At 72.4% G+C, this 57,671-nt stretch carries 46 protein-coding genes, 1 tRNA gene and 1 pseudogene (2 of these 48 only partly in view); 22 read left to right on the top strand and 26 right to left on the bottom strand.

The features are described 5' to 3' along the window. The 4 genes in view from QWI33_RS24830 to QWI33_RS24815 are tightly spaced (at most 28 nt apart) and all read right to left on the bottom strand, a layout consistent with a single transcriptional unit that may run on beyond the window. Window positions 1-217 carry the beginning of a hypothetical protein gene (locus QWI33_RS24830; RefSeq protein WP_289959535.1) on the bottom strand. The gene continues 452 nt to the left of window position 1, outside the view, so 217 of the gene's 669 nt are visible here — the first part of the coding sequence; its start codon is at window positions 215-217; its stop codon lies off the left edge, out of view. A gap of 8 nt (window positions 218-225) precedes the next feature. Beyond that, complete coding sequence (locus tag QWI33_RS24825; protein WP_289959534.1) at window positions 226-3,057, bottom strand: FtsK/SpoIIIE domain-containing protein; 2,832 nt, start codon at window positions 3,055-3,057, stop codon at window positions 226-228. A gap of 2 nt (window positions 3,058-3,059) precedes the next feature. Continuing rightward, window positions 3,060-3,836 (bottom strand): hypothetical protein, encoded by a 777-nt coding sequence (locus tag QWI33_RS24820; RefSeq protein WP_289959533.1) that lies wholly within the window; start codon window positions 3,834-3,836, stop codon window positions 3,060-3,062. Between the two features lie 28 nt (window positions 3,837-3,864). After that, window positions 3,865-4,131: a hypothetical protein gene (locus QWI33_RS24815; RefSeq protein WP_289959532.1), complete on the bottom strand. Its 267-nt coding sequence runs from the start codon at window positions 4,129-4,131 to the stop codon at window positions 3,865-3,867. 182 nt (window positions 4,132-4,313) lie between these two features. Between QWI33_RS24815 and phoH2 the strand changes: the two genes are divergently transcribed. From phoH2 to QWI33_RS24800, 3 genes are all read left to right on the top strand, one after another. Beyond that, a complete protein-coding gene (phoH2, locus tag QWI33_RS24810) occupies window positions 4,314-5,618 on the top strand; it encodes an RNA 5'-3' helicase PhoH2 (RefSeq protein ID WP_435367603.1) in 1,305 nt (434 codons plus the stop codon). 69 nt (window positions 5,619-5,687) lie between these two features. Further along, on the top strand, window positions 5,688-6,377 hold the full coding sequence (locus QWI33_RS24805) for an aggregation-promoting factor C-terminal-like domain-containing protein (protein ID WP_289959530.1): 690 nt from the start codon (window positions 5,688-5,690) through the stop codon (window positions 6,375-6,377). 50 nt (window positions 6,378-6,427) lie between these two features. Beyond that, the gene (locus QWI33_RS24800) at window positions 6,428-7,099 is read left to right on the top strand and encodes an aggregation-promoting factor C-terminal-like domain-containing protein (RefSeq protein ID WP_289959529.1); all 672 of its coding nucleotides are present in this window, start codon (window positions 6,428-6,430) and stop codon (window positions 7,097-7,099) included. A 75-nt stretch (window positions 7,100-7,174) separates the two neighbouring features. Here the strand turns inward: QWI33_RS24800 and QWI33_RS29490 are convergent. Then, window positions 7,175-7,648 (bottom strand): annotated as a pseudogene (locus QWI33_RS29490) (DUF998 domain-containing protein); the annotation flags it as partial. Between the two features lie 248 nt (window positions 7,649-7,896). On the opposite strand from QWI33_RS29490, the gene QWI33_RS24790 reads away from it, so the two are divergent. The 5 genes from QWI33_RS24790 to QWI33_RS24770 all read left to right on the top strand — a co-directional run bounded on the left by QWI33_RS24790 (window position 7,897) and on the right by QWI33_RS24770 (window position 16,187). Then, complete coding sequence (locus QWI33_RS24790) at window positions 7,897-9,987, top strand: thioredoxin domain-containing protein (RefSeq protein WP_289959527.1); 2,091 nt, start codon at window positions 7,897-7,899, stop codon at window positions 9,985-9,987. A gap of 23 nt (window positions 9,988-10,010) precedes the next feature. Further along, entirely contained in the window at window positions 10,011-11,762 is a 1,752-nt protein-coding gene (locus QWI33_RS24785; RefSeq protein ID WP_289959526.1) for an ABC transporter transmembrane domain-containing protein, read from the top strand. Beyond that, a complete protein-coding gene (locus tag QWI33_RS24780) occupies window positions 11,762-13,513 on the top strand; it encodes an ABC transporter ATP-binding protein (protein WP_289959525.1) in 1,752 nt (583 codons plus the stop codon). The genes QWI33_RS24785 and QWI33_RS24780 overlap by 1 nt, the downstream gene beginning before the upstream one ends. Window positions 13,514-13,812: 299 nt before the next feature. Beyond that, window positions 13,813-14,712, top strand: coding sequence for an alpha/beta fold hydrolase (locus QWI33_RS24775; RefSeq protein ID WP_289959524.1), 900 nt, complete (start codon window positions 13,813-13,815; stop codon window positions 14,710-14,712). Between the two features lie 530 nt (window positions 14,713-15,242). Further along, window positions 15,243-16,187, top strand: coding sequence for an NmrA/HSCARG family protein (locus QWI33_RS24770; protein WP_289959523.1), 945 nt, complete (start codon window positions 15,243-15,245; stop codon window positions 16,185-16,187). 62 nt (window positions 16,188-16,249) lie between these two features. On the opposite strand, the gene QWI33_RS24765 is transcribed toward QWI33_RS24770, so the two are convergent. Together QWI33_RS24765 and QWI33_RS24760 are read right to left on the bottom strand one after the other, a co-directional pair. Then, window positions 16,250-17,347, bottom strand: coding sequence for an alpha/beta hydrolase (locus QWI33_RS24765; protein WP_289959522.1), 1,098 nt, complete (start codon window positions 17,345-17,347; stop codon window positions 16,250-16,252). Beyond that, a complete protein-coding gene (locus QWI33_RS24760) occupies window positions 17,344-17,715 on the bottom strand; it encodes a DUF6069 family protein (protein ID WP_289959521.1) in 372 nt (123 codons plus the stop codon). Before QWI33_RS24760 ends, QWI33_RS24765 begins: the two co-directional genes overlap by 4 nt. A gap of 131 nt (window positions 17,716-17,846) precedes the next feature. Here QWI33_RS24760 and QWI33_RS24755 point away from each other — a divergent pair, with 131 nt between their 5' ends. Beyond that, the gene (locus QWI33_RS24755; protein WP_289959520.1) at window positions 17,847-18,962 is read left to right on the top strand and encodes a sensor histidine kinase; all 1,116 of its coding nucleotides are present in this window, start codon (window positions 17,847-17,849) and stop codon (window positions 18,960-18,962) included. Continuing rightward, the gene (locus QWI33_RS24750; protein WP_289959519.1) at window positions 18,950-19,603 is read left to right on the top strand and encodes a response regulator transcription factor; all 654 of its coding nucleotides are present in this window, start codon (window positions 18,950-18,952) and stop codon (window positions 19,601-19,603) included. Before QWI33_RS24755 ends, QWI33_RS24750 begins: the two co-directional genes overlap by 13 nt. Window positions 19,604-19,639: 36 nt before the next feature. Here the strand turns inward: QWI33_RS24750 and QWI33_RS24745 are convergent, their stop codons facing one another. Genes QWI33_RS24745 through QWI33_RS24730 form a run of 4 tightly spaced genes read right to left on the bottom strand, consistent with a single transcriptional unit; the run spans window position 19,640 to window position 23,886 of the window. Next, the gene (locus QWI33_RS24745) at window positions 19,640-20,668 is read right to left on the bottom strand and encodes an NAD-dependent epimerase/dehydratase family protein (RefSeq protein ID WP_289959518.1); all 1,029 of its coding nucleotides are present in this window, start codon (window positions 20,666-20,668) and stop codon (window positions 19,640-19,642) included. A 19-nt stretch (window positions 20,669-20,687) separates the two neighbouring features. Then, window positions 20,688-21,965, bottom strand: coding sequence for a hypothetical protein (locus tag QWI33_RS24740; RefSeq protein WP_289959517.1), 1,278 nt, complete (start codon window positions 21,963-21,965; stop codon window positions 20,688-20,690). Next, window positions 21,962-23,197, bottom strand: coding sequence for a sensor histidine kinase (locus QWI33_RS24735; RefSeq protein WP_289959516.1), 1,236 nt, complete (start codon window positions 23,195-23,197; stop codon window positions 21,962-21,964). The genes QWI33_RS24740 and QWI33_RS24735 overlap by 4 nt, the downstream gene beginning before the upstream one ends. After that, a complete protein-coding gene (locus QWI33_RS24730) occupies window positions 23,197-23,886 on the bottom strand; it encodes a response regulator (RefSeq protein WP_289959515.1) in 690 nt (229 codons plus the stop codon). Before QWI33_RS24730 ends, QWI33_RS24735 begins: the two co-directional genes overlap by 1 nt. Before the next feature lie 114 nt (window positions 23,887-24,000). On the opposite strand from QWI33_RS24730, the gene QWI33_RS24725 reads away from it, so the two are divergent. The 4 genes from QWI33_RS24725 to QWI33_RS24710 all read left to right on the top strand — a co-directional run bounded on the left by QWI33_RS24725 (window position 24,001) and on the right by QWI33_RS24710 (window position 28,843). Beyond that, the gene (locus QWI33_RS24725) at window positions 24,001-25,293 is read left to right on the top strand and encodes a glycosyltransferase family 2 protein (protein WP_289959514.1); all 1,293 of its coding nucleotides are present in this window, start codon (window positions 24,001-24,003) and stop codon (window positions 25,291-25,293) included. After that, window positions 25,290-26,060, top strand: coding sequence for an MTAP family purine nucleoside phosphorylase (locus tag QWI33_RS24720; protein ID WP_289959513.1), 771 nt, complete (start codon window positions 25,290-25,292; stop codon window positions 26,058-26,060). The genes QWI33_RS24725 and QWI33_RS24720 overlap by 4 nt, the downstream gene beginning before the upstream one ends. Beyond that, complete coding sequence (locus tag QWI33_RS24715; protein WP_289959512.1) at window positions 26,057-27,169, top strand: trans-sulfuration enzyme family protein; 1,113 nt, start codon at window positions 26,057-26,059, stop codon at window positions 27,167-27,169. Before QWI33_RS24720 ends, QWI33_RS24715 begins: the two co-directional genes overlap by 4 nt. A 168-nt stretch (window positions 27,170-27,337) precedes the next feature. Then, window positions 27,338-28,843, top strand: a complete 1,506-nt coding sequence (locus QWI33_RS24710) for a molybdopterin-dependent oxidoreductase (RefSeq protein ID WP_289959511.1) — start codon at window positions 27,338-27,340, stop codon at window positions 28,841-28,843. Between the two features lie 277 nt (window positions 28,844-29,120). Here the strand turns inward: QWI33_RS24710 and QWI33_RS24705 are convergent, their stop codons facing one another. After that, window positions 29,121-30,389: an MFS transporter gene (locus QWI33_RS24705; protein ID WP_289959510.1), complete on the bottom strand. Its 1,269-nt coding sequence runs from the start codon at window positions 30,387-30,389 to the stop codon at window positions 29,121-29,123. Window positions 30,390-30,547: 158 nt separating this feature from the next. Here QWI33_RS24705 and QWI33_RS24700 point away from each other — a divergent pair, with 158 nt between their 5' ends. Together QWI33_RS24700 and QWI33_RS24695 are read left to right on the top strand one after the other, a co-directional pair. After that, a complete protein-coding gene (locus tag QWI33_RS24700; RefSeq protein WP_289959509.1) occupies window positions 30,548-33,070 on the top strand; it encodes a tetratricopeptide repeat protein in 2,523 nt (840 codons plus the stop codon). A gap of 132 nt (window positions 33,071-33,202) precedes the next feature. Then, window positions 33,203-35,575 carry a xyloglucanase gene (locus QWI33_RS24695; protein ID WP_289959508.1) on the top strand — a complete coding sequence of 791 codons (2,373 nt, stop codon included), beginning with the start codon at window positions 33,203-33,205 and terminating at the stop codon, window positions 35,573-35,575. 85 nt (window positions 35,576-35,660) lie between these two features. Here the strand turns inward: QWI33_RS24695 and QWI33_RS24690 are convergent. The 4 genes from QWI33_RS24690 to QWI33_RS24675 form a co-directional block, all read right to left on the bottom strand. Further along, window positions 35,661-35,736, bottom strand: a tRNA-Ala gene (locus QWI33_RS24690). 78 nt (window positions 35,737-35,814) lie between these two features. Beyond that, window positions 35,815-37,380 carry a dolichyl-phosphate-mannose--protein mannosyltransferase gene (locus QWI33_RS24685; protein ID WP_289957778.1) on the bottom strand — a complete coding sequence of 522 codons (1,566 nt, stop codon included), beginning with the start codon at window positions 37,378-37,380 and terminating at the stop codon, window positions 35,815-35,817. 260 nt (window positions 37,381-37,640) lie between these two features. After that, window positions 37,641-39,782 (bottom strand): transglycosylase domain-containing protein, encoded by a 2,142-nt coding sequence (locus QWI33_RS24680; RefSeq protein WP_289957779.1) that lies wholly within the window; start codon window positions 39,780-39,782, stop codon window positions 37,641-37,643. A 184-nt stretch (window positions 39,783-39,966) separates the two neighbouring features. Then, window positions 39,967-40,725 (bottom strand): hypothetical protein, encoded by a 759-nt coding sequence (locus QWI33_RS24675; protein ID WP_289957780.1) that lies wholly within the window; start codon window positions 40,723-40,725, stop codon window positions 39,967-39,969. Between the two features lie 159 nt (window positions 40,726-40,884). On the opposite strand from QWI33_RS24675, the gene metG reads away from it, so the two are divergent. Continuing rightward, the gene (gene metG / locus QWI33_RS24670) at window positions 40,885-42,675 is read left to right on the top strand and encodes a methionine--tRNA ligase (protein WP_289957781.1); all 1,791 of its coding nucleotides are present in this window, start codon (window positions 40,885-40,887) and stop codon (window positions 42,673-42,675) included. 49 nt (window positions 42,676-42,724) lie between these two features. On the opposite strand, the gene QWI33_RS24665 is transcribed toward metG, so the two are convergent. Then, window positions 42,725-43,846, bottom strand: coding sequence for a hypothetical protein (locus QWI33_RS24665; protein ID WP_289957782.1), 1,122 nt, complete (start codon window positions 43,844-43,846; stop codon window positions 42,725-42,727). Between the two features lie 238 nt (window positions 43,847-44,084). Between QWI33_RS24665 and QWI33_RS24660 the strand changes: the two genes are divergently transcribed. Next, window positions 44,085-44,942: a TatD family hydrolase gene (locus QWI33_RS24660; RefSeq protein WP_289957783.1), complete on the top strand. Its 858-nt coding sequence runs from the start codon at window positions 44,085-44,087 to the stop codon at window positions 44,940-44,942. Here the strand turns inward: QWI33_RS24660 and QWI33_RS24655 are convergent, their stop codons facing one another. Then, entirely contained in the window at window positions 44,943-46,604 is a 1,662-nt protein-coding gene (locus QWI33_RS24655) for a copper resistance CopC/CopD family protein (RefSeq protein WP_289957784.1), read from the bottom strand. 69 nt (window positions 46,605-46,673) lie between these two features. Between QWI33_RS24655 and QWI33_RS24650 the strand changes: the two genes are divergently transcribed. Beyond that, the gene (locus QWI33_RS24650) at window positions 46,674-47,411 is read left to right on the top strand and encodes a DsbA family protein (protein WP_289957785.1); all 738 of its coding nucleotides are present in this window, start codon (window positions 46,674-46,676) and stop codon (window positions 47,409-47,411) included. A gap of 82 nt (window positions 47,412-47,493) precedes the next feature. Here the strand turns inward: QWI33_RS24650 and QWI33_RS24645 are convergent, their stop codons facing one another. The 4 genes from QWI33_RS24645 to QWI33_RS24630 are packed head-to-tail and all read right to left on the bottom strand — an operon-like array spanning window position 47,494 to window position 50,049. Continuing rightward, window positions 47,494-48,261 (bottom strand): energy-coupling factor ABC transporter ATP-binding protein, encoded by a 768-nt coding sequence (locus QWI33_RS24645; RefSeq protein ID WP_289957786.1) that lies wholly within the window; start codon window positions 48,259-48,261, stop codon window positions 47,494-47,496. Further along, entirely contained in the window at window positions 48,258-49,019 is a 762-nt protein-coding gene (cbiQ, locus tag QWI33_RS24640; protein WP_289957787.1) for a cobalt ECF transporter T component CbiQ, read from the bottom strand. Before cbiQ ends, QWI33_RS24645 begins: the two co-directional genes overlap by 4 nt. Beyond that, window positions 49,016-49,357 carry a PDGLE domain-containing protein gene (locus QWI33_RS24635; RefSeq protein ID WP_289957788.1) on the bottom strand — a complete coding sequence of 114 codons (342 nt, stop codon included), beginning with the start codon at window positions 49,355-49,357 and terminating at the stop codon, window positions 49,016-49,018. Before QWI33_RS24635 ends, cbiQ begins: the two co-directional genes overlap by 4 nt. Then, window positions 49,354-50,049 carry an energy-coupling factor ABC transporter permease gene (locus QWI33_RS24630; protein ID WP_289957789.1) on the bottom strand — a complete coding sequence of 232 codons (696 nt, stop codon included), beginning with the start codon at window positions 50,047-50,049 and terminating at the stop codon, window positions 49,354-49,356. The genes QWI33_RS24635 and QWI33_RS24630 overlap by 4 nt, the downstream gene beginning before the upstream one ends. A gap of 255 nt (window positions 50,050-50,304) precedes the next feature. Between QWI33_RS24630 and bcp the strand changes: the two genes are divergently transcribed. Next, window positions 50,305-50,778 (top strand): thioredoxin-dependent thiol peroxidase, encoded by a 474-nt coding sequence (gene bcp / locus QWI33_RS24625; protein WP_289957790.1) that lies wholly within the window; start codon window positions 50,305-50,307, stop codon window positions 50,776-50,778. Between the two features lie 7 nt (window positions 50,779-50,785). On the opposite strand, the gene QWI33_RS24620 is transcribed toward bcp, so the two are convergent. The 3 genes from QWI33_RS24620 to QWI33_RS24610 form a co-directional block, all read right to left on the bottom strand. Next, window positions 50,786-52,264 carry a sensor histidine kinase gene (locus tag QWI33_RS24620; protein WP_289957791.1) on the bottom strand — a complete coding sequence of 493 codons (1,479 nt, stop codon included), beginning with the start codon at window positions 52,262-52,264 and terminating at the stop codon, window positions 50,786-50,788. Beyond that, the gene (locus tag QWI33_RS24615) at window positions 52,261-52,968 is read right to left on the bottom strand and encodes a response regulator transcription factor (RefSeq protein WP_289957792.1); all 708 of its coding nucleotides are present in this window, start codon (window positions 52,966-52,968) and stop codon (window positions 52,261-52,263) included. The genes QWI33_RS24620 and QWI33_RS24615 overlap by 4 nt, the downstream gene beginning before the upstream one ends. 160 nt (window positions 52,969-53,128) lie before the next feature. Beyond that, window positions 53,129-53,356 (bottom strand): hypothetical protein, encoded by a 228-nt coding sequence (locus QWI33_RS24610; RefSeq protein WP_289957794.1) that lies wholly within the window; start codon window positions 53,354-53,356, stop codon window positions 53,129-53,131. 241 nt (window positions 53,357-53,597) lie between these two features. Here QWI33_RS24610 and katG point away from each other — a divergent pair, with 241 nt between their 5' ends. Next, window positions 53,598-55,811 (top strand): catalase/peroxidase HPI, encoded by a 2,214-nt coding sequence (gene katG / locus QWI33_RS24605; RefSeq protein ID WP_289957795.1) that lies wholly within the window; start codon window positions 53,598-53,600, stop codon window positions 55,809-55,811. 162 nt (window positions 55,812-55,973) lie between these two features. Here the strand turns inward: katG and QWI33_RS24600 are convergent, their stop codons facing one another. Then, window positions 55,974-56,987, bottom strand: coding sequence for a LacI family DNA-binding transcriptional regulator (locus QWI33_RS24600; protein ID WP_289957796.1), 1,014 nt, complete (start codon window positions 56,985-56,987; stop codon window positions 55,974-55,976). A gap of 273 nt (window positions 56,988-57,260) precedes the next feature. Between QWI33_RS24600 and QWI33_RS24595 the strand changes: the two genes are divergently transcribed. Then, window positions 57,261-57,671, top strand: the beginning of a protein-coding gene (locus QWI33_RS24595; RefSeq protein ID WP_289957797.1) for an ABC transporter substrate-binding protein. 909 nt of this gene lie beyond the right edge of the window; only the first 411 of its 1,320 coding nucleotides appear in the window; it begins with the start codon at window positions 57,261-57,263; its stop codon lies beyond the right edge, outside the window.

The following is a 57,671-nucleotide window of genomic DNA, read 5'->3' as shown; positions in this document are numbered from 1 at the left end:
TGACGTTCTTGTCGGTCTCGGCCACGAGCGCCGCGGCGTCCACGGCGGCGCCGTCGGCGTCGGCGCGGGCGGTCCGGGCGGCCTCGACGGCGGCGGCCAGCCGGTCGGCCTCGCTGCGGTAGGCGACGACGGCGGCGCGGATCTCGGCGTCCGCGTCGGACCGCTCCTTCAGGTAGGCGGCGACGGCGGTGGCGTACTCGGTGTCGCTGACGGGCATGGCGCTCCTTACGGCAGGTCGAGGACGGCCTCGGGCCGCGGCAGGAGCGCGGCGGTCCGGTAGGGGATGACGACCTGCGGGGTGCGGTGCCGGGCGCGGTCGAAGTACAGGCCGCGGCGCACGCGCGGGTACCAGGCGGGGCCGCCGCTCGCGGGCGAGAGCGGGGCGAGTTCGGGCCCCTGGACGTCGAGGGCGAGCCACGCGTCGACGGCGTCGAAGCGGGCGGAGAACCCGCCGAGGTCCTCGCGCAGGCGCGGCACCGACCGCCACCAGCCGAGGGTGTGGAGGTGGCGTTCGGGGCCGTCGATGAGCATGGCGCGCAGGGCGGCGGTTCCGGCGGCGTCGAGCCGCGCCGAACCGGCGTCGACGGCGTAGACGAGGTTGAGGCGCAGGGCGCCGTCGCAGCGCCCGGCCCAGTCCTTGCAGAGCTCGTCGAGCTGATCGTGCCAGTCGACTTCGGCGCCTTCGGCTTCGAGGGCGGAGGCGAGGGCGAGCGCGGAGGGGGCGGCGTCGGGTTCGAGGCAGCAGAGGTCGACGCCGATGCGCTGGCCGCGGGCGGCGGTGAGGGCGGCGGCGGCGAGGATGTCGGCGGCTTCGGCGGCCCTGGTGCCGAGGATGGCGAGGTTGCGGCCAGGCGCGCGGTGGAGGGCGAGTTCGGCGCCGCGGGAGGCGACGTCGATGGTCTGGCCGAGGAGGGCGGTCTCGGGCGGCGGCGACGTCTGGGTGAGGTCGGGGACGTGGTCGCCGTCGAAGAGGGCGGGCGGTTGGTTGCCGTGGGGGCGGGCTTCCCAGAGCCGCTTCTGGAGCGGTTCCCAGGCGTCGGCGTGCCCGGCGTTGGGGACGGCGACGGTCTTGTTGGCGCCGGTGTGCCCGGATTCGTCGTTGACGACGGCGTGGAAGCGGGGGACGGTGTCGGCGGCGTGGTTGTTCTCGGCGAGGACCCTGCGGGCCTTGGGGAGGGCGATGCGGAGGGTGAACTGGGCGACGAGGCTGGGGCGGCCCCAGAGCGCTTCGATGCCGGCGATGTCCTGGGAGGCGAGGACGAGGTGGATGCCTTGGCTGCGGCCGCGGCGGGCGAGGTCCTCGAGGAGCTGGACGGCTTCGTCGGTGACGGCGTCGCGGGTTTCGAGGAGGACTTGGAACTCGTCGACGACGGCGACGATGCGGGGCCAGTGGCCTTCGGGGTCGGCGGCGCGGAGTTCTTCGAGTTTGGTGGCCTCGTGGGCTTTGGCGGCTTCGGCGCGGCGGCGCAGCTCCTCTTTGAGGTGGCGCAGGAGGGCGAGGCCGAACTCGCGGTCGTCGTTGATGTTGACGCCGACGAGGCGCACGTGCGGGAGCCAGGTGGGGTCGCGGCGGCCGGAGGCGAAGCGGGCGAAGGAGACGCCTTCTTTGAAGTCGAGGAGGTAGAGCGCGAGTTCGTCGGGGCTGTAGTTGGAGGCGAGTCCGGCGATCCAGGCGTAGAGCAGGTTGGTCTTGCCCGATCCCGAAGGGCCGCCGACGAGGGCGTGGGGCGGGTTGTCGCCGAGGGCGAGGCGGGCGACGTCGCCGGCGGCGGTCTCGCCGATGGCGGCGAAGAGGCCGGTGGCGGAGGAGGCGGCCCAGAGGCGCGGCGGGAGGAGGTCGACGAGCCGGGCGGGTTCCCTGCCGGCGCGGTGCTTCTCGGCGACGGCTTTGGCGGCGGCGGTGATGGTGCCCAGGGGCGGGGGGCCGTCGAGTTCGAGGGCGGCGCCGGGGAGTCCGGTGTAGGCGGTGGCGGTGAGGCGGGGGAGGTCGGCGGGTCCGGCGGTGTCGTCGCCGACGACGACGAGGTGCACGCCGGCGGCGACGCCGGTGCGGCGCAGGCGCGCGAGCTGGGCCTGGTCGTGGGCGGGCCAGGAGGCGAGGTCGGCGTTGAGCAGGACGAGGACGCGCCAGGGTTCGGGGCGGCGTCCGGTGGCGGCGGCGAGTTCGGCGAGGGAGGCGTGCTCGCCGGCGAGCACTTCGGCGTTGACGCGGCGGACGGTCTCGACGAGCGCGTCGAGGGTCTCGCGGAGTCCGGAGGGGCCGATGAAGGAGAGGAGTCCGGCTTTGCCGAGGGCGGCGAAGGCGGAGAGCGATCCGCCGAGCCGCTCGGGGTCGTAGACGTGGAGCCGGGTGAGTCCGGCGGGGACCGATCCGACGGCGCGGAGCAGGAGTCCCGGGAGTGCTTGCGCCGCTTCGGTGTCGATGCGCAGGTGGGCGCGGTCGAGCAGCGGCACGAGCGCGGGGAGTGAGATTGCCGTCACCGTGGGTGCTGGATTGTCGTACCCCCCTGCCACACTGGACTCGTCGGCGGATGCAACCGCTGCACCGGAACGAATCCGGAGTTTTCCGGAGGCACCGGGGTCATCACCACGCTCGACCGGAGCGCGCCCGGTCGAGGTGGCGGCCGACAAGGCGGTGGCGGTGGTGGGCGGGTGGGGAGGGGGGAGGGAGGGCCCCAGAGGCAGCGACTCGCTGTCGGCGATGCGCCCCACGCGCAGCAGTGGCGCCGGGCCGCGCCCCAGGCCCGATTCGGGCTGCCAGTCGCTCCACAGTGCGCCCGCGGCGGCCGGTGCCGCCTGCACGGCCGCGCCGAGGGCCGCTTCGTGGCCTTCCCGCACGGCGGTGGCCTTGCGGGCCTTGAGGGTGGCGAGCATGCGCTCGTGGATGCTCTCGAGCTGCGCCTGCTTGCGGGTGGCGTCGGTGATGGCCTGCTCGGCCGCGGTGCGTTCGCGCTCGGCTTCGATCGAGGTGCGTTCGGCGAGGTACCGGGCTTCGCCGCGGGCGCGCCCGAGTTCGTCGCCCATGGCCGCTACCAGTCGTCGCCGCCAGCTGCTCATGGTCAGGCCCTCCGCTCGCTCTTGCTCAACCGGTGCAGGGCCGCGACCAGGGCCGGGCCCATCGCCGCGGTCCGGGCCGCGTCGCCGTCGTCGTCGGCGCCCCGGCGCCCCAAGGTGCAGGCCGAGGCGAGTGCGGCCCCGATGTGGTCCGGCTCGGCCTTGGGCACGAGCGACCGCACCTTGTCGGCGCACTTGTCGCGCAGGCCGGGCACGTCGCGCGCGGTCGGGGCGCGTCCGAGGTGCTCGGCGGCGAGGGTGCGCACGAGCGGCCAGGCGAGGCCGGGCAGTTTCACGCCCGTCTGGGGGCCGGCGTCGCGCAGGCGCTTGCAGTAGGCCTCGGCGTTGCCGTCGCCGGCGGCTTTGAGCAGGTCGTTGAACAGGCGCGTGGGCGGCACCCGCTGCGGGTCGGCGGCGCCGGTCCGGTCGCAGAGCTCGTTCACGCGGTCGGTCCACCACTGGCGCGGGTCGACCGGCGGCGGCGTCGCGGTGCCGCCTTTGGGGGCGGCCAGGGCCGGTGCCGCTACGGCGGTTGTGGCGCCGATGCCGTCGAGGTAGTCGTCGATCGCGGTGGCGGCCTCGGCGAGGCGGACGCGGGCGGCGTCGAGGCGTTCGCGGGCGGCGCCGAGCTTGTGGAGGCCGATCTCGGCGTTCGACTCGCGTGAGGATTCCTTCAGTTCCGCCTGGGCGGCTTCGAAGCAGTGCTCGGCGGTGTCGAGGGCGGGCAGCGGGAGGTCGGCGGCCAGGGCCTTGAGGCGTCCGGCGAGGGCGGCGACGTCCACAGGGGGCTCCGTTCTACAGGGACACTGTCTAGAGGGTCGCGGCGTACGCCTCGGCCTGTTCGGCGGCGGCGAAGGTGGCGGCCAGGGACTGCTCCAGTTCGGCGGCCGCCTGGGCGAGCGCCGATTGGGCGGTGGCGACCGAGTCGTGGCCCGAGCCTGCGGTGACGGCGGTGAGGCTCCCCTGGGCGGCTTCGATGTTCTGGCTGGCGGAGGCAATGGCGGCCTGGCCGTCGCGGACCTGCTGGAGGGCGGCGGCGATGGCGGACTTGAGTTCGGCGACGCTCACGGTGGACACAGGCTCATTCTCGCCGAGAAGCGGCCCGCTTTCTGTGATCGAACGATAACCCGGCGTGTCTGCTTTGTCGGATTTCCGACGCTGCCGTGACTGCGAGTGTTGCTTTCAATGCATTTAACGGTGGCGGAGTGACGTACCTCCCAACTAGAGTGTGAGTACCAACGGGGCTCCGTCCCCTACACATCGACACCCGGGAGGCGACCGTGCCAGTGCAACGCACTTACGTCCTCGACACCTCGGTTCTGCTATCAGACCCTGGTGCGTTCTCACGGTTCGACGAACACCACGTGGTCATTCCGCTCGTCGTAGTAAGCGAACTGGAGGGCAAACGCCACCATCCCGAACTGGGCTGGTTCGCCCGGGAGTGCCTCAGGCGCCTCGACGAACTCCGCATCAGGCACGGGCGCCTCGACCAGCCGATCCCCGTCGGGGACCACGGCGGTTCCATCCGGGTCGAGCTCAACCACGTCGACACCTCCGGCCTGCCGGCCGGTTTCGCCGTGGACACCAACGACTCGCGCATCATCGCCGTCACCCGGGCACTGGGGCTCGAAGGCGCCGACGCCGTGCTGGTCACCAAGGACATGCCGCTGCGGGTCAAGGCCTCCGCGGTCGGCATCCCCACCGAGGAGTACCGCCACGGGCAGGCCGTGGACCCCACCTGGACCGGGATGCACGAGCTCGCCGTCGCCGACGAGGTGATCGACCAGCTCTTCGACGGCGGCGAAGCGGCGCTCCCGCACGACGTGGAGCTGCCCTGCCACACCGGGCTCGTCCTCACCGGCAACAGCTCCAAGGCGCTGGGCCGGGTCACTGTGGACAAGCAGATCCGTCTCATCCGGGGTCGTGACGCCTTCGGCGTCCACGGCCGCTCCGCCGAGCAGCGGGTCGCGCTCGACCTGCTGCTCGATCCCGAGATCGGGATCGTCTCGCTCGGCGGGAAGGCCGGCACCGGCAAGTCCGCGATGGCGCTGTGCGCCGGGCTCGAGCAGGTGCTCGAACGCGAGCTGTTCAAGAAGGTCATCGTGTTCCGGCCGCTGTACGCGGTCGGCGGCCAGCAGCTGGGCTACCTGCCGGGCTCCGAGGGCGAGAAGATGAGCCCGTGGGGCCAGGCCGTGTTCGACACGCTCGGCGCCGTCACCAACGACGTCGTGATCTCGGAGGTGCTGGAGCGCGGGATGCTCGAAGTCCTGCCGCTCACGCACATCCGCGGGCGCTCGTTGCACGACGCGTTCGTCATCGTCGACGAGGCGCAGTCGCTCGAGCGCGGGGTGCTCCTGACGGTGCTCTCGCGCATCGGGCAGGGTTCCAAAGTGGTGCTCACTCACGATGTCGCGCAACGCGACAACCTGCGGGTGGGCCGCCACGACGGGGTCGCCTCGGTGATCGACGTGCTCAAGGGCCACCCACTGTTCGCTCACGTGACGCTTACGCGCAGTGAGCGTTCGGAGATCGCGGAAATGGTCACCAACCTGCTCGAAGGCTAGGGACACCGCTCTGGCATGCTGTGTCCCGGGCGTCTGTGGACAGACGCCCGGGACACAGGAGTAGAGCGAATGATCCCACTGCTGACCCGCTACGGCGCGAAAATCGCCGCCGTGGTCGTTCTTGCACTCGGGGCCGTCGTGGCCGTCAGCGCCGCGAGCGACAATCTCTGGCAGACCGACGCCAACCACCCCAGCCAGGCCGCGGCCGAACAGCAGGCCGAGGCCGAGGCGGCGTACGAGGAAGTCCGCTACCAGCACGTCAACTACATCGCCGAGACCGCGGGCGCCGACGTCACCGTCAAGTCCGAGGCCGTCTTCGACTACGCCGCCGACAAGGCGAACAGCCTCAACGACGCCCAGAAGGAAGCCGACGAGGCCGAGAAGGAGGCCGAAGAGGCCGCCGAGGAGGCCGCGAACGCCGGCCGCACCGATGTGGACATCCCCGGCAGCTGCGGCGAGTACTCCGGCAACAAGGCCACCGGCTGCGCGCTCGCGCAGGAGCACGGTTTCGGCATGGACGAGATCGGCTGCCTCGTGGCACTGTGGGACCGCGAGTCCGGCTGGAACCACACCGCCGCCAACGGGATCGGCGCCTACGGCATCCCGCAGGCCCTCCCCGGCGACAAGATGGCCAGCGAGGGCGCCGACTGGGAGACCAACCCCGTCACCCAGATCGAGTGGGGCCTGGGCTACATCGAGGGCCGCTACGGCACGCCCTGCGAAGCCTGGAACCACTCCGAAGACGTCGGCTGGTACTAGACCCCGCCGCTGCCCGGTCCGCCGGGCGGCGGTCTTTTCTTGGAGCCCCCATGATCCCGAAGCTGACCCGCTACGGGGCCCGGATCGCCGCCCTCGTGGTGCTCGCGATCGGCGCCCTCATCGCCGTCTCCGCCGTCACCGACCACCCCGCCGAGATCGACGCCGAGCACCCCGGGCAGGCCGCCGCCGAGCAGCAGGCCGACGCCGAGGCGGCCTACGAGGAGGCGCGCGGGCACCACCGCGACTACATCGCCGCGACCGCAGGCGCCGACGTCACGGTCAAGGCCGAAGCGGTCTTCGAGTACGCCGCGGACAAGGCGAACGGCCTGAACGACGCCCAGGAGGACGCCGACCAGGCCGCTGAGGAGGCCGCCGCGAACAACAACCCGACGTCAGTCGACATCCCGGCCAGCTGCGACGAGTTCTCCGGGAACAAGGCGACGGGCTGCGCGCTCACGCTCGAGGCCGGGTTCGACCTGGAGCAGTTCGCGTGTCTGGAGCTCCTGTGGGACAAGGAGTCCGGCTGGAACGAACTGGCCGAGAACTCGATCGGCGCCTACGGCATTCCGCAGTCCTACCCCGGGAACAAGATGGCGTCCTTCGGCGACGACTGGCGCACCAACCCGGTCACGCAGATCCTCTGGGGCCTCGACTACATCGAGCGGCGCTACGACGCCCCCTGCGACGCCTGGGCCAAATCCGAGGCCGAGGGCTTCTACTGAGCCCTTGAGCCAGGCGCCCACGAACGCCAGGGCCACCAGCTCCATGCCCACCGTGGTGCGCTGCAGCAGGCCGGCCGCGAACGCGCCGGGCTCGCGCGGCACCCCGAACCACTCGGCGACGTACGGCGCCGAGCAGGCGGTGAGCGCGACGACGGCGATCCAGCTGGCCGCGAGGATCGACCTGCGGGTCTTCTCGGGGCATTCGGTGCCCTTCGCCCAGCGGGCGAACGCGAGGCCCATGACGGCCATGGTGCTGAACGCGCAGAACGCCGCGTAGCGGTGGATCGCCGAGATCAGCGACACCTCGGGGAGGCCGGGCGGGTCGGTCGGGAAGAGGGCCACCAGGCCCAGGAACCCGGCCCAGACCAGCAGCATCGGGCTGAGCCAGCGCGGGGCGTCGACGCGGCGGGCGACGGCCGCGAACGCGCAGGCGCCGAGGCCGAAGAGGACGAGCGCGACGGGCAGGAGCCAGCCGAGCGGGGTGTAGAGGTGGAGGCTGATGACGACCTCGACGGGGTTGAGGCCGGAGGTCGCGTGGAGGACGACCATAGCGGCGAACCCGACGCCGAGCGCGGTGAATCCGGCCGTCGTCAGTCCCTTGAGGGTGGTCGCAGTGTCGGCACTGTCGCCAAGGGGCGCATGGATGATCATGCCCTCTAGCCTCGCGAAATCGGGCCTTGGAATCAGTGACGCGGGCACCCGAATCGCTCCCCCCGCCAGCACCCGGCCGGTGGTAGCGCCTGCCCTACCTCTTCGCTCCCGCTCGCCGCACCGCCGGGGTGTGCGAGGCTTGGGGGGTGAACGAGTTGGCGGGAGCCCTGTCCCCGTATCTGCGTCAGCATGCCGAGAACCCGGTGGCGTGGCGCCAGTGGAGCGCCGCGGCGCTCGCGGAGGCCGCCGCGCGCGACGTCCCGGTCCTGATCTCGGTGGGGTACTCGACCTGCCACTGGTGCCATGTGATGGCGCATGAGTCGTTCGAGGACAAGACGGTCGCCGATGCGATCAACTCCCGGTTCGTGGCCGTGAAGGTCGACCGGGAGGAGCGGCCCGACCTGGACGCGGTGTACATGCAGGCGACGATGGCGATCACGGGCCAGGGCGGGTGGCCGATGACGGTCTTCGCGTTCCCTGACGGGACGCCGTTCTTCGCCGGGACGTACTTCCCGAAGGCGCATTTCCTGCGGCTGCTCGACGCGGTGCACACGGCGTGGACGACGCAGCGGGAGGAGCTGGCGCACCAGGGCGCGGCGATCGTGGAGGCGAGCGCGGGCAGCGGCCCGGCGTTCGCCGACGTCACGGTGGCGTGCCCGCTGGACGGGCCGTGCCCGCCCGCGCCGCCGATCCGCACCGAGCTGCTGGATGCGGCCGCGGCGGCGACGATGGCCTCCGCCGACAGCGTGAACGGCGGCTTCGGCGCGGCGCCGAAGTTCCCGAGCGTGCCGGCGCTGCGGTTCCTCTGCGACGCGTACGTGCGCACCGGGGACGAGCGCCTGCTGGGCCATGTGCGGCTCACCGCGGAGCGGATGGCGCGCGGCGGGATCTACGACCAGCTCGAGGGCGGGTTCGCGCGGTACAGCGTGGACGCGGCGTGGACGGTGCCGCACTTCGAGAAGATGCTGTACGACAACGCCGAGCTCCTTTGGCTGTACTCGCGGCTGAACGGCGAGGGCGCGCTGTTCGCGCGGGTCGCGGACGAGACGGCGGCGTTCCTCTTGGAGCGGTTCTCGACCGAGGAGGGCGGGTTCGCGGCGGCGTTCGACGCCGACACCGAGGGCGTCGAGGGCCTGACCTACGTGTGGACCGCCGCCGAGCTGGAGGCGGTGCTCGGCGAGGACGCGGCGTGGGCCGCCGAGTCCTTCGGGGTCGACCTGGCGAATCCGAACTTCGAGCACGGCGCGAACGTGCTGGAGCTGCCCCGCGATCCGCGCGACGGCGCCCGCTGGGAGGCGGCGCGCCACCGGCTGCTCGCGGCGCGGCGCGGCCGGCCGCAGCCGGGCCGGGACGACAAGGTGGTCGCGGCCTGGAACGGCCTCGCGATCGCGGCGCTCGCCGAGTACGCCTCGCGTACGGGCCACCGCGACTCGCTGCTGGCGGCCGAGCGGGCCGCGGAGCTGCTGCGGCGCGTCCACATCGGCGCTGACGGGCGCCTGGCTCGGGTCTCGCTCGGCGGCACCGCTTCGGAGGCGCCGGGCATCTTGGAGGACTACGCGGCGGTCGCGCTCGGGTTCCTGCGGCTCGGCGGTGACTGGACGGCCCGCGCGCAGGGGCTCATCGAGCAGATCCGGGAGCATTTCACGGACTTCGAGGGCGGGTTCTACGACACGGCCGCTGACGCGGAGGCGCTGGTGACGCGACCGGCCGACGTGCACGACGGCCCGACCGCGTCGGGTTGGGCGCTGGCGGCGGCCGCGATGCTGGAGGCGTTCCAGGTGACGGGCGATGCGACGTACAAGGACGATGCGTGGCGGGCGGTGGCTCGGGCCGAGCCGGTGATGGCCGCGAACCCGCGCTTCACGGCGGGGCTGCATGCGGTGGCGGAAGCGCTGGTGCGGGCCCAGCGCACGGAGTTATCCACAGGGTGTTGTCCACAGGACACGGCGAGTTATCCACAGGCGAAAACTTCCTGTTGCCACTCGACTACAGCACGTGTCAGCCTTGATGTAAAAAGCCATCCGGCTCCTGCGGGATGGCGGCGACAGAGGGAATTCGCGAACGTCGCCATACCGAGGCCGCGCGCGGGGAGCCACCCGCGCGCGGTCCCCGCAGGAGCCGCCTCCTCCGTGGAGACGCGGGTGGCCGGGCCGCACCAGGGCCGGACACCCGCAACATCCGCACTGCGTGCCGGATCACACCGGCAGCTGTCACATAAGCGCTTGCCGCCCGGCTAGTCGCATGCTTACGTTTGTGAGTTGTGAAGCCCAACCCACTGCACCCCCCTGCCTTGTCCCCCGCGGACATTCCAACCGACCCGTGGCGGTACCTCTGGTACGTCGCCCGCGCCCAGACCGGCCTGGTCGCGCTCGGGTTCGTGCTGCTCAGCATCTCCGGCGCGGCCTGGATCCTGCTGCCGTGGACGATCGCGAAGATCATCGACGAGGTGCTCCTGGCGGGCTCGTCCGAGCCGCTGGTGCGGTGGTCGGTCATGCTCGTCGTCGTGGCGATCGCGTCCTCGTGGGTGTTCGTGGCCGGGTACCGGTCGCTGTTCATGGCCGAGTCGCACGCGCGCGTGCGCACGGTCCGCAACCTCACCGACCACCTGAACCGGGCCGGGACGGGCGTGCGGGGCGCGATCTCCCCGGGCGAGATGGTGAACCTCTCCACTGAGGACGCGCACAAGACCGGTTCGTTCATCTTCCAGCTGGGGTTCGGCTGGATGGGCCTGGTCATGACGACCGTGGGCGCAGTGCTGCTGTGGCGGGCCAGCCCCGCGCTGGGAATCACCACGCTCACCGGGGTGCTGCTCATCGGGTTCGTGGTCGGGCCGGTGCTCAGCCGGCTGCAGCACCACCAGATCGCGTACCGGTCCTCGGTCGCGACCCTCACGGGCCAGGCGAGCGATGTCGTCGGCGGCCTGCGGGTGCTGCGCGGGGTCGGCGGCGAGGAGCAGTTCTCGCAGCGCTACCGCGCGGCCTCGGCGGAGCTGCGCGACGCCGGGTACGGCGTGGCGACCGCCGACTCGTGGGTGCAGGGCCTGAAGGCGAGCCTGCCGCTGGCGCTCATCGCGGCGGTCACCTGGGTCGGCGCGCGCCTGGCGTTGAGCGGCACGATCAGCATCGGGGAGCTCTCGGCGGCGTTCGGCATGACGGCGCTCGTCGCGCAGCACTCGGGCGCGATGATCGGCATGGCCCAGGCCGTGATCGCGGCGCAGGTCGCGTCCCGGCGGCTCACCGCGTTCTTCAGCACCCGCAGCGACATCGCCGACGACGGCACCGCCACGGGCGCGGCCGGCGCGCTGCGCGACCCCGAATCGGGGCTCGCGATCGAGCCCGGCCGGCTCACGGTGGTCGTCAGCGCCGAGGCGAAGCCCGCCGAGGCCGCGATGGAGCGCCTGGCCCGGTACCGCGAGGCCGGAACAGAGCCGGGAGCCGACAGGGGTTCGAAAACAGGCTGGGGTTCAGGGGCCGACAGGGGCTCGGGAGCAGAGTGGGGCGACGTGAAACTCGCCGACCTCGCGCTGGACGAAGTGCGCGAGCGCGTGCTGCTCCTGCGCGACGACTACCTGTTCGCGCAGACCCTCGGCGAGACCCTGCGGGTCGACGAGGACCGCGCGCTCGCGGCGATCCACGCGGCGGGCGCGGGCGATGTGCACTCGAGTCTCGGCTCGACCATGGACGGCGAGGTCCACAACGCCGGCCGCAACCTCTCCGGGGGCCAGCGCCAGCGGCTTCGCCTGGCGCGGGCGCTGGCGGCCGATGCGGAGGTGCTGCTCGCGGTGGAGCCGACGTCGGCGGTCGACGCGCACACGGAGTCGTTGATCGCCGAGCGGGTGGCGGCGGCCCGGGCGGGGCGGACGACGGCGGTGGTGACGGCGTCGCCGTTGTGGCTGGCGCGGGCCGATGCGGTGGCGTGGCTGGTGGACGGGAAGGTCCGGGCCACTGGCAGCCATGCGGAGCTTTCGCTGCAAGACGAGTACCGGTTCCTCACTTCTAGGCAGGAGTCCTGATGAGCGTCAAGGAGACTGCGGGTCGGCTGCCGGTGGCGGGCCGGGCCGCGATGATCGAGGCGATCAAGCGGCTGGTGCTGGCTGATCGGCGTGCGTTCGCGGGTGTGGTCGCGTTGTACGTGCTGGCGGCTGGGGCGAGTGCGGCGCTGCCGGTGATGCTGGGTGAGGTGATCGACGGGATCGGGACGGGTTGGACGGCGTCCCGGGTGGATCTGGTGTGCGGTGTGATCGTCGCGTGCGTGGTGCTGCAGTTGGTGCTGATGCGCACGGGTCGGCGTCTGGGGTACCGGTTGGGCGAGCGGGCGGCGGCGCGGTTGCGTGAGTCGTTCATCGACCGGGTGCTGCGGTTGCCGTTGGGGACGGTGGAGCGTGCGGGGACGGGTGACCTGGCGACGCGGACGTCGGGTGATGTGGGTGCGGTGGCGGAGCTGCTGCGCAAGACGGCGCCGGAGGTGGCGGTCGCGATGATCGAAGGCACGGTGATCATCGTGGCGGCGTTCGTGGTGAGTCCGCTGCTGGGGTTGTTGTTCGTGGTCGGTATGCCGATGCTGTTCATTGCGGGTCGGCGGTATCTGCGGTTGGCGAGTCCGGTGTTCTTGAGTGAGCGGGCCGCGATGAGTGAGATCGCGGAGACGGCGACGGCTTCGGCGGCGGGTGCGCAGACGGTGGCGGCGTACCGGATGCAGGAGGAGCGGGGTGCGGCCGGGTATGCGCGGGCGGCGACGCACATGGACCGGTTGAAGGGGATCGTGCGGCTGCAGACGTGGTTCTTCCCGGCGACGGATTTGACCTTCTTGACGCCGGCCATGGTGGTCACGATCGTGGGTGCCTTGTGGTACTTGAACGATTGGGTGACGGTGGGCGAGGTGGTGGCGGTGGCGATGCTGACGCTGCGGTTGGACGGGCCGGTGTTCCGGACGATGATGTCGCTGAGCGAGTTCCAGATGGGCGGTGCGGCGATGGCGCGTGTCGAGGGCGTGCATTTGATGCCGGACGAGGTTCGGGAGGCCGCGCCTGAGGGTGCGGAGGTGCGGCTCGATGACGTGACGTTCGGGTACGGGGACGGTCCCGATGTGCTGCACGGTTTGAGCCTGCATCCGCGGCGCGGTGAGCGTCTGGTGGTGGTCGGGCCTTCGGGGGCGGGGAAGTCGACGATTGCGCGGTTGGTGGCCGGGATCGACCGGCCGCGGGCGGGGTCGGTGACGCTGGGGGGTGCGCCGGTGGCCGATATTCCGTTGGAGGTGTTGCGTCGCAAGGTGGTGCTGGTGACGCAGGAGCATTACATCTTTACGGCGACGCTGCGGGAGAACTTGAATCTTGCGGCGCCGGAGGCGGGTGACGAGGCGTTGCGTGCGGCGCTGGCGACGGTGGACGCGCGGTGGGCGGCGGATCTGCCGGAGGGGTTGGACACGATGCTCGGGGACGAGCACCACCGGTTGAACCTGGCTGAGGCGCAGCAGCTCGCGTTGGCGCGGGTGATCCTGGCCGATCCTGATGTGGTGATCCTGGATGAGGCGACGGCCGGTATCGATCCGGGTAGTGCGGGGAATGTGGAGGCGGCGCTTGCGGCGGCGTTGAACGGGCGCACGGTGATCGCGATCGCGCACCAGTTGCAGGCGGCGGAGTCGGCGGATCGGATCGCGGTGGTGCAGGACGGCCGGATCGCCGAGGAGGGCTCCCATGCGGAGCTGCTCGAGGCGGGCGGCGCGTACGCGAGCCTGTGGGGGGCGTGGAAGGGTGTCGCGGTCTAGGCCGGGGCTGAGCGCTCTTTTGGAGTGGAGCTGAGCGGTCCGGGCCGGGGCTAAGCGCTCTTGGCGTGGAGCTGAGCGGTCTGGCCTGTTGGAGCGGTTCGGGGCGGGTGCCCCGGGCCGCTTCGTCGTCTCGTTGAGGCGTGTCGGCGGTGCGATACGGCGGTGCATCCCTACAACGCAAGTCGGACATGCTCCTTGATTAACTGCAAAATACCAGAAATTCGCATTTCGGATACTAGGGTGATTTCCCGTACCTGCGGCGGCCCTGACGGCGCCGCGAACCTTGAACGGGAGCCTTCATGCCGCGCAATGCCGCCATTCCTCAGGAATACAAGCACCGTCTCGCGGGCTACACGTACTGGTCGCGGCGCACGTATTCGGACTCGCCGCAGTTCGCGCCGGTCGTGCTCATCGGCGGTGCGCTGCACCGCAAGGAGGACTGGGGCCGGGTCGAGCAGGGCCTGCTCGCCCATGCGGACGTGATCTGTCCGGACCTGCCGGGCTGGGGGCGCGCCGACCTCCTGCCGCCGTATCTGGGGCCGGACGTCCCGGCCGAGGCGATGGTGCGAATCCTCGACGATCTGGATATCGATCGGGTGAACGTCTTCGCGGGTTCCTACGGCTCGTCGGTGGGCTACCGGCTCGCGCAGACGCACCCGGAGCGGATCGCCCGCATGGTGCTCGCCGGGACGATGGGCGTCATCCCTGCCGAGTCGCGGCCGATGATGCGTGCGGCGGTGGCCCTGGCGGAGCGGGGCCCGCGCGAGCACTTCGGCCCGGCCGCGGTGGACGCGCTGATGAGCCCGCACCCGGACATCGCGGCGAAGGCCGTGGTGCGCCGCATCCTGGCGATGCGGTTCGGCGCGGCGGACGACGCGGACCTTGCGAAGTTCATCGCGAACACGAACCGCCTGCTCTCGCGCGACCTCATCGACCCGTCGATCCCGCCCGCGGTGCCGACCCTGTTCACCACGGGCGAGCATGACACGCTGACGCCGCCGGACCTGTGCCGCGAGCTCGCGTTCACCTGCCCGGAGAGCTGGTATGTGGAGTTCGCCCGCGCCGATCACCTCATCCACCTCGAGCGTCCGACGCAGCTGGTGGACCTCATGAACCGCTTCTTCTCCTGCGAGCCTTTGGAAGATCTGTCGTACGCGACGACGGTCGAGGACCTGCGCCGCATTCCCGCGATCGTCTGAGCGGACGGCACGGCGCGGACGGCACGGCTTGACCAGCGCGGCCTGGCAGGCGCGGTGCGGCCAGCGCGGTGGCGTGGGCGCGACCTGGACGATGCAGTAGCACTGGCGTGGTTGGGGTGGGCTTGGTGTGGTGGGGCCGGTCGCAGGCGGGTTGGGCGGTGTCGTGGTCGAGTGCGTCGGCGCCGTTGAGGAGTGGTGCGGGTGGGCCTGATGTATGCGGCGGCGTGTGCGGTGGTGTTCGGGGTGGTTCGTCCGATGCTTTCTACGTTAGGTCCGGGCGGTGGTCTTGGACAGATCGGGGCTCGCCCCGCCTCATTTACTTGACGCATCATCTATCTTGCGCTATGGTAAATGATGCATCATGCATTTCCATCGCTAGATGAGTGACGCATCAACTAGATGCTCGTGCCGGCGGCCGTCCCCATCACAGCGCCACCGAGGGGGGTTCGGCCGAACCGCACCGGAGCACCCTGCCACCGACCTATCGTCCCGAGTGAAGCACCGGGGACACCGAACCGAAAGGCACCACCATGACCGAGCAGAAGATCATCGCAGTCGTCGGCGCCACCGGCCAGCAGGGCGGCGGGCTCGCCCGCGCGATCCTCGACGAGCCGGACGCCGGGTTCGCCGTGCGCGCGATCACCCGCAGCGCCGACTCGGCGAAGGCCCGTGAACTCGCGCGGCGCGGCGCCGAGGTCGTGGAGGCCGACCTCGACGACGAGGCGAGCCTCGCGAAGGCCTTCGACGGCGCGTACGGCGCGTTCCTCGTCACCAACTTCTGGGAGCACATGTCCCCCGACCGCGAGTACGAGCAGGCCGGCAACCTCGCCCGCGCCGCCGCGAGCGCGGGCGTCGAGCACGCGATCTGGTCCACCTTGGAGGACACGCGCGACGCGGTGCCGCTCGAGGACGACCGCATGCCGACCCTCCTGGGCCGCTTCAAGGTCCCGCACTTCGACGTCAAGGGCGAGGCGAACGCCCTGTTCACCGCGGCCGGGGTGCCGGCCACGTTCTTGCAGACCACCTTCTACTGGGAGGGGTTCATGGCCTACTTCCCGCCCCAGCGGCAGGAGGACGGCACCCTGGTCCTGGCGATGCCGATGGACGAGGGCGCGCTGGCCGGGATCGCCGCCGAGGACATCGGCCGCACCGCGTTCGGGATCTTCAAGCGCGGCAAGGAGACCGTCGGGAAGACCATCAGCATCGCCGGGGAGCACCTGACGGGCACCGAGTACGCCGACGTGTTCACCGACGTCCTGGACGAGCCGGTCGCCTACCGGCCGGTGCCGTTCGGGGACTTCCGCGCGGCGGGCTTCCCTGCCGCGGAGGAGATGGGGAACATGTTCCAGTACTACGCCGAGTTCGACGACGAGTTCACCGGCCGCCGCGACCTCGACACCGTGCGCGCCTTGAACCCCGAGCTCAAGACGTTCAAGGAGTGGCTCACCGAGCACAAGGGCGCGTTCGCGGCCTGACCCGCGGATCGCGTTGCAGGAGTAGAGGGACCGCCCCGGTGGGGACGGTCCCTCTCCGCGTGTCAGTGTCGGGCGGCGACGGCGCTGGTCGCGAACGCCTCCACGGCGTTGACGACCGCTTCGAAGCGGGGCGAGTGGAACAGGTCGAAGCCGTGCTGGGCGCCGGGCAGTTCGGCGTAGACCACGGGCTGGGCCGAGACCGCTTGCAGCGCTTCGGCGAAGCGGCGGGCCGAGGCGACCGGGACCACGGTGTCGTGATCGCCGTGCACGATGAGGAACGGCGGGGCGTCCGCGCGGGCGTGGGTCAGCGGGTCGCTGTCGGGGTCGCCGTCGAAGTAGGCGCCGTAGTAGCCGCCCAGGCCCACGACCGCCGACACGGACGTGTCGACGTCCTCGAAGCCCGGCTGGAAGCGCGGGTCGCCGGGGGTGAGCGCGGCCAGCGCCGACATGTTGGCGCCCGCCGAGGAGCCGGCGAGGACGATCCGGTCGGGGTCCATGCCCCATTCGCGGGCGTGGGTGCGGACCCAGGCGACAACGCGTTTCGCATCCTGGAGGTGGGGTTCGAAGCCCGCCGCGTGCCCCAGCCGGTAGTTGGCGCTGATGGTGACCCATCCTTGGTCGGCGAGGCGGTGGAGCAGCGGCAGGGCCTGGGAGTTCTTGTAGCCGGTCGTGTAGTAGCCGCCGTGGAAGTGGATGAGGACCGGGGCGTTGACGGGGGCGGAGCGGTGGCGGTAGAGGTCGAGGAGGTTGCGCTTGCCGTGCGGGCCGTAGGGGAGGTTGGCGGTCCGCGCGACCGAGCGGGGCCGGAATCCGAAGGGCTGCAGGAGGATGCGGGCCCATGGCAGGCGGGGTGAGACGTGGAGGTCTCCCATGGCGCGGGTGAGGGTCGGCATGGCGCGCATGCCGCGCCAGGTCGTCAGGGTCAGGCAGGCGCCGGTGAGCGCTGCGGCGGCGATCGTCACGGGTGAGTCGAGGTCGCCTTCGGCGGCCGCGAGTGCGGTGCCGGCCGAGAACGCGGCCGAGGCGAGGAACGGCAGTTCGAGAATGGCGATGCTCGCGAAGAAGAGCGAGGTTCCGGGTCCGATCGGCATGCGGGGCAGGCGCAGTGCGGGGAGCGCGAGGACGGCCAGGCCGGTGAGGTAGCCCCAGGGGAGGCTCATCGGCGCGCCAGGCCCGCGATGAGGACGCCGCCGGTGACGGCGTGCATGCCCATGAGGACGAGCATCGCGCCGGTGGTGGTGGCGGCGAGCGGGCCGGTGAGCGAGAGGGCGAGCACGGCCGCGGCGGTGATCGACCAGATCATTGCGGCGCGGGCGGTGAACCGCTCGAGGACCGCCAGGAGGCCCCAGGCGGCGAAGCCGATCAGGAGGGCGGCGGGGGCGATCAGGAGCGGCCCCACGGTGAGGGGGGTGCCGGCCTGGTCGACGGTGAGGTCGACGCCGCCGAGCGGAGCGGCTGCGGCCCAGAGGAGGAGGGCGGCGGCGGGGGCGGCGAGGACGGTGAGGAGTCGGCGGGTTCGCGTGGTCATGTCGACAGTCTCGCTGGGGGCGAGGGGGTCGCGCATCGGTCGCGGAGCCGCGCCGTCTCCGTCCCGGGGAGGGTCCGTCTCCTACTTTCGGAGGTGATCGCTCGGCCTTGACCGCAGCTAGCATTCGTGCCGTGGCCGAGTCTCGAAAGCCCCGCCCTGTGGAGGTGGCGTCCCTGGTCGGGGGCGTGTCCGTGTTGACCGCGTTGACGCTGTGGTCGCGGACCGGGCTGGGCCCCTTGGACTTCGCGGTCGCGGCGCTCGGTGTCGGGGCCGCGTTGGTGCAGGTGTGGCGGCCCGTGACCGGGGCGCTCGGGGCGACGGTGCTCGCGGTCCTGTCGCCGGTCGCGACGCCCGCGGCGACGGTGGGGGCGCTCCAGGCGGCGTGGTGCGGCAGGTTCCGCACTGCCGCGGCCATCGCCGGGGCCGGGGTGCTGGCGCATCTCCTGCAATGGGTGCGGTACCCGAATCCGGCGCTCGGTTTCGACTGGTGGGCCATGCTCTGCGTCGTCTCGTACGGTGCGCTGCTCGGCTGGGGCGCCCTGGCCAACTCCCGCCGCAGGCTGCTGATCTCGCTGCACGAGCGGGCCGAGCGGGCCGAGGCGGAGCAGGGCCGCCGGATCGCCGAAGCCCGTGCGGCGGAGCGGCGTGCGCTCGCCCGCGACATGCACGACGTGCTGGCGAACCGGCTCTCGCTGGTCGCGACGCATGCGGGGGCGCTGGAGTTCCGTCCGGACGCCCCGCCGGAGAAGGTGGCGATGGCCGCCGGGGTGGTCCGCGCGGGGGTGCAGCAGGCGCTCGAGGAGCTGCGGCAGGTGATCGGGCTGCTGCGCGAGGGCGACGAGGCCGGGGCGGGCGGCCCGGTGGCCGTCGCCGACTTCGAGAAGCTGGTCGAGGAGTCCAGGGCCGCAGGCCAGCCCGTCGAGGTCAGCAGCGGCCTCCCGGCGGGTGTGCTGCCTCCTTCGATCGGTCGCACCGCGTTCCGGGTCCTCCAAGAGGGACTGACGAACGCGCGGAAGCACGCGGCCGGGGAGCCTGTGGAGCTCGCACTGCGCGGGGAGCCCGGGGCCGGTCTGATCGTCGAGCTCACCAACCCGGTTCCCGCGCACGGTGGTCCGCCCGCGGTGCCGGGCGGTGGCGTGGGCCTGGTCGGGCTCACCGAGCGGGTGCGGCTGGCGGGCGGGGAACTCGACCACGGGCGCAGCGGCGAGCGGTTCCGGCTGCGGGCTCGGCTACCATGGCCGACGTGATCCGCCTGCTCCTGGTCGACGACGATGCCCTGGTCAGGGCCGGGCTGTCGATGATGCTCGATGGGACCGGCGACATCGTCGTGGTCGCGGAGGCCGGCGACGGCCGCGAGGCGATCGCTGCCGTCGACGCCCACGCGCCCGATGTCGTCCTCATGGACCTCCAGATGCCGCACGTGGACGGCATCACCGCCACCCGGCGGCTGCGCGAGCGCCCCGGCGCGCCCGAGGTCATCGTGCTGACGACGTTCGACACCGACGAGCACATCGTCCACGCCCTCCGGGCCGGCGCGAGCGGCTTCCTCCTCAAGGACACCCCGCCCGCGCAGATCGCCGACGCGGTCGCGCGCGTCGCCACCGGCGGCCCGATGCTCTCCCCCGGCGTCATGCGCCGGCTCATGGACCGGACCGTCGCGCAGGCCGGCGCCTATGAGCGGGCGCGCGCCGCGCTCGCCGCGCTCACCCCGCGCGAGCACGAGGTGGCGGTCGCGATCGCCCGCGGCCGCTCCAACGCCGAGATCGGGGCCGAACTGCTCATGAGCGTCACCACCGTGAAGTCGCACGTCTCGAGCATCCTCACCAAACTCGCCCTGGACAACCGCACTCAGGTGGCGCTGCTCGCGCACGACGCCGACCTCGTCTGACCCGCGGGCGGCGGCCCGCGAGGCCGCTCCCGCCGCTCAGTCCCGGAGCGGGTCGTTCGCGAAGGCGCGCATGCCTTCCGCGAAGGCGGTCTCGGCGCGGAACCCGAGCGCGTCGGCGGCGAGGTCCGGGGCGGCCACGATGTGCCGGACGTCGCCGAGGCGGTACTCCCCGGTGACGACGGGTTCGATGCCGTCGAAGCCGGCCGCGAGGGCGCGGGCCATGTCGCCGACGCTGTGCGGTTCGCCGCTGGCGATGTTGCACGCGCCGGTCCAGTCGCCGTCGAGGGCGAGGAGGTTCGCGCGGGCCACGTCGTGGACGTGGACGAAGTCGCGGGTCTGGCCGCCGTCCTCGAACACCCGTGGGGCCGAGCCGGATTCGAGGGCGCTGCGGAAGATGCTGGCCACCCCGGCGTACGGGGTGTCGCGGGGCATCCTCGGTCCGTACACGTTGTGGTAGCGCAGGGCGCAGACGCGCGCGCCGGATTCGCGGCCGTACAGGAACGACAGGTTCTCGGTCTGGACCTTCGTTGCGGCGTAGACGTTCCGCGGATCGAGCCGGGCGTCCTCGCGCACGGGCGCCCAGGAGAGGTCGGCGCCGCAGCGGGGGCAGCGCGGTTCGAACCGTCCATTGTCGAGATCATGGCGGTCGCGGGGAGCGGCGGCGGCGTCGCCGTGCTCGGGGCAGCGGTAGCGGCCCTCGCCGTAGACGACCATGGAGGAGGCGACGACGAGACGGCCCGTGAACGAGCGGCGCCACAAGGCGCGCAGCAGGTTCGCGGTCCCGCCGTCGTTGTCCGCGACGTAGTCGCTCACATCGTCGAAGTCCACGCCGAGGCCCACGCGCGCGGCCTGATGGCAGACGGCGTCGACGCCCTCGACCGCGCGCCCCAGGGCCCGCTCGTCCCGGAGGTCGCCCACGATGAGCTCCACCGAGCCCGGTAGCGGCGGCGGCTCCTTGTGGGCCGCAAGCGAGTCGAAGACGACGACCTCGTCGCCGCGCGCGGCGAGCCGCTCGACGATCGACCCGCCGATGAACCCGGCGCCGCCGGTCACCAGTACACGCAAGGACTTGCCTTTCTCTCGGTCACCACTGCACGTGCAGCGCGGCGGCGAGGACGACGGCGACGGCCAGCTGCAGCGCCAGCCACACCCGGGGACGAGGCAGGGCGCACCCCGCCAGCAGGACGAACGGCATGAACGGCTGCCAGATCCGCTCGGTCTCCGCCGAGGACATCCCCGACAGGTCCGCGATCACGACGGCCGCCAGGCACGAGCCGACGACGATCCACATGCGACTGTCACGCAGCCGGGCCAGCGCTGCGGCGATCGCCGGGCCGAGCGCGAGCGCGAACACCGCCAGGTTCGCGAACAGGAAGTACCAGTACCCGCGCACCGCCGCCACCCCCGCGTAGTAGCGGACCCGCGTCACCTGCAGCCCCTCGAGCCACCAGTACCCCCACAGCAGCGGCGCGAGCACCACCGCCGCCGCCAGGGCGCCGCCTCCGGCCAGGACGCTCCAGCGGCGGCGCCGGATCGCCACGGCCAGGACCGGTATCGCGAGCAGCGCCGCGGAGAACGAGAGCATGAGCCCCGCACCCGCCAGCAGGCCGCCGGCGACGGTCAGGGCCGCCGATCGCGGGCCGGTGCGGTTCGTGGCCAGGATGAGGCAGGCCGCGGCGGAGAGGGTGACGCCCGCGAACACCAGGTCGGCGTTGTTGTGCCAGAACGCGGCCGGGGCCACCACCAGGAACGGGGCGGCCCGGCGGGCCAGCCGCTCCCCCGCGACGTCGCGGCCGGTCATGAGCGCGGCCGCCGCCATCGCCGCGACCGCGATCTGGATGACGGCGTTCTGGAACACGAGCCCGTCGAGGCCGATGCGCGCCGCGCCCCAGAAGAACAGGACGAGACCGGGCGGGTGCGACTGGAGGTGCACCGGGTACGCGCCTTCGAGCTGCGCCTCGGTGTAGTGCCGCAGGAACGGTGCGAGTCCCCCGGCGTCGTCCACGAGGTGCGCGTGGCTCGCATAGTGGTTGTCCAGGTCGCTCCACGTCTGCGGATGCGAGTGCGCGAGCGCCAGGGCGGTGCTGAAGAGGACCGCGGCGGCCGCGGTCGCGATGACGACGTACCGCCAGCGCCATCGCGCGGCGGCGGCGGGCAGGACCGCGATGGCGAGCGCGCCCGCGGCGAGCGGGGCGAGGAGCGTCGCGTCGAGGCGGGGTTCCCAGCTGCCGTAGAGGGGCATCGCGTCGAGTTGGAGGCCGCCTGCGGTGTGCGCGAGTTTGGCCTGGCCGAGGAGCCATGCGAGGGCCAGGAGGAGGGTCCAGGCGGCGAGGGCGGCGCCGGTCCGGGCGCGGGTCGTCACCGGCGGTCCGGGGCGGGGAGGCGGACGGTGAAGCGGCAGCCTTGCGCGGTGTTGGCGGCGGTCACCGTGCCGGCGTGGGCTTCGATGAGGCCGCGGCTGATGGCGAGGCCGAGGCCGCCGCCGCGGTCGTCGCGGCGGCGGGCCTCGTCGCCGCGGAAGGCGATGTCGAAGACGCGCGGGAGGTCGTGGTCGGGGATGCCGCCGCATTCGTCGTCGATGTGGAGGACGGCGGTGCCCCCTTCGGCTGCGGCCGCGATGACGACGGTGCCGCCGGCGGGGGTGTGGCGGATGGCGTTGTCGAAGAGGTTGTCGAGGGCGCGGCAGCATTCGCGGGCGGCGACTTCGATCGGGGGGAGGGTGTCGAGGCGTTCGATGACGGCGACGCCTTTGACTTCGGCTGCGGCGCCGGCGCCTGCGATGGCGTCGGCGACCGCGTCGCACAGGTCGACCTTCTCGCGGCCGAGGCGGAGGGTGCCGCTGTTGATGCGGGAGAGTTCGAACAGGTCGTCGACGAGGGCGGTGAGGCGTTCGGCGTCGGTGCGGATCTGGGAGTGGTAGCGCTTGACGGCCGCGTCGTCGTCGACGACGCCGTCGTCCAGGGCTTCGGCCATGGCGCGGATGGTGGCGAGGGGGGCGCGCAGGTCGTGGGAGACCCAACTGATGAGTTCGCGGCGGGAGGATTCGAGGGCGCGTTCGCGCCGCTGTGACTCTTCGAGGCGGCGGGAGACGTCGGCGAGTTCGCCTGCGAGGGCGGCGAGTTCGCCGGGGCCGGTGACGGCGGGGGCGAGGGCGGCGCTGATGCGGCCGTCGCTGCCGACCATGGTGCGGGCGTAGGCGCCGACCTGCTGGGCGCCGGCGCCGATGTCGTCCCCGAGCTGCCAGGCGGCGCCGAACGCGACGCCGGAGGCGACGATGAGGACCACGAAGAGGACGACGAGGTCGTGGAAGGAGATGAACATGGCGAGTGCGGCGGTGACGACGCCGGTGGCGGCGACCAGGACCGAGGAGAGGGCGACGGTCATGGTCTGGACGCGGGCGGGGCGGCTGCGCAGGCGCCTGAGGGCGACGCCGCCGACGGCGCCGGCCACGGCCGAGGCGACCGCGGCGACGGTGACGAGGACGGCGATGTCGCGGGGCGGGAAGTCGAAGGCGACCGCGAGGGCGGTGGCCGCGGCGAGGGCGGAGGCGAGGATCAGCAGTGAGCCGGTGCGGCGGTGGCGCAGGTGCTGCATCAGTGCTCCCATCGGTAGCCGACGCCGCGGACGGTGGTGAGGTGGCGGGGCGCGGAGGGGTCGTCCTCGACCTTCTCGCGCAGGCGCCGGACGTGGACGGTGACGGTGGAGGTGTCGCCGATGCTCCAGCCCCACACGGCTTCGAGGAGCTCGTCGCGCTGGAAGGCGCGGCCGGGGTTGCTGAGGAAGCACACGAGGAGGTCGTACTCCTTGGTGGTGAGTTCGACGGGTGCGCCGTCGCGGCGGACCTGGTGGGCGAGGGTGTCGATGGCGATGCGGCCGCCGGTGAGGACGGCGGCGGGCGGGGGTGCGGCGGTGGCGCGGCGCAGGACGGCCCGGACGCGGGCGGCGAGCTCTCCTGGTGAGAACGGTTTGGTGACGTAGTCGTCGGCGCCGAGGTCGAGGCCGGCGATGCGGTCGTGCTCCTCGCCGCGGGCGGTGAGCATGACGACGGGGACGTTGGCGGTCTCGCGGAGGCGGCGGCAGACTTCGAAGCCGTCCATGCCGGGCATCATGAGGTCGAGGACGACGAGGTCGGGGAGGGTGGCGAGGGCGCGTTCGAGGCCGGTGGCGCCGTCGGCGGCGTAGTCGACGTCGAAGCCTTCGCGGCGCAGGTAGCGGGCGACGACCTCCGCGAGGGCGGTGTCGTCGTCGACGACGAGCACGCGGGGGACGGCTTGGGAGCTCATGGGTCAACGATGACCGATCCCGTGCGCCGCCGTCACGGGACGGCCCAAGACTTTCGCATACCGTAAGCATTCGACCCTGCCTCTGCGGGCGTGACCGTCAGTAGCATCGGCCCCATGCAGCGGACCCATCTCCTCGTGTTGGCGAAGGCCCCGGTCGCGGGGCGGTCCAAGACCAGGCTCACCCCGCCGTTGACCACTGTGGAGGCGGCGGCGGTGGCGGAGGCGGCGCTCGCGGACACGCTCGAAGCGGTCGCCGCGTGCGGCGCGGACCGGCGCATCCTCGCGCTCGACGGCGATCCCGGGCCGTGGCTCCCCGCGGGCTTCGAGGTGGTGCCGCAGGTCGAGGGCACGTTCAATGCGCGGCTCGCGGCGGCGTGGGCGTTCGCGGGCGGGCCGGGGATCCAGATCGGCATGGACACGCCGCAGGTCACGCCCGACCTGCTCGATGCGGCGCTGGGGGTCGTGGCCGGCGGCGCGGAGGCGGCGCTCGGCCTCGCCGAGGACGGCGGCTGGTGGGCCCTGGGCCTGGCCCGGCCGCACCCCGGCGCGTTCGACGGCGTCCCGATGAGCCGGGACGACACGGGTGCCTTGCAGCGCAAGCGGTTGGAGGCCCTCGGCCTCACCGTGGCCGACCTGCCGGTGCTGCGCGACCTCGACGACATCGAGGACGCCCGGGCCGTCGCCGCGCTCGCGCCGCGGACGCGCACCGCGCGGCGGGTCCGGTCCCTCCTGGAACCGGCGGTCGACGTGGTCCTGCCGGTGCTCAACGAGCGCGGCGCGCTCCCGTGGGTGCTCGAGCGGATGCCGCCCGGGTACCGGCCGATCGTGGTCGACAACGGCTCCGACGACGGCTCCGCGGAGGTCGCCGCCGGCCTCGGCGCGCACGTGATTGCCGAGGCCCGCCGCGGGTTCGGCGCGGCCTGCTTCACCGGGCTCACCGCCGCGACCGCCCCGGTGGTCGCGTTCATGGACTGCGACGCGTCCCTCGACCCGGCCGACCTGCCCCGGGTGTGCGCGCCCGTCCTCGCGGGCGACGCCGACCTCGTGCTCGGCGCCCGGGACGCCGCGGCGGGCGCGCAGCCCCTGCACGGGCGCCTCGCCAACCGCTACCTCGCCCGGCAGATCCGCCGCCGCTGCGACGCGCACGTCACCGACCTCGGGCCGATGCGCGCCGCCCGGCGCGACGCCCTCCTCGACCTCGCCATCGCCGACCGCCGCTCGGGCTGGCCGCTCGAGATGGTGCTGCGCGCCGGGCGGGACGGGTGGCGGATCACCGAAGTGCCCGTCCGCTACCGGCCCCGCATCGGCAGGAGCAAAGTCACCGGGACCCTCGGCGGGACCCTCCGGGCGGTCAAGGACATGCGCGCGCAACTCGCACGGTTCGCAACGATGAGGAGCAGGCAGTGAACGAGACCCCACCCAGGGCCGACATCGGCGTCTTCGGCGGCTCCGGCTTCTACTCCCTCACCGCCGAAGCCGAGACCGTGGAGATGCGGACCGAGTGGGGGCCGCCGTCCGCGCCGGTCGCCATCGCCGCGTTCGGGACCGCGCGCGTCGCGTTCCTCCCCCGGCACGGCGCCGGCCACCGGCACCCGCCCCACCGCGTCAACTACCGGGCCAATGTGGACGCCATGCGGCAGCTGGGCGTGCGCGCCCTCATCTCGCCGTTCGCGGCCGGATCGCTGCGCCCCGAGATCAGGCCCGGCGAGTTCGTCGTCTGCGACCAGCTCGTCGACCGCACCTGGGGCCGCGAGTCCACCTTCCACGACGAGTTCCACGACGGCCCCGTGCACGTCCCGTTCGCCGAACCGTACGACCCCCGCCTGCGCCGCATCATGCTCGACGCCGCCGCCGAGGTCGGCGCGGTCGCCCACGACGGCGGCACCGTCGTCGTCGTCAACGGCCCCCGCTTCTCCACCCGCGCCGAATCCCGCTGGCACCGCGACAGCGGCTGGCACGTGGTCAACATGACCCAGTCCCCCGAGGCGCCGCTCGCCATGGAGGCCGGCATCCCCTTCGTCGGCATCGCCCTGGTCACCGACTACGACGCCGGGCTCGACGAAGACCCCGGGATCGAACCGGTCAGCCAGGACGCGGTCTTCGCCGTCTTCGAGGCGAACCTCCACAAAGTCCGCGAACTCCTCGACGCCGCGATCCCGAGGCTGGCCCGATGAGCGGTGAGCGGTTCGAGACCCTCGCCGTCCACGGCGGCGAACCCCGCCCCGCCCCCGGCGGCTCGGTCGTGCACCCGATCCACCAGGGCACCGTCTACGAGGCCGGCCCCGGCGGCGACGCCCCCTACAGCCGGCTCGGCACCAACCCCACCCAGCGCCACCTCCACCGCAGGCTCGCCGCCCTCGAAGACGCCGAGGACGCCCTCGCCACCGCCTCCGGCATGGCCGCGATCTCCATCGCGCTCCACAGCGTGCTCGGCGCCGGCGACCACCTGATCGCCGCCGGCTCCTTCTACGGCGGCACCCTCCGGTTCCTCACCGACCACGCCGAACGGCTCGGCTGGACGTTCGACCTCGTCGACCCCGCCGACACCGACGCCTGGCGGAAAGCGCGACGACCCGAGACGAAGGCGTTCCTGACCGAGACCATCACCAACCCGCTCGTCCAGGTCGGCGACCTCGCCGGCGCCGCCCGCTTCGCCCGCGAGCACGACATCGCCTCCATCATCGACAACACCCTCGCGACCCCCGTGGTCTTCCGCCCCCACTCGGTCGGCTTCGACCTGGTCTGCCACTCGGCGACCAAGGCCCTCAACGGCCACTCGGACCTCGCCGCCGGGGTCGTGACCGGCTCGCGCGAGCGCATCGCCCGCGTCGCGGCCGTCATGGGCGCCTACGGGTGCGCGCTCGACCCGCACGCGGCGTACCTGCTCTCGCGCGGCCTCAAGACCCTGGCGCTGCGCGTGCGGCAGCAGCACGCCAACGCCATGGCGGTCGCCCGGTTCCTCCACGGGCACACCCGGGTCGCCGAAGTCCGCTACCCCGGGCTCACCGCCCACCCCGACCACGAGCGGGCCGCCGCACTGTTCGACGGGTTCGGGTCCGTGCTGGCGTTCCGGCCGGCCGGCGGCGCCGCCGCAGCCGACGCCCTGGTCGCGTCGCTGCGCCTGCCGTACGCCGCGTCGAGCCTCGGCGGCGTCGAATCACTCGTCACCCGCGTCGCCGGCCGGGAGGCCGCGGGCCTGCCCGCGGACCTGATCCGCTTCTCGGCCGGCATCGAAGCCCCCGAAGACCTGGTCGCGGACTTCGCCCGCGCACTCGGCGACTGAACGGCGCGCCGCGAGGCCCGGCCGCGCCGCACGATGCGGCGGGCGACGCCCACCGGCGCCACACGCCCGCGGACCACGCGGCCGCGCCCCGCGCATCGGGCTCCTTATTTAGCGGATCGTAAGGCTGCGGCGCGGGACCTGCGGCCGCGAAAGCGCGATGATGGTGGAGTGAACACCACGCAACCCGCCTCACCGCGCGCCTGGGGCGCCGCCGGGCTCCTCGCGACCCTCGCCGGGCTGGCGGTCGGGCACCTCGTCGCCGCGTTCGCCGCACCGCGGGCCGCGCCGCTCTCCGCGCTCAGCGACACCGTGATCGCCGTCGTCCCGCTCGAGGTCTCGCACTGGTTCATCGACCTCGTCGGCACCCTCGACAAGCCGCTGCTGGTCATCGGCCTGGCGATCGGCGTCGCTCTCGCCGGGTACTGGATCGGCCGGCTCTGGCGGACCCGCCCGTGGCCGGCGCGGGCCGCGATCCTGGCGTTCGCCCTCCTCGGCGCGGCAGCCGCCGTCACCAGGCCCGGCCTCGGCGCCGGCGCGGCAGTACCGTCGCTCCTGGCCGGAGCGGTCGCACTCGCAGGCCTCCAATGGTGGGCGTCGCGCTTCAGCGCGCCGTCGGCGACCGGCCGCCGCGGATTCCTCGCAGCCGCCGGCGGCGTCGCCGCCGCCGCGGTCGCCGCCTCCTGGTGGGCCGGCCGGGTCGGACCCGCCGCCGTCGAAGCCGACCGCGAGGCGCTCACCCTGCCCGAACCCGACGTCCCCGCCGTCGAACCCGGCCCCGTCGCCGAGTTCGAGCAGCGGGGCCTCTCCCCGTACCTGACCCCGAACCAGGACTTCTACCGGATCGACACCGCCATCACCGTCCCCCGCGTCGACGTCGACACCTGGACGCTCCGCGTGCACGGCATGGTCGACCGCGAACGCACCTACACGATGGACGACCTGCTCGGCCGCGAACTCATCGAACGCGACATCACCCTGTGCTGCGTCTCCAACCAGGTCGGCGGCGACCTCGTCGGCAACGCCCGCTGGCTCGGCGTCGCCCTCGCCGACCTCCTCGCCGAATCCGGCGTCGACCCCGGCGCCGACCAGCTCGTGTCCCGCTCCACCGACGGCTGGACCGCCGGCTCCCCCACCGACCTCGTCTTCGACGGCCGCGACGCCATGATCGCCCTCGGCATGAACGGCCAACCGCTCCCGGTCGACCACGGCTGGCCCGCCCGCCTCGTCATCCCCGGCCTCTACGGGTACGTCTCGGCCACCAAGTGGCTCACCGAACTCGAACTCACCACCTTCGACGCGTACGACGCCTACTGGATCACCCGCGGCTGGTCCACCCCGCGGCCCATCAAGACCCAGTCGCGCATCGACACGCCCCGCTCCAAAGCCGACTCCGGCACCGTCGTCGTCGCCGGCGTCGCCTGGGCCCAGCACCGCGGCATCAGCGCCGTCGAACTCCGCGTCGACGACGGCGCATGGCAGCCCTGCCGACTGTCCGATGTCGCCACCACCGACACCTGGCGGCAGTGGCTCCTCGAATGGGACGCCGAACCCGGCGACCACACCCTCACCGTCCGCGCCACCGACGGCGACGGCACCCCCCAGACCAGCGACGTCCAAGGCGTCATCCCCGACGGCGCCACCGGACTCCACAGCGTGACCGTCACCGTCTCCTGAGGCGCAACCGAACGCACGCGGCAACGGCCGGCCGCCGCAGCGACCGGCCGAGACGCGCCGGGACCGGGCCCGCAGGCCCGGCCCCGGTCCGGCTGCGACGCCGGTGCGCGGACCTCTTCGGTGCGCGCACCGGCCTCCCGCCGTCCGGCGCGGGACCGGGGCCCGATCGGCCCCGGCCGCCGCCGTGTTCCGTCCGCCCGCCCCATGGCGGGCAGCGCATTAACGCCAAGCGCTGTCCTTCTGGACGTGGTTGTTGTTCGTCATGGCTCCTCCTCTCTCACGTTCGACTCGGTTCCGCCCGGTCCCCGGCCGCAGCCGGGGACCGCTCGGGATCTGCCGCCTCGGACGCACCGGCGAGTCCGAAGGCGAGACTGATGACGACCGCGCCCAGCGAGCCCGCGGCCCCGCACACCGCGATCGCCGCGGACGGCGGCATCGCCTCGGCGAGACCGCCGGCGATCACCATCCCCAGGCCCTGGGCGGTCTGGAGGCCCGCGGCGGCGAAGCCCACGGCACGGGCGCGCATCCCGTCCGGCACCAGCTGCACGAACCTCACCTGCGCGAGCACCAGATAGCTCGACATCAGGCCCGACAACGCCCACAAGGCGACCGTGACCACGACGTTCGGCGCGATCAGCGTGGCGACCAGCGGCAGCCCGGCGGCGAACGCGAGCGGCACCGTCAACCGCCGCCGCAGCCCCGAGCCGAGCCGGGCGACCAGCAGCCCGCCGATCACCATGCCCACCACGTCCGCCGCCATCAGCACCCCCACCGCGGCCTCGCCCCGGCCGAGCTCCGCGGCGTACGGTGCGGCCATCGCCTCGGGCACCACGAAGAGACCGAACAGCCAGACCAGCGCGGCCAAGCCCATCAGGCGCCGGTCCCCCGCCACGAGCCTGATCCCGGCCAGCGCGAATCCGCCTGCGCGCGAAGCGGCCCCGTCCGATTCGGACGCGGGCAGGTGGGGGCGCAGCCCCCAGCGCAGCAGCGCGGCGGAGACCAGGAACGAGACGGCGTCGATCGCCAGCACCAGGTGCGGGCTGCCGGTGGCGGCCACGACGATGCCGCCCAGGGCGAATCCGGCGATCTGCGCGATGCCGTCGGTGGAGCTGCTGATGCTCATGCCGACCTGGTAGCGCCCGCCGGGCAGCACTTTCGGAAGGGTCGCGATGCGGGCGGCGGAGAACAGCGGGTCGAAGCAGGATGCGGCGACCACGAGGACGGCGAGGGCCGGGAGCGGTACGGCCGGGATCGCCATGATGCCGATGAGCGCGGCGCGCAGGAGTTCGACGGCCCACATCACGGTCCGGCGCGAGTAGCGGTCCGCCAGGCCGGCCAGCAGCGGGGCGGTGAGCAGCGGCGGCAGGTACGTCGAGGCGTAGACCAGTGCGGTGAGGACGGCCGAGGAGGTCCGCTCGAAGATGAGGAGCGCCAGTGCGACGCGCGCGAACTGGTCGCCGATGCGCGATTGCGTCTGGGCGATCCACAGCACCCGGAACTCGCCGACGGCGAACACGTCCCGGAACCGGGCCGTCTGCTCTGCCATCCCGCTCCTTCCACCCTAAGTGTCCTTTAGGGACTTTCTGATCGCCCGGCTGCTGCGGGCTACGCCATTCAATCCCCTGGGGCCGTTGACGAGAAGCGTCCGTTGAACTACGTTGAACTGAGCCCTGACGCCGCCCATTCCAGCGGAGGCACCCTGCCGTGACCGCGAGTCCGCGCCCCCTCGGCCCCGACACCGTCGCCAAGCTCGCTTCGTGGCTGTCCGTCCACCTCGCGGACCCGGGGCAGTCCGTCGCGGAGGTCGCGCGCGACCTCGGCGTGAGCGAGGCGACCGTCCGCTCCTGGCTGGCGGGCCGCCGCCCGGAGGACGGGGGCGGCGAGTTCGCCCACCTCGACACCCCCGCGAAGCTCGGCGCCTGGCTGCGGGCCCGCATCATCGACTCCGGCTGCACCGTGCGGCAGATCGCGGAGACCACCGCGCACGTCAGCCGGGTCACGATCTACTACTGGATCCGGGGCGAGCACCTGCCGCGCCCGCCGACCGGGGACGAGCCCGACCGGTTCGACCTGGTGCTCAGCAACCCGCGCCTGGGGTTGAGCCTGCGCGAGCGGGTGCAGCTGGACGAGGTCCGGCGGCGCCTGACCGGCACCTCCCTGCACGCGGCCGGCCCGTCCGCGGACTGGCCGGACCGCGGCCTGCCCGCCGGCGACCGGGCCTTCACCGGCCGGAACGAGGAGCTGCGGCGCCTCGACCGGCTGCTGCGCGAGCACCAGCGCGGCCGGGCGGCGGTCATCGCGGCCCTCACCGGCATCGGCGGGGTCGGCAAGACCGCGCTGGCCGTGCACTGGGCGCGCAGCCGGGCCGTCAGGGCGCGGTTCACCGACGGGTGCCTGTACCTCAATCTGAACGGCTTCGCCGACGTCCCGCCCACCAGCCCCGAGCAGGCGCTGACCGGCCTGCTGGAGCAGCTCGGCGTCGATCCGCGGGCGGTGCCGACCGCGCCCGACGCGCTCGCCGCGCAGTACCGGGAGTCGCTGCGGGGCAAGCGGCTGCTGATCGTGCTCGACAACGCCCGCGCCGAACCGCAGGTGCGCCCGCTGCTGCCCGCCGAGGAGGGCTGCCTGGTCGTCATCACCAGCCGCAACCGGCTCGACGGGCTGCGCGTCACCCACGCCGGCGTCGTCACCGTGGCGCTGGACGCCCTCATCGAGGCCGAAGCCGCGTCGCTGGTGCGGAACCTGCTGGGGCGATTGACCGTCAAGGGCGCCGGAGAGGAGGAGATCGCCGCGTTCACCGCGGCCTGCGGGCGGCTGCCGCTGGCGATCCAGATCGCGGCGGCCGACTACCTCAACCACCATGCGCGTTCGACCGCGATCGGCGCGTACGCCCGGGCCCTCGCCGGCGACCGCCTCGGCCACTTGACCGTGGGGCCGAACGACCCGTCCACGTCGGTCGCCGCGGTCATGGACCGGTCCTACCTTCAGCTCTCCGCCGCGGCCCGGCGGACCTACCGGCTGCTCGGCCTGCACCCGGGCCCGGACGTCACCGCCGCCCAGGCCGCCGCCCTCACCGGTCTGGGCGCCGCCGACACGCGGGCCGCGCTGATGGAGCTGACTCGGGCGAACCTGCTCGCCGAGGACGCCCGGGCCCGCTGCTCCTTCCACGACCTCCTGCGCGACCACGCCGCGGCCCTGGCGGCCCGCACCGACACCGGGGCCGAGCGCCGGGCGGCGATGCGGCGGCTGCTCGACCATTACGTGCACACCGCGTACCCCGCCGCCGTCCTGATCCAGCCGAGCACGCACGAACTGGCGCTGCCGCTCGGCGAACCGAGCGAGGGCGCCGCCCCCGAGGCCTTCGCCGAGCGGGAGGCGGCGATGGCGTGGTTCGAGGCCGAGCACCCGGGCATGACCGCGACCGCGCTGCACCAGCCGCCCGGAGCGTTCGACGTCCAGGTCTGGCAGTCGGCGTGGGCGCTGTTCGGGTTCTTCTCCGGGCGCGGGCACCTGCGCACCCAGATCGCACTCCAGCGCGCCGCACTGGGCGCGGCGGAGCGGCTGGACGAGCCGGTCGCGCAGGCGCACTCGCACCGCCTGCTGGCCTGGAGCGACACCCGGCTCGGGCGGTTCGCGGACAGCCGCGCGCATCTGATGCGGGCGCTGAAGCTCTCCGGCCGGGCGGGCGACCTGGTGGGGCAGGCGGCGACGTACAACGGCCTGGCGATCCTCGCCGGGCAGCAGGGGGACCACGCCGAGGCGCTCGACCACGCCTGGCGGTTCCTGAAGCTGTTCGAGGCCGCGGGCAGCGGGGTGGGCGTCGCCCGCGGGCTGAACGCGGTCGGCTGCTACCTCGCCGAGCTCGGCCGGTACACCGAGGCGCTCGGCTACTGCGAGCGGTCGGCCGATGCGTGCCAGGGGCTCGACGCCGGGTTCCGCCTGCCGTTGGAGGCCCACGTCTGGGACAGCCTCGGCCTGGTCCACCACCGGCTCGGCGACTTCGAGCAGGCGCGCTTCCACTACCAGCGGGCCCTCGACCGCCACCGGGAGCTCCGCGAGCGCCTGAACGAAGGCGAGACCCTCGCGGCCCTGGGCGATCTCCACCGCTCCGCAGGCGATCCGGACGCGGCCCGTGCGGCCTGGCGGGAGGCGTCGGTCATCCTCGCCGACCTCGAGCACGTCAGCGCCGCCGAGGTCCAGGGCAAGCTCGCGGCCCTCGACGCCTGACCGGGCGGCCGATCGGCGCCCGACAAGAGTGCCGGCGCGATCGCGCCCCTTGCCCAGAAAGGAGCGACTTGTTATGTTGGGCCCCAAAACAAACTATGTCCTCGAATACCCCTTCACCCCTTTGGAGCACCCGTGCGACGACGCACCCTCGCCGCTTCACTCGGCGCCGCCGCTGTCGCGGCCGCCGCCGTTCCCACTGGCGCCCAAGCCGAAGCCTCCGGCCGCTGCGAAGACGCCTACACCTGGCGCAACGCGGTCGTCAACGGCGGCGGCTGGGTCCCCGGCATCGTCTTCAACGAGACCGAGGCCGATCTCATCTACGCCCGCACCGACATCGGCGGCCTCTACCGCTGGCAGGAGCCGACACAGACCTGGAAGCCGCTGCTGGACTGGATCGGCTGGGACCAATGGGGCTGGACCGGCATCGTCTCGGTCGCCACCGACCCGGTCGAACCCAACCGCGTCTACGCCGCCGCCGGGACCTACACAAACGACTGGGACCCGACCTCCGGCGCGGTCCTCTACTCCGACGACTACGGGGCGACCTGGGGCGCGGCCGAACTGCCGTTCAAGCAGGGCGGCAACATGCCCGGCCGCGGCATGGGCGAACGCCTCGCGGTCGACCCGCACGACAACGCGACCGTCTACTTGGGAGCGCCGAACGGGAACGGGCTGTGGCGCTCGATCGACCACGGCCGCACCTGGTCCGAGGTCGCCGACTTCCCCAACCCCGGGAACTTCGTCGTCACCCCCGGCGACCCCTACTCCGGCGACGACCAGGGCGTCATCTGGGTCGAGTTCGCCGCCGACGGCCGGATCTTCGTCGGCGTCGCCGACCCGGCCGACCCGCTGTACGTCTCCGCCGACCGCGGCCGGACCTGGCAGCCCGTCCCCGGCGCGGCCGCAGCCCTCGGCGCCGCCGACGGCAACCGCACCATCCCCAAGCAGGCCGCGATCGACCACGAGCACGGCCACCTCTTCATCGTCACCAGCTGGGACCCCGGCCCCTACAACGGCCCGCCCGCCACGGGCAGGGGCGGCGCGATCCAGCGCCTGGCGCTGGCCACCGGCGAGTGGACCGACGTCACCCCCGCGTACGACCCGCTCGGCGCCATCCCGGGATTCGGCGGCCTCACCGTCGACCGGCAGCGCCCCGGCACCCTCATGGCGGCGACCGAGAACCACTGGTACCCCGACGAGATCCTGTTCCGCTCCACCGACTCCGGCGCCACCTGGCAGACCAGCTGGGACTACGCGTGGGACGCGAACTGGTCGTGGCCGCCGGAGCGCACCGACCGGTTCACCCTGGACCCCACCGGAAGCGAGTGGCTGACCTTCGGCAAGACCGACGACGGCCCGGCCTACGCGATCAAGCACGGCTGGATGATCGACGCCCTCTCGATCGACCCGCACGACTCCGACCGGATCATGTGGATCGGCGGGACCATCTGGGGTACCGAGCAGCTGACCGCCTGGGACGCGCAGGGCCCGCTGGTCGGCTGGGACGACGCGGCCGGGCACCAGGTGGCGCTGCCGGTCGAACCGTTCGACGTGGGCATCCGCGTCCAGGGCATCGAGGAGACCGCAGTCCAGGACATCGCCGCCCTCGGCGGCACCCTCGTCTCGGCGATGGGCGACCTCGGCGGGTTCGTCCAGACCGACCTCGATCAGCCCGGTGTCATGATCCGCCGCCCGAACTGGACGTCCGGCCGCAGCCTCGACTTCGCCGGCCTGCACCCCGATGTCGTCGTCGGCACCGGCGACGTCGAAGGCGACGTCGACGGGCACGTGGGCGTCTCCCTCGACCGCGGCGCGACCTGGCTGACCACGAAGCGCCTCGACGGCGTCGCGGGCGGCGCCAACGCGGGAACCGTGGCGGTGAGCGCCGACGGCTCGGTGATCGTCTGGTCCCCGGGGGACGGGACGACCGCACCGGTGTGGAGCACCGACCTCGGCCAGACCTGGACTCCCGTCGAGGGGCTCCCCGCCGGAGCACTCGTGCGGTCCGACAGGGCCGACCCGAACCGCCTGTACGCCTTCGCCGCGGGCGTCTGCTACGCCAGCGCGAACGGCGGCCGGGCCTTCGCCGCGACGGCGGCGACCGGCCTGCCTTCCGAAGGGCCCGTGGACCTCCGCGCGGTCCCCGGCAAGGCGAAGCACCTGTGGCTCGCTGGCGGCGAGCCCGGCAAGACGTACGGCATGTGGCGCTCGGTCGACGCCGGCCGGAGCTGGCGGCGCGTGCGCGACTTCGAGGAGGCCGACGCGGTCGGCTTCGGCAGGAGCCGCACCCGGCACGGCTACCCGGCGGTCTACGCCTCGGCGAAGGCCGGCGGCGTCCGCGGCATCTGGCGCTCGACCGACGAGGGCCGCACCTGGCACCGGATCAACGACGACGCCCACCAGTGGGGCTGGACCGGCAAAGCCGTCTCCGGCGACCCGGACGTCTACGGCCGGGTCTACATCGCCACGAACGGCCGCGGCCTGATCTACGGCGACATCGGCTGATCGCTCCGAGAAGACCGGCGGCATCAAGCCGTATAGGAAAAGAAGAAGGACCTTCGAGTCGAAGGTCCTTCTTCTGCTTGCCTGCTGGTGGAGCTTAGGGGATTCGAACCCCTGACCTTTTCATTGCGAACGAAACGCGCTACCAACTGCGCCAAAGCCCCTTGCGGCGACAAGGTTAGCACAGCGGCGGCAGGGCCCCGCAAGGGCGGCGTGTGGGCCCGGTCTCGCCCGGGAAGCGGTCAGATCCAGGAGTCGAGCCACATGCGGGCGTGCCAGTCGTCGCGGGGGATGGGCTCGCCGACGTAGATCGGCCAGAAATAGGCGAAGCAGAGGACGACGACGGCCACGAACGCCCCGGCGATGAGCGCGCCCGTGAGGCGCCGCTCCGGGGAGCCGAGGGACGGGACGTCCAGGCCGCGCCGGCGGCGGTCGCTGCGTCCGATGATCAGCCCCAGGCACCAGGTGACCGCGCCGATGAAGAACGGGACGGCCGGGGCCGAGTAGAAGAAGAACATCGTCCGCTCGGGGTAGAAGAACCACGGGGCGATGCCCGCGCCGAGGCCGGCGAGGAGGAACCAGGCGCGCCAGTCGCGCCGGTGCAGCGCCCACACCAGGAGCGCGAGGGTCGCCGGCACGAACGTCCACCACAGCAGCGGGGTGCCCAGCAGCAGCACCTCGCCGGCGCAGTCGTTCGTGCCGCAGTCGACGTCGGAGCTCCAGTAGAAGACCACCGGCCGCAGGTCGAACAGCCACTGCCACGGCCACGACTGGTAGGCGTGCTCGGAGTCCAGCGTCTCGTGGAAGTTCAGGACGCTGAAGTGGTACTGCATCCAGTTGACGAGCGCGCCGATGACGGGCGGCTCGCTCTTGCCCTGGTCGGCGAGCCAGTGCCGGTACGAGCCGGTGTCATTGAGGAACCAGCCGGTCCACGAGGCCGTGTACACGCCGACCGCGAGGAGCCCGAACCACAGGTTCTGCCCGAACTCGTAGATGAGCGTGTCGCGGAAGGGCTTGCGGGCGCCCACGTCCACGCGCAGCCGCCAGTCCCACACGATGAACAGGAGGATGGCCGCGATGATGTACCACAGCGCACTCCACTTGGTGCCCATGGCGAGTCCGAGGAGCACCGCGCACGTGATCCGCCACCACGGCAGGCCGAGGCGGGGCCGGCGGCGGAGCACGTCGAGGCCGTCCTCGATCGCGGCGAGCCACTTCGCGCGGCGCCAGTCGCGGTCGCGCACCAGGCAGTACATGGCGGCGAGCAGCAGTGTGGCGATGAAGATGTCGAGCAGGGACGTGCGGGAGAGCACGAGGTGGCTGCCTTCGACGGCGAGGAGCAGGCCCGCGGTGCCGCCGAGGAGGGTCGAGCCGGTGAGGCGGCGCATGAGGCGGATGAGGATCGCGACGCCGATGATCCCGGCGAACGCGGCGGCGATGCGCCACCCGATCTCGTCGTAGCCGAACGCCCATTCACCGAGGCCGATGAGCCACTTGCCGAACGGCGGGTGCGCGACGTACGCGGAGCCGTCCGAGCCCGGGTCCCATTCGACGCCGTGGCGCAGCATCGAGTGCGCGTCCTGCGCGTAGTAGACCTCGTCGAAGATCAGGCCCTTGGGGTGGTCCAGGCCGATCAGGCGCAGCACGGCGGCGATCCCGGTGACCACGAGGGTCACCCAGAGGGCGCGGCGGCGGTCGTCCGGGACGGCGCTGGAGAGGCGGGCCCGGACGGCGGGGAGGGGGCCGGGGAGCGGCGTCGGCCGCCAGGCGGCGGGCGGCTGCTCGGGCCGGACTGCGGTGGCGCTCACCGTGGTGAGTCTAGGGCCTCCTGCGGCATGCCCGGCGAGGCGGTATCCGAGTCCATGTGCTCGCTCGCTCCTCCGATTGACGGCTCGCAAGCGTCGCCGAGACCGCGGAAGGCCTCCCGATACCGGTGTTGTATCTGGGAGGCCGACAACGAAGCGAGCGGGCGAATGGGCCGGACAGCGCCCGGCGGGGGTGCCGCAGGAGGCCCTAGGGCCCGAGCGCCGACAATGGCGAGTCGCGGTCAGGCCCTTTCACTCGACGGTCAGTGCACCAGTTCCTTCGGGGGCGTGAAGTCGCCCTCGCCGTTCATCTCCCACTGCGCGGCCAGGATGTCGGCGACCGCGTTCGCGGGTTTGCCGAGGTTGCCCTTGCCCACGAGGTTCTGGGGGCTGTCCGGGTCGGCGATGAACGCCGCGGCGGCCGCGTTCGGGGTGAATCCCACGAACCAGTTGGTGGAGTTCCCGTCGGTGGTGCCGGTCTTGCCCGCGACCGGGCCGTCCACGGCGTTGCCGACCTGCGGCGCGGTGCCCCACGTGCAGTTGCCCTTGGCCGCACCGTACTCGGTCGGGCAGCGGGCCGCGTCCACGGCCGCGCGGGCGACCTCGACGCTCAGCGCCTGGTCGCACGCGGACTCGAACGGGATGGTCTCGCCGGCCAGCGTGGTCGCGCTCTGCGCGGGGATCGGCGGGCAGTACACGCCGTCCGCCGGGAGCGCCGCGTACGCCGCGGCCATGTCCAGCGGCGTGGTCTGCGTGACGCCGAGGACGAACGGCCCGTACGTCTCCGGGTAGTTCGTGACGAAGTTCAGGTCCTCCTGGGACCGGAACTTGATGCCCAGGCGCTCGGCCACGCCGATGGCCTTCTCGACGCCGACCCGCTCCGCGAGCTGCACGAAGTACGTGTTCACCGACTCGCCGAACCCGGTCCACATGTTGTAGTTCCCGACCTCCGACTCCGAGGCGTTCTTCGGGCACCACTTGTTGCCGCACGAGGCCGCGCCGTCCCCCACCACGTACTTCGACGTGTACTGGTACGGCGAGTAGATCGTCGTGTCCAGCGGGTAGCCCTCCTCGAGGGCCGCGAGCATCGTGAACATCTTGAACGACGAGCCCGCCTGGTAGCCCGGCACCGCCGAGTTGCCGCTCAGCAGCGGGTTCGTGGTGTTCGGGTACGAGCCCTTGTACTCCGGGTTGGAGGTGTTGGGGCCGTTCTCGGAGGTGTCGTTGGAGTAGTTGCGGTTGACGGCCATCACCTGGATGCCGCCGGTCCCCGGTTCGACCACGACCGAGCCGAGCGCGAACTCCGAGCCCATCGGCTTCTGCTCCTCGACCGCGTCCTGCGCGGCCTCCTGCAGCCCCACGTCGAGGGTCGACACGATCTCGTAGCCGCCCCGGTAGAGGCGGGCCTTGCGGACCTCGTCGGAGTCGCCGAAGTCCTCCTGCTGGTTCCACCACTGCTCGAAGTAGTCGACGAAGAACCCGTAGTCGGAGTCGATCGCCCCGCCCATGGTGTTGTTGGCGTCCTGCGGGTTCAGGTTCAACCCCTCGGCGCGCGCCGTGTCGCCTTCGGCCGGGGTCAGCGCCTCGACGTCGACCATCCGGTCGATCACGTGGTCGCGGCGGACCTGCGCGGCCTCGGAGGAGCCGTTGATCGGGTCGTAGGTCGACGGCGACTGGATCAGGCCCACCAGCATCGCCGACTCGGCGACGGTGAGGTCCGCGGGGACCTTGCCGTAGTAGACCTGCGCCGCCGCGCCGATCCCGTACGCGCCGTTGCCGAAGTACACGGTGTTCAGGTAGTTGGTGAGGATCTCCTGCTTGGTCATCTCCTCTTCGAGCGCCAGCGCGTACCCCATCTCCTTGACCTTGCGGTCGATGGTGACCTCGCTGGCGGCGGCGACCTCGTCGGGGGTGGTCGCGGTGTAGGAGAGGACCTGCCGCACGTACTGCATGGTGATCGTGGAGGCGCCTTCGGAGGTGCCGCCGTTGGCGACGTTGGTGACGAGGGCGCGCATGACGCCTTCGGGGTCGACGCCGTTGTGCTCGAAGAAGTTCGAGTCCTCGGTGGCGAGGAGGGCGTCGATCACCGATTCGGGGATCTGGTCGTATTCGAGCTGGACCCGGTACTGGTCGCCGAAGGTGGCGATGACGGTGGTGCCGTCGGAGGCGTAGAGGGTCGAGGACTCGGGCGCGGGGGGCAGCACGAGTTCGTCGGGGAGTTCGAGGACGGTCTCGGAGCCGACTTTGGCGAGGCCGCCGAAGGCGCTCGTCAGCGGCAGGAAGGCGAGGCCGACGACGAGACCGAAGGCGACCGCCACCGGCACGAGCGCGAACATGGCGCGTCGCTGCACGGCGGTGATGGGGCCGAACCAGGTCTGCGCCACCGGTTTCGAAGATGCACTCACGCTGTCTCCCGAAGTGCCCCGCGAGCGGGGAAGGATACGGTCAATTCAAATGGGCGCGGCGTAGCGCCGAGTCGAGCGGAGTTCCGGGGGCTGGTTCACTCTACGACGCCGCGCGCGGCGGCCTGAGGGGCCTTCCGACCCGGGTGGGCGTCATTACAGCCCGTCCCGGGGCGGTGTGCCGCCGTCACCAGGCGAAGGCGAGGGCGGCGGCGAGGACGGCTCCGGCGGCGGCCCAGCAGAGTCCGATGGCGCCCGATCGTCCTTCGTAGAGCCTTGTGGCGCCGGAGAGGGCGACGAGGGCGAACGCGACGGCCATGAACATCACGAGTGAGGGCGCCCAGCGCAGCAGGAGGCCGGCGGTGTCGCCGACGTAGGCGCTGTGCGCGTCGGGGCCGGTGGAGCGGGCGGGGAGGTGGGCGCCGAGGTCGGCGACGGTGACGTCGCCGGTGATGTGGAGTTCGCGGGACCAGCCGTCGGCTTCGAAGCGGCCGGTGCAGGAGGGCGCGAAGCCGTCTTGGCAGGCGGTGACCTCGACGGTGCCGTACTCGTAGTGGCCCACGGAGATCCAGAGGGCGGGTGCGGCGGTCCAGGCGAAGAACATGAGGAGGCAGGCGCAGACGAGGATGCCGAGGAGGGCGGGCGCGAAGGCCTTGGGTTCGCGGCGGCGCTGGGGCATGCCCGGCCTGGCGGGGCGGTGGCGGTCGGTCTCGGCGGCGCGTTCCCAGACGGCCCGGATGGCGGCCATGCCGTCGGTCTGGGAGCCGAGGGGGCCGCGCTGGGAGACGGGGCGGGCGGGTTCGGCGGGTTCCCAGTCGGGGTCGCCGGTGGTGTCCCGGACGATCCCGTAGGCGGCGGGCATCTCGGGGACGGGCACGTTCGGCTCCGGTGCGGCGGGGGGCACGGGCTGGTGCTGGGGGTCGACCGCGCGGTTGCTTCCAGACATACCGGTTATTGCATCACCGAATCGGCTGGCATGGGCGGAATCGGGCGGCGGTAGTGTGTCGCGGTGAGTGCGAGGCGCGTGTGAGACCGGTGCGAGACGTGCGCCGTTTAGGTGTGCGGACTGTGCGGTCCTGACATCTGGACCGATAACATGGGGCGCATGACTCATGTATTGACCGCGCTGGCCTGGCCTTACGCCAACGGCCCGCGCCACATCGGCCATGTAGCAGGATTCGGGGTCCCCGCCGACGTCTTCGCCCGCTACATGCGCATGCGCGGTCACGACGTGCTCATGGTCTCGGGGACGGACGAGCACGGGACGCCGATCCTGGTGCAGGCCGACGCGGAGGGCCTGACGGCGGCGGAGGCCGCGGCGAAGTACAACCGGATCATCGTGGAGGACCTGGACGCGCTGGGCCTGTCGTACGACCTGTTCACGCGGACGACGACGGGGAACCACTACAAGACCGTGCAGGAGCTGTTCACGACGCTGCACGCGAACGGGTACATCCTGCAGCAGCGCACGCTGGGGGCGATCAGCCCGTCGACGGGGCGCACGCTGCCGGACCGGTACATCGAGGGCACGTGCCCGCATTGCGGGTTCGACTCGGCGCGCGGGGACCAGTGCGACAACTGCGGGCGCCAGCTCGACCCGGTGGACCTGATCGACCCGAAGTCGCGGATCAACGGCGAGACGCCGAAGTTCGTGGAGGAGGACCACTTCTTCCTGGACCTGCCGGCGTTCGCGGAGGCGCTGAACGCGTGGCTGGACACGCGCACGGGCTGGCGGACGAACGTCCTGCGGTTCACGAAGAACCTGCTCGACGAGATGCATCCGCGCCCGATCTCGCGCGACCTGGACTGGGGTGTGCCGATCCCGCTCGAGGGGTGGGCGGACCGGCCGGACAAGCGCCTGTACGTGTGGTTCGACGCGGTGATCGGCTACTTGAGCGCCACGATCGAGTGGGCGCGGCGCTCGGGGGACCCGGAGGCGTGGAAGCGCTGGTGGCAGGACCCGGAGGCGGTGTCCTACTACTTCATGGGCAAGGACAACATCGTCTTCCACTCCGAGATCTGGCCGGCGATGCTGCTGGGCGCCAACGGCGAGGGCGCGAAGGGCGGCGAGCCGGGGTCGCTCGGGACGCTGAACCTGCCGACCGAGGTCGTGTCCTCGGAGTTCCTGACGATGGAGGGCAAGCAGTTCTCGTCGTCGCGGCGCGTGGTGATCTACGTGCGGGACTTCCTGGAGCGGTACTCCCCCGACGCGCTGCGGTACTACATCTGCGCGGCGGGCCCGGAGAACCAGGACTCGGACTTCACGTGGGCGGAGTTCCTGCGGCGCAACAACGATGAGCTGGTGGCGGGCTGGGGGAACCTGGTGAACCGCTCGATCGCGATGGCCGCGAAGAACTTCGGGGCCGTTCCCGAGCCGGGCGAGCTCGAGGACGTCGACCGGGAGCTGCTGGCGACGACGAAGGCGGCGTTCGACACGATCGGGGACCTGATCGGCGCGAACAAGGTCCGGGCGGGGATCGGCGAGGCCATGAAGACCGTGGCGGCGGCGAACAAGTACCTGGCGGACACCGCGCCGTGGAAGATGAAGGAGGACCCCAAGCGCCAGGGCACGGTCCTCTACACGGTGCTGCAGGCGGTCTCGGACCTGAAGACGATCATGAGCCCGTTCCTGCCGCACTCGTCGCAGCGGGTGCACGAGCTGCTCGGCGGCGAGGGCGTGTTCGCGCCGATGCCGTACATCGAGGAGGTCGCGGACCTGGACGAGGGCGGCGCGACCGACGGCCCGTACCCGATCCTCACCGGCGACTACTCGGACGTGCCGAAGTGGGAGTCGGTGCCGCTGGTGCCGGGCACGGTGCTGGAGAAGCCGGTCCCGGTGTTCACCAAGCTCGAGCCGTCCATCGTGGACGAGGAGATCGAGCGGCTGAACGCCTAGGGGCGCAAGCGTGAAGGGCCCGGCGGGAGCCGGGCCCTTTTCTCGTGCCTCAGATCGCGGGTGCGACGTCGCCGCGCTCGACCCACTTCTCGTAGACGCCGCGGCGGACCGGTTCGGCCCCGGTGCGGGACAGGACGTCGGGGCTCGGGCGGGAGAGCCGGAACCGGGCCCAGTCGTCGTCGGCGTCTACAAGAGATCCCGGGACGCCCTTCCAGACGACGTGGTTCGCCTCGCGCAGCACGCGGCGCACCTGGTGGACGCGGCCCTGCTCCACGCCGGGGATGTCGACGCGGCGTTCGAGGGTGAGCGGCGACCACTGCTGGCCCGCGTACGCGAACAGCTCGAGTTCGGCGCCCTGCTCGGTGTAGGCCAGGAGCCGCGCGCCCTCCGGCAGCGGCAGGTCGGTGAGGTCGGCGGTGACGTGCTCGGGCAGGAGGTGCGCGGTCGAGATCGCGAAGCCGGTGCCGAGCACGGGCATGCCGCGCCGGTCGGAGGACGGCATCGCCGTCAGACCCTCGTATTCGGGGGCGACGGGCGCCTGGTAGTCCCAGGCGTCGGCCGCGTGCCAGCGCAGGGCGAACACCCACGGGTCGCCCGGCTCGGTCTCGCCGCCGAGGACGGAGCGGGCGGCGGGGGTGCGCAGGTGCGCGATGTCCCAGCGGCGGTAGCAGAAGCCGCCGGGGACGGCGGCGGTCTCCATGAGGCGGCTGATCATCGGAGCGGTGACGGGTCGCTCCATGACCTCGCCGGCGGCGACCGCGGCGGAGCGGCGGACGCGGTCGAGGAGGACGCGCGCGGCCGGGTCGAGGTGCGGGGTCTGGGTGAGGCGGCGGACGTACTCGAGGTCGAGGCCGGGCGCGAGGGGCACGGTGAGGGAGCGGTCGTCGGCGACGGCGACGGGCACGCCATCGCGCAGGACCTCGCCGGCGTGCGCGAAGCGGCGGTACGGGTAGTCGCTGCCGGGCCGGGGGTTGGGGAGGAAGTCGGGGCGCGGGAGGGCGGAGTAGAGCTCCCAGGCGGCGCCGTCCGCGTAGGGGGTGCCGGGGTACTTCTCGCCGCGCCATTCGACGGTGACGAGGGTCTGGGTCTGCGTCGGTTCGGCCGGGACGGCGGGGCGGCGTTGCTGGAGCGCTGCGGCGCGGTTGCGGCGGGACGCGAGGTCGCGGGTCATGTGCGTCTCGATTCGTCTTGCGCGGATGCGACGGCGTTGTCGTGGCTGGTCCTGTCGCCGGACGGTAGTGGCTTGTCCACAGCCGGTACTTCGACTGTCCGCCAACGTAAGCGCGGCGTGTCAGGCGCGGATGTCCGGAATATGAAAAAGATGTTACGCAGAGAGCATCGCGCACTTCCGGCCTCGGCAAACGCACAGGCGGTCCGATGCCCGGACCGGCTCGTGGCATCGTTGAGGCGTGTACCGATCCGAACCCGCGCCGCTGCCCGCACCGCTGCCGCATCCCGTGGCCGACAGCCACACCCACCTCGACCTCGTCGACGTCTTCGGCGCGGAGGAGGAGCTTCCGACGCCGGCACCCGACGCGCCCGGCGTGCGCGCCCGCCTGGACGAGGCCGAGGCCGCCGGGGTCGCGCGGGTCGTGCAGGTCGGCACCGACGTCGAGTCCTCCCGGTGGGCCGCCGCGCTCGCCGCCGCCGACCCGCGCGTGCTCGCCGCCGCTGCGCTGCACCCGAACGACGCCCCGCGCCAGGCCGACCTGGACGCGGCGCTGGCCGAGATCGACGCGATCGCCGCGCTCCCGCGTGTCGCGGCCCTGGGCGAGACGGGCCTGGACTACTTCCGCACCGACGAGACCGGCCGCGCCGCGCAGCAGCGGTCGTTCCGCGCGCACATCGAGATCGCGAAGCAGCGGGGCAAGGCCCTCGTCATCCACGACCGGGACGCGCATGAGGACGTCCTGTCGATCCTCGACGCCGACGGCGCCCCCGAGCGCGTGGTGCTGCACTGCTTCTCAGGGGATTTCGCGTTCGCGAAGGAGTGCGCGCGGCGCGGGTTCTTCATGAGCTTCGCGGGGAACGTGACGTTCAAGAACGCCCAGAACCTGCGCGACGCCGCCTCGGTGGCCCCCGCCGAGCTGGTGCTGGTCGAGACGGACGCGCCGTTCATGGCGCCGATCCCCGTGCGCGGCCACCGGAACCACCCGGCGCTCACGAACTACACGGCCCGGTTCCTCGCCGAGCACCTCGGCCGCGACCTTGAAGCGTGGTGCGAGCGGCTGTGGGCGAACACAGCGTCCGCGTTCGGGCCGTGGTGATCAGCTGACGTCCACGGCCGCTTCGGCGGTCGCGGTGTTCCCTTCGGCGTCGGTCAAGGTGAAGGTGAAGATCCATCGGCCCTCGTCGGGCAGGCTGACCTCGCCCGCGAGGATGCCGGTGCGCAGCTCGATGAGGGGCATCGCCTCGGGCGCTTTGCCTTCGAGCCCGTATGTGGCGGTCCACTCCTCGGCGGGGAACGGCGCGCCTTCGAGGTCGGTGGCGAGGATGCGCACGCTGTTGGGCCCGGGCCGGCCCGGTTCGAGCACGAGCTGCGCCGAGAACGCCTCGGTGGTCACGAGCGTGGCCGTCTCGGTGGACTCGGCTTCGGCCGTCTCGGTCTCCAGCAGCGCGGTCTTGGCGGGCACGGCCTGCACGAGCACCGCGACGGCGCCCAGCACGACCGCGAGGAACACGACCTCGACGCCGGCCGCGACCCGCAGCCGCCCGCGTGCCTGCGTGCGGCGCAGCAGGGCCCGGCGCGTGAACAGGCCCGCGCCGACGATGAGGACGAACAGCGCGGCCTTGAGGATCACCAGGCGCCCGTACCTGGTGTCGGTGAGCGCTTCGATCGAGTCGATGTGGAGCAGCCCGGAGGCGAGCCCGGCGACGAGCACGTTCGCGCACAGCCACGGCACCAGGGCGATCCAGGTCTCGGCGGTCTTGTCGGGGATCTCGGCGTCCTTGCGGAACGCGAGGACGAGGATCGCGATCACGCCGCCCGCCCAGGCCATCGCGGCGGCCAGGTGCACCAGGTCCGCGACGAACGCGACCACCACCGGTTCGGTCGCCATGGGGTGCCCGGCGAGCGGCCAGGTCGCCGCGAGTGCGAGCCCGACGCCGGCGAGGCCGGCCACCAGGAGCGGCTTCGGCTCCTCCTCGCTCGTGACCACGGTCCGCATGAGCGGCAGGGCGAGGAGGACGAGCAGGAGCCGCAGCAGGCCGGCGAGGCCGATGTTCGATTCCATGACGGACTGGAGCCCGACCGCGTCGAGGCCGGAGATGCTGGTCCCGGTCTCGTACGCGGCCTGCAGCGGCAGGCCGAGCACGGCGGTCATGGCGACGACGGCGAGGCCGGTCGCGACCATCTTGGCCGCGGCCTCGCGCGGCCGCGCCCCGATGGCCAGGAAGATCCCCGCGCCGAGGGCGAGCGCGAGCGCCGCGTACCCGAGCCAGCGGTTGCCGTAGAGCAGGGCCTGCACGAACGGATCGGTTCCGGCCGTGAGCGCTTCGGCGCTCGGCGCTTCGCTCTCGGCGCCCACGGAGTAGGTGAACGTGCCGGAGACGGGGTGCCCGTCGTGGGAGACGACCCGGTAGCCGACGAGGTAGGTGCCCTCCTGGTCGGCGTCGACCGCGATCGTCAGGGTGGTCTCTTCGGCGTTCTGCGTGACCCCGGTGTCGGCTCGGTCACCATCGGGAGCCACCACGCCGGTGGCCGCGTCTACGGGGGTGACTGGTTCGTTGAACTCGACGACGACTTCGCTCGGCGGCGCCTCAAGGAGCGCCCCTGAGGCGGGCGTGGTCTTGGTGGCCGTGGCGTGCGCCCAGGCCCCTGAGGCCCAGAGCGCGCCGAAGAACACGCCGAGCAGGGCCGCTGCAAGCGACGACCAGGCGAAGCGGGTCGCTTGAGCGGCAGTGCGGCGGTCGTTGGATCGGGAGCGCATCGCCGCTGAGCGTACTCGAATCCGCTTCGTGAATCGAGAGTTGGACCGCAGAAAGGCTGAGCGAGGCACATGGGGAAGTCGAACCGGAATACCGACCGCCGCCAGGCCGCCGAGGCGCTGCGCAGGCAGCAGGCCGCGGAGGCGCGGCGCCGGAAGATCGTGTTCGGAGTGGCGATCGGCGCCGCCGTCGTGCTGATCGGAGGGCTCCTCGCCTGGGGCATCTGGATGAACCGCGAGCCTGAGTACGAGGTCCAGGATCCGGCCGCGCAGGTCACCGACACGTTCGGCGTGCAGATCGGCGACGGGCCGGTCCAGGTCGACCTCTACATCGACTACATGTGCCCGGCCTGCAACCAGTTCGAGTCCGCGTACGCCGAGCAGATCCAGTCCTGGGTGGACGACGGCTCGGTCACCGTGAACTACCACCCGCTCGCGATCCTCGACCGCCTGAGCGCGGGCACCGAGTACTCCAGCCGCGCGGCCGCGGCCGCCGTGTGCGCCGCCGATGTAGGCGAGCAGCAGTTCCTCGACTACACGCTGGCGCTGTACGCGAACCAGCCCGCCGAGAACACCTCGGGCCTGAGCGACGCGGAGCTCATCGCGATCGGCACGGACGACGTCGGCCTCGGCGCCGACTGGAAGTCCTGTGTGGAGGACGAGAAGTACCGGGGCTGGGTCAAGGAGGGCAACGCCAGCGCGACGGGCGAGCAGGGCGTCTCCGGTACGCCGACCGCGAAGGTGAACGGCGAACTGGTCGAGAACTCGGCGTTCGCCGACGAGGTCCAGGCCGCCATCGACGCGAGCTGATCCGACACGTTTTGCAAGGGGCGCGGCCGTTCTCACGGCCGCGCCCCTTTCGTTCGGCGCCGGCGGGACGTGTGCCCGGGCGTTACGCCCGCATCGCCGCCAGTGCCGTCTCCAGGGAGAAGCCGAAGGGGAGTTCGAGCCGGTGCCGTTGCAGCAGTGCGGTGTCGGCGAGGATCTCGGCGGTGGGGCCGTCGGCGGCGACGCGGCCCGCGTCGAGGATGACCGAGCGTTCGCACAACTGCAGGGCGTACGGCAGGTCGTGGGTGACCAGCAGCAGTGTGGGCGCGGTGGACTGGAGGATGCGGGCGAGGTCGCGGCGGGCGGCCGGGTCGAGGTTGGCGCTCGGCTCGTCGCAGACCACGATGTCGGGGCGCATCGCGAGGACCCCGGCGAGTGCGGCGCGGCGCTGCTGGCCGACCGAGAGGTGGTGCGGGGGGCGGTCGGCGAGGTCTGCCAGGCCCACTTCGGCGAGGGCGGCGGCGACGCGGGCGGCGAGTTCGGGCCCGCGCAGGCCGAGGTTGGCGGGGCCGAAGCCCACGTCGTCGGCGACGGTGGGCATGAACAGCTGGTCGTCCGGGCTCTGGAAGACGATGCCGACGCGGCGGCGGATCTCGGTGAGGGTCTTCCTCGCCACGGTGACGCCCGCGACCGACACGTCCCCGGCGGTGGCGGTGAGGAGCCCGGCGAGGTGGAGCATGAGCGTGGTCTTCCCGGCGCCGTTGGGGCCGAGGATGGCGACGCGTTCGCCGGTGCGCACGTCGAGGAAGACGCCGTCGAGGGCGCGGTGGCCGTCCGGGTAGACGTGCTCGAGGGCCCGGATGCGCAGGGCTGGAGTCGTATCGGCGCTCATGCGAGGACCGCCGTCCAGGTCGCGACGGCGGCGGCGAGCGCGGGGACGGCGAGTGCGGCCGACCATTGGAGGGCGCCGGCGGGGGCGGGGCCGACTTCGAGCGGGAGGCGGCCGGTGTAGCCGCGGGCGGCCATGGCCTGCCAGACGCGTTCGCCGCGTTCGAAGGAGCGGATGAAGACCACGCCGAGGCTGCGGGCGAGCGCGCCGGCCTGCCAGAGGAAGCGCGGGTCGTCGCAGCGGGCGAGGCGGGCCAGGCGCATCTGGGTCACCTCGGCGACGGTGAGGTGGGCGTAGCGGATGGCGAACGCGGTGATCTGGAGGAGGATCTCGGGGCAGCGCAGCCGGGAGAGTCCGGCGAGGACTCCGGCAATCGGCGTGGTGGCCGAGAGCAGGAGGGCGGCCCAGACGCCGAGGGTGGCTTTGGCGAGGAGGTTCCATCCGGCCCACAGGCCCGGTTCGGAGACCTGGAGGAAGCCGAGCTGGACGGCGGGGCCGTCGATCATGAACGGGAACGCCAAGGCCAGCACCAGGAACGGTGATTCGATGAGGCTGCGGGAGAGCAGCCAGGTCAGGGGCACACGGGCGAGCGTGAACAGGGCGGCCAGGAGCGCGGCGTAGATCCCGAAGGCCCACACCGCCTCTCGCGGGGTGGCGGCGATGGCGCAGGTGAAGGCCGCGAGCGCGACGATCTTCACCTGCGGCCGGAGCCGGTGGACCGGTGAGTCCCCCGGCCGGTAGAGCCCGTCGACCGGGCTCACGCTTCGCCCTGGGTCTGCTTGCCGCGTGCGAGGAGCCAGAAGAGGCCGGTGGCGACGACCAGGGTGAGGACGACGCCGAGGATCCCGGCGAGCGAGGCGCCGAGGATCTCGTTGCCGAGGAAGGACATGCCGTAGTCGGCGAAGGCCCCGCCGATCTCGTGGTCGCCCGCGGCCTGGAGGACGCAGGCGCCGCCGGTGATCTCCCCTTCGGCGGTGTCGCAGCCGGTGAGGAGCACCGATTCGAGTCCGTCGGGCGAGGCGGAGGCGAACAGGGACACGAACCCGGCGAGGACCAGCGTGACGACGACGCCGGTGGTCCAGAAGCGCTTGGTCTTCACACCGTCTCCTTGGGGGCCTGGGCGAGGCGGGTGCCGCGCAGGGCGTGGACGAGGTCGGGGCGGGCGGCGGCTACCGCGGTGACGGCGCCGGCGGTGATGACGCCTTCGCCGATGCCGACGAGGACGTGGGTGCCGAGGATCGCGGCGGCCATGGCCCCGAAGGACTGGCCGACCTCCTCGCCGCCGAGCCAGAACTGGAGCACGAACCCGGCCGAGGCGGCGACGACGCTGACGAGGGCCGCGGCGAAGACCGCGGCGCCCAGGCCCCAGCGGGTGCGCGGGAGGACCTTGAGCGCGAGGACGATCACGGCGTAGCCGGTGAAACTGGCGATGACGGCCATGTTCACGACGTTGAGGCCGAGGGCCGTGACGGCGCCGTCGGCGAACAGGAGCGCCTGGATGACGATGACGACGGTGACGCAGAGCGCCCCGAGCCAGGGCCCGAGGAGCGCGGCGGCGAGCGCGCCGCCGAGGAGGTGGCCGGAGACGCCGGCGGCGACGGGGAAGTTGAGCATCTGCGCGGCGAAGATGAACGCCGTGGCGAGGCCCGCGAGCGGCACGAGCCGCTCGTCGAGGTGCCTGCGGGCCATCACGACGCAGAGGCCGACGGCGATGGCGGCGAGGAGGGCGAAGGCGAGGGAGGTCGGTCCGTTGACGACGTCCGTCGGGATGTGCAGCGCCAGGTCTGACACGGGCAGTGCCGCCTTTCGACTGGTTGTGGGGGCCTGGGGCGGGCCGGGGCGGTGGTGGCGGCCGCCCTGCCGGATGCAAGGCGCCCACGCGCGGAATCAACAGCCCACGGTGAGGCTATTGCAATTATTTTGCAATAGCCGCTCTCTCGTCGTCAACCCGGACCGGGAAGTGTCGGGAAGCCGCCCGCCGCCGGACAGGGACCGTCAAGCGTGCTCCCAGGCGATTGTCAGGGACGACCGGTAGGGTTGCGACCTGTGAACGTACGACTTCAGCCTGGTGAGACGGCGCCTGACTTCACGCTGACCACCGACACCGGCGACCCTGTGACCTTGTCGAGCCTCCAGGGCCGCAAGGTGATCCTGTTCGCATATCCGAAGGCCATGACGCCCGGCTGCACCAAGGAGGCCTGCGACTTCCGCGACAGCCTCACCGGTCTGCAGGACGCCGGCTACGCGGTGCTCGGGATCTCCCCCGACGCCCCGGAGGCCCTGGCCAAGTTCGTCGAGCGCGACGGCCTGACCTTCCCGCTCCTGTCCGACCCCGAGCACAAGGTGCTCGAGGAGTACGGCGCGTGGGGCGAGAAGAAGAACTACGGCCGCACGATCGTCGGCGTCGTCCGCTCCACGTTCGTCATCGACGAGCACGGCGACATCGAGCTCGCGCAGTACAACGTGAAGGCCACCGGCCACGTCGCGCGCCTGAAGAAGCAGCTCGGCCTCCCCGAGTAGACCCGGGTCAGCTCCGCGGCAGGACCACTCGGAACGTCGCTCCGCCGCCGGGCGTCTCGCACAGGCGCACGCAGCCGCCGTGACCGGCCACGATGGCCGCGACGATCGACAGACCCAGCCCTGAGCCGCCTTCGGCGCCGCGGGTGCGGCCCTGGTCGACCCGGTACAGCCGCTCGAACACCCCTGCGGCGTGCTCGGGCGCGACCCCCGGCCCGGTGTCCGCCACCTCGACCACGGCCGCCGGCAGCGCCGGGACCTCGCCGACCTGCGCGAGGCACCGCGGCCCTTCGAGGTCCGCGCTCCAGCCCAGGCGCACGGTGATCCGCGCGTCGGACGGGGTGTGCCGCAGCGCGTTGGCCACGAGGTTCGTCAGGACCTGGCGCAGCCGCGGCTCGTCCCCCATGACGTCGACCGCTTCGAGCAGGTCGTCGTCGGAGCCGTGCAGGGATTCGAGCGCGATGAACCGGCCCGGTTCGCGCAGGTGCGCGTCCCCGACCGCGTCCGCGGCGACGCCGAGCAGGTCGACCGGCCCGCGGCTCAGCGGCCGCCGCCGGTCCAGGGACGCGAGCAGCATCAGGTCGTCCAGCAGCAGCCCCATCCGCTTGGACTCGGCCTCGATCCGCCCGATCGTCTCGTCCAGCACCGGCCCCGGCGGCACCCCGCCGCGCCGGTACAGCTGCGCGAACCCCTTGATCGAGGTCAGCGGGGTCCGCAGTTCATGCGAGGCGTCCGCGAGGAACTGCCGCAGGCGCGCCTCGGAGGCGGCGCTGGCGTCGAGCGCCGCCTGGATGCGGGCGAGCATCGTGTTGAGCGCCGCGCCGAGCCGCCCGGTCTCGGTGTGCGGGTCGGTGTCGGTGACGCGCGCATCGAGGCGGCCTTCGGCGATCGCGTCCGCGGTCGCCTGCATCCGGTCGAGCGGGCGCAGGCCCAGCCGCGCGACCCAGAACGCGCTCACGGCGAGCAGCAGCAGGATCGCGAGCGTCACGCCGCCGCCGATGAGCAGCAGCGACTCCGTGGCCGCGCTGATGTACTCCGAGGACAGGGCGTAGACCACGTACGTGCCCGCCGCGTCGCCTTCTTCGACGAGGACGCGCCAGGAGTTCCCGTCCACGTCCTCGACCGTGGTCGCCTCGCCGGTGCTCGCGGCGAGGCCGCCCAGGCCGGTGAGCGCGGCGGCGTCGTCGACACCGAACGCGTGGACCAGCGAGCCGTCCGCGTCGTAGACGTAGACCCGCGGCGCGTCCGGCATCCCCGGCTGCGGCCCCGGCGGCTCGAACCCGTCGTCCTGCCCGGTCGGCGGCGCCTCGTCGCGCATCGCCGTCGCGGCGGTCCGCAGCTGCGAGTCGATCCGGTCGGTGAGCACGTTCTGCAGCAGGAGCGTGGCGGCCAGGACCGCCGCGGCCAGCGCCAGCGCGCACAGCGTCACGATGGTGAACGCCATGCGGGAGCGGACGGTCCAGTGCCGCCAGCGCCGGGGCTGCTTCACTTCGACCGCGGTTCCCTGAGGGCGTAGCCGAAGCCGCGCACGGTCTGGATGAGCGCGGGTTCGACCTGGTCGATCTTCTTGCGCAGGTAGTAGACGTAGGACTCGACGATGCGGCCGTTGCCGCCGAAGTCGTAGTTCCAGACCCGGTCGAGGATCTGGGACTTGCTCACGACCTTGCCGGCGTTGAGCATGAGGTAGCGCAGGAGCTTGAACTCGGTGGGCGAGAGCTCGACGGGCCGGCCGCCGCGGCGGACCTCGTGGACTGCTTCGTCGAGTTCGAGGTCGGCGTAGCGGAGCACGTGGTCATCGGGCGGGGCGGGGGCCTTGGCGCGGCGCAGGACGGCCTGGACCCGGAGGACGACCTCTTCGAGGTCGAAGGGCTTGGTCACGTAGTCGTCGCCGCCGACGGTGAGGCCGGTGACGCGGTCGCGCACCGCATCGCGGGCGGTGAGGAAGAGGACGGGCAGGTCGCGGGCGGCGCGCAGGCGGCGGGCGACCTCGAAGCCGTCCATGTCCGGGAGCATGACGTCGAGGATCACGAGGTCGGGCTCGAACCGGTCGGCGGCCCGGAGGGCCTCGGCGGCGTCGCGGGCGACGTCGACCTCGAAGCCGGTGAGGCGGAGGGTGGCGGACAGGAGCGCGCCGATGTTCTCCTCGTCGTCGACGACGAGGACGCGGTCTTTGGGCTCGGTCGCTTCGGTCACCTGGACTCCTTCGGCGCTGCGTACCGGCCATGTCTACCGAGGCGGACCGCAGCGGCGCTGGGAGCCAGCTCAAAGAACGGTAAGAGTCGCGCCCTCGTGGGCGCGGATCTATGAGCGCCGTCGTATCGGCGCTTATGAGCGCGGTTTCATGGGCGCGGTTTCATGAGCGCAGCCGGGTGAGCACCGGCGGTCGGGGCCCGGCGGCCTCGTCGAACTCCAGGAGCCGCTGGACGGTCTCGGCCGTGCCGGTGCGCAGCACGTGGTCGCGCAGGCGCCGGTACCGGTCGAGGAGCGCGGCCTGCTCCTCCTGCGGCAGCAGGCCCGCCCGCTGGACCGCGAGGGCGAGGGCGGCGACGCGTGCGAGGTCGGCGTTGTCAGCGGCGTTCATGCCATGACCGTCCATGCCGCAGGCGTCCTGGAGGCGAACCGGAGGTGAACCGGACCGGACGCGACTGCAACGATCGATGTCCGATTTGCCCCCGAACGGGTTCTCCGGTTCCAGGGCTCGAATCGGCCGGTATCCGTGGGGCGATTTCAGGCTTAAGTAGGCATTGTGATGGTATGACCTCATGGGGGGCTCCCTCAACCGAGCACTGGGCTCCCCGACGCGTCCATGCGGAAGGATTCCCATGTCTGCCAAGCAAGAAGCGAACGACCAGGAGACCGGCGGCTGTCCCGTGCAGCACAGCCGCGCCCTCCTCCCCGTCCAAGGCGGCGGCAATCGGGGCTGGTGGCCCGACCGGCTCAACCTCAAGCTCCTCGCGAAGAACCCGTCCGTGCGCGACCCGTTCGGCACCGACTTCGACTACGGCGCGGCGTTCGAGTCCCTCGACCTCCCCGCGGTCAAGCGCGACATCGAAGCGGTCATGACCGACTCCAAGGACTGGTGGCCGGCGGACTTCGGGCACTACGGCCCGCTGTTCATCCGCATGGCCTGGCACAGCGCCGGCACCTACCGCATCAGCGACGGGCGCGGTGGCGCCGGTACCAGCCAGCAGCGGTTCGCGCCGCTCAACAGCTGGCCGGACAACATCAGCCTCGACAAGGCCAGGCGGCTCCTGTGGCCGGTCAAGCAGAAGTACGGCCGCAGCCTCTCCTGGGCCGACCTGCTCATCCTCACCGGGAACGTGGCCCTGGAGTCGATGGGCCTGCGGACCTTCGGGTTCGGCGGCGGCCGGGTCGACGCGTGGGAGGCCGACGAGGACATCTACTGGGGTCCCGAATCCGACTGGCTCGACGACCAGCGCCGCGGCGAGGACCGGCAGATCGAGGACGCGTTCGCCGCGGCCCAGATGGGCCTCATCTACGTGAACCCGCAGGGCACGGGCGGCAATCCCGACCCGGTCGAGTCGGCCGGCGACATCCGCGAGACGTTCCGGCGCATGGCGATGAACGACGAGGAGACCGTCGCGCTCATCGTCGGCGGCCACACGTTCGGCAAGACCCACGGCGCCGCTCCCGAAGAGCACCTCGGCCCCGAGCCCGAGGCCGCGCCGCTCGAGGCGCAGGGCCTGGGCTGGGCCAACTCGCACGGCACCGGCAAAGGCAACGACACGATCACCAGCGGTCTCGAGGGGATCTGGACCAACACCCCGATCACCTGGGACAACAGCTTCCTGGAGATCCTGTTCGGCTACGAGTGGGAGCTGGTGCAGAGCCCTGCCGGCGCGCACCAGTGGCGGCCGAAGGACGGCGCGGGCGAGGGCACCGTCCCGGACGCGCACGACCCGGCCAAGCGCCACGCGCCGACGATGCTCACCACCGACCTCTCGCTGCGGTTCGACCCGGTGTACGAGGCGATCTCGCGGCGCTTCCTGGAGCACCCGGACGAGCTCGCGGACGCGTTCGCGCGCGCGTGGTTCAAACTCACCCACCGCGACCTGGGGCCGATCATTCGCTACCGGGGCCCGGAGGTCCCCGCCGAGCAGCTCCTGTGGCAGGACCCGCTGCCCGCTCCGTCATGGGAGCCGATCGACGCCGACGACATCGCGCAGCTCAAGGAGCGCATCCTCGGGTCGGGCCCGAGCCTGCGGCAGTTCGTGGCCGCCGCCTGGGCGTCGGCGTCCACGTTCCGCGGCAGCGACAAGCGCGGCGGCGCGAACGGCGCCCGCATCCGGCTCGAGCCGCAGAAGGACTGGGAGGTCAACGAACCCGGGTCGCTGGCCGCGGTGCTCCGCGCGCTCCAAGGGGTGCAGGAGGCGTTCAACGGCGGTGGCGGCGGCAAGGGCGTCTCGCTCGCGGACCTGATCGTCCTGGGCGGCTCGGCGGCGGTCGAGCGCGCCGCGCAGCTCGCCGGGCACCAGGTCGAGGTGCCGTTCTCGCCCGGCCGGGTCGACGCGTCGCAGGAGCAGACCGACGTGGATTCGTTCGCGCCGCTGGAGCCCACCGCGGACGGCTTCCGCAACTACCTCGGCAAGGACCACCCGCTCCCCGCCGAGTACCTGCTGGTCGACCGGTCGAACCTGCTGGGGCTCACGGTCCCTGAGATGACCGTCCTCATCGGCGGCCTGCGCGTGCTGGGCGCGAACGTCGAGGACTCGCCCGTCGGCGTCCTCACCGACCGGCCCGGGACGCTCCAGAACGACTACTACCGGAACCTGCTCTCGCTCGACATCGACTGGGAGCCTGCGGGGCACGACTCGCAGACGTACGAGGGCCGCGACCGCGCCACCGGCGCGGTGCGATGGACCGGGTCCCGCGTGGACCTCGTGTTCGGCTCCAACGCGGAGCTCCGGGCCGTCGCCGAGGTGTACGCGGCCGACGACGCCGAGGAGCACTTCGTCCGCGACTTCGTCGCCGCCTGGGCGAAGGTGATGGACCTGGACCGCTTCGACCTGCGCTGACGCGCAGCGCGTGCAGCGGCCCCCGGCGACCCGCCGGGGGCCGCCTGCGTTCGGGGCGGCCGGGCCGGTCGGAGCGCGTCCCGGACGGACGAAGGCGTCGAGCGGAACGATCCGTCTTGCGGACGTCAGGCGGGCCCGGACGACCGGCGGCTCGTGCCGGGCTCAAGCGCCCCGCGGCGGGCGCTCCCCCGAACCCCGCTCGATGAAGCGGGTCGGCAGTTCGATGCGCCTGGTGAACCCGAGCGGGTCGCCGATGCGCTCGATCGCGAGCCGGGCCGCGCGGCGGCCGAGTTCGACCGGGTCGTGGGAGACGACGCTGACCCCGAGCACGTCCGCGGTGTCGAAGTCGTCGAAGCCGATGAGGGCGGGCACGTCCTCACCGAGGCCGCGCATGGCGCGCAGCGCGCCGATCGTCATCCGGTTGTTCCCGGTGATGAGCGCGGTCGGCGGGTCCTCGCCGCAGAGCAGGTCCGCCACGATCCGCTCCGGTGCGGCGCGCGGGTCGTCCACGAGCCGCTCCCAGCGCTCGGTGCCGCCGATGCCGTACGCGGCCATGGCCTCCCGGTACCCCTGCACCCGCTCGGCCTGAGCCCGGACCGCGGCCGGGTTGCACACGTAGCCGATCCGGCGGTGGCCCCGGGCGAGCAGCCGCGAGGCCGCGTCGAAGACCCCGCTGCGGTTGGCGAGCACGATCGCGTCGGCCACCAGGTTGCGGGCGGGCCGGTCGATGGCGATCACCGGCGTCCCCAGGTGCCGCTCCCCTTCGAGGTAGGACTGGTCGGCGGCGACTGGCACCAGCAGGAGCGCGCCGACCCGCTGCGCGAGCAGGGCGTCGACCACCCGCTCCTCGCCGTCCGGGGTGTCCCCTGTGGTGGCGACGACGAGCGCGTTCCCGTTGCGCGAGGCCTCCTGCTCGATCCCGGAGGCGATCCCGTAGTAGAACGGGTTGCCGAGCTCGCCCATGACGAAGCCGATGGTGTCGGTGCCGCCGCCGCGGCGCAGGGTCCGCGCCAGCGAGTTCGGCCGGAACCGCAGCCGCTTGGCGGCGTCGAGGACCCGCTCCACCGTCGCGGGGGCGACGAGGTCCCGGTTCCCGAACACCCGCGACACGGTCTTCGAGCTGACCCCCGCGAGCCTCGCGACGTCCTCGACCGTCGCTCGCTGCTGCACCGCCATACCGGCCTCCTCCCCTGAAAGTTGAGCTTACCCGGTCAAGTTCAGCGATGTCCATCGTCGGACAGTCGAACAAGTTTCGACGAAATCATTGCCGCCCGACTGAAATGAATCACCAGCTCAACGCTGGGATAGAGGTCACCCAGGTCACCGATCGATAACAAGACAGCGTTGACATGAACTTGCGATTAACCGGTTCAGAACCTAGGCTTTCGGGAGCTCCGCTTGAACGGCCGCGCGGAGCAGTTCAATGAAGAACCCGACAAGGAGTCCCTCATGACAAAGAAGGCATTGGCCGGTGTCGCGACCTTCGCCGCCGCCGCGATCGCTCTGAGCGGTTGCACCGGCGGCGCCGCCGACAACGACCCCTCAAACACGATCGACGGCGAGGTGAAGGGTGACCTCAAGATCATCACCTGGCGCACCGACCTCGTCGAGAACGGCAAGTTCGACGAGTACATCGCGGCGTTCGAGGAGCAGTACCCGGACGTCTCGGTCGAAGTCGAAGGCATCACCGACTACGCCGGCGAGATGACCACCCGCCTCAGCAGCGACAACTACGGCGACGTCATCGGCATCCCGGCCGCGATCCAGCCCGACCAGTTCGAGCAGTTCCTCGAGCCGCTCGGCGAGAAGGCCGAGTTCGAGGAGACCCACCGGTTCCTCAACGGCGCCTCCTACGACGGG

Source organism: Glycomyces tritici (assembly GCF_030403505.1).
This window is presented reverse-complemented; position numbering and strand designations above follow the sequence as displayed.

What these genes read in the sequence shown, in the direction of transcription:
- QWI33_RS24800 (WP_289959529.1), top strand. Translation starts at nt 6,428, where the DNA reads ATGATCCCGAAGCTGACCCGCTACGGGGCCCGGATCGCCGCCCTCGTG.
- QWI33_RS24665 (WP_289957782.1), bottom strand. Translation starts at nt 43,846, where the DNA reads ATGACCCGCGACCTCGCGTCCCGCCGCAACCGCGCCGCAGCGCTCCAG.
- QWI33_RS24780 (WP_289959525.1), top strand. Translation starts at nt 11,762, where the DNA reads ATGAGCGTCAAGGAGACTGCGGGTCGGCTGCCGGTGGCGGGCCGGGCC.
- QWI33_RS24675 (WP_289957780.1), bottom strand. Translation starts at nt 40,725, where the DNA reads ATGTCTGGAAGCAACCGCGCGGTCGACCCCCAGCACCAGCCCGTGCCC.
- QWI33_RS24770 (WP_289959523.1), top strand. Translation starts at nt 15,243, where the DNA reads ATGACCGAGCAGAAGATCATCGCAGTCGTCGGCGCCACCGGCCAGCAG.
- QWI33_RS24730 (WP_289959515.1), bottom strand. Translation starts at nt 23,886, where the DNA reads ATGAGCTCCCAAGCCGTCCCCCGCGTGCTCGTCGTCGACGACGACACC.
- QWI33_RS24750 (WP_289959519.1), top strand. Translation starts at nt 18,950, where the DNA reads ATGGCCGACGTGATCCGCCTGCTCCTGGTCGACGACGATGCCCTGGTC.
- metG (WP_289957781.1), top strand. Translation starts at nt 40,885, where the DNA reads ATGACTCATGTATTGACCGCGCTGGCCTGGCCTTACGCCAACGGCCCG.
- QWI33_RS24650 (WP_289957785.1), top strand. Translation starts at nt 46,674, where the DNA reads ATGGGGAAGTCGAACCGGAATACCGACCGCCGCCAGGCCGCCGAGGCG.
- QWI33_RS24600 (WP_289957796.1), bottom strand. Translation starts at nt 56,987, where the DNA reads ATGGCGGTGCAGCAGCGAGCGACGGTCGAGGACGTCGCGAGGCTCGCG.
- QWI33_RS24775 (WP_289959524.1), top strand. Translation starts at nt 13,813, where the DNA reads ATGCCGCGCAATGCCGCCATTCCTCAGGAATACAAGCACCGTCTCGCG.
- QWI33_RS24610 (WP_289957794.1), bottom strand. Translation starts at nt 53,356, where the DNA reads ATGAACGCCGCTGACAACGCCGACCTCGCACGCGTCGCCGCCCTCGCC.
- katG (WP_289957795.1), top strand. Translation starts at nt 53,598, where the DNA reads ATGTCTGCCAAGCAAGAAGCGAACGACCAGGAGACCGGCGGCTGTCCC.
- QWI33_RS24760 (WP_289959521.1), bottom strand. Translation starts at nt 17,715, where the DNA reads ATGACCACGCGAACCCGCCGACTCCTCACCGTCCTCGCCGCCCCCGCC.
- QWI33_RS24655 (WP_289957784.1), bottom strand. Translation starts at nt 46,604, where the DNA reads ATGCGCTCCCGATCCAACGACCGCCGCACTGCCGCTCAAGCGACCCGC.
- QWI33_RS24735 (WP_289959516.1), bottom strand. Translation starts at nt 23,197, where the DNA reads ATGCAGCACCTGCGCCACCGCCGCACCGGCTCACTGCTGATCCTCGCC.
- QWI33_RS24805 (WP_289959530.1), top strand. Translation starts at nt 5,688, where the DNA reads ATGATCCCACTGCTGACCCGCTACGGCGCGAAAATCGCCGCCGTGGTC.
- QWI33_RS24705 (WP_289959510.1), bottom strand. Translation starts at nt 30,389, where the DNA reads ATGGCAGAGCAGACGGCCCGGTTCCGGGACGTGTTCGCCGTCGGCGAG.
- QWI33_RS24645 (WP_289957786.1), bottom strand. Translation starts at nt 48,261, where the DNA reads ATGAGCGCCGATACGACTCCAGCCCTGCGCATCCGGGCCCTCGAGCAC.
- QWI33_RS24765 (WP_289959522.1), bottom strand. Translation starts at nt 17,347, where the DNA reads ATGAGCCTCCCCTGGGGCTACCTCACCGGCCTGGCCGTCCTCGCGCTC.
- QWI33_RS24825 (WP_289959534.1), bottom strand. Translation starts at nt 3,057, where the DNA reads ATGAGCAGCTGGCGGCGACGACTGGTAGCGGCCATGGGCGACGAACTC.
- QWI33_RS24715 (WP_289959512.1), top strand. Translation starts at nt 26,057, where the DNA reads ATGAGCGGTGAGCGGTTCGAGACCCTCGCCGTCCACGGCGGCGAACCC.
- QWI33_RS24725 (WP_289959514.1), top strand. Translation starts at nt 24,001, where the DNA reads ATGCAGCGGACCCATCTCCTCGTGTTGGCGAAGGCCCCGGTCGCGGGG.